We start from the raw sequence: 57,671 nt of genomic DNA, 5'->3' as shown, positions 1-57,671 counted from the left end.
CCGACGGTCGGCCGGTCCGCCGTGGACCGGGCGCACCAAGTCCCGCTGCCTCCGGTGCAGTTGGTGGACGGCAGCTGCCGGGTGGTCGGACTCCGGTCCGGTGTTCCCCTGGCTGGACGGCACAGTCAGCCCGGACGACGTGGACGAAACGTCCATGCCTGGCCGCACGCCCCTCCCGTCCCTCGCGACATGCACCGCGGCGAGTGACAATCGCGGGGAGGGATCGACGCCCAGGAGTTCCGGCGACGCCGGTCCGTGGTCCGCTCCTCACCGGGTGGAGCGGCGCGCCCGACGTTCCGCGGCGTGATCCATCGGCATCACTCGGGAGAGGTGATGAGGAATGTCTCCATGGCGGGTCCGTGCGCTGGAGGAGAGTGATCTGGACCAGGTGGTGCGCATCTGGGAGGAGGCGCCGGACACCACCGTGGACCTGGCGGCGAGCCTGGCGGAGGCGGTGAGCGCACTGCACGCCGAGGCGCCTGCCGTGGTCGCCGTCGTGGGGGACCAGATCATCGGCGCCGCGGTGTCCCTGATGGCACAGGAGCGTGCCTGGGTGCTGCGGATGGCAGTCGGCCGGCCGTGGCGGGGGCACGGCGTCGGGCAGGCGCTGCTGACGGCCCTGGAAGAGCGGCTGGGGCGGGCCGGCGTGCGTCGCATCGGTGCGCTGCTGCCGGACGGGGAGGCTGGGCAGCAGGCGTTCACCCGCGCCGGATACGTGAGCCGGCCGGACCTGTGCTACGTCGAGAAGCAGCTGACTGCGGACTCCGCCGAGGCCACCTTGCTCGACCAGCTCGGTGGGGCCGTCCCGGACGCCGGACTGTGGGACAGCATCGCGGGCATGAGCGCCGAGAAGACGCTGATCGAGCGCCGCCTGGTGCTCCCGCTGGAGCACCCCGAGGTCGCCGGGCAGTACCAGCTGGTGCCGCCCCGCGCCGTGGTGCTCTTCGGCCCGCCCGGCACCGGCAAGACCACCTTCGCGCGAGCCGTCGCCTCCCGTCTGCGCTGGCCGTTCATTGAAGTGTTCCCCTACCAGCTCGCCGATGACGCACACGGTGTCGCGGCCGGGCTCCGCCGACTGTTCGCCCGCGTGGAGCACCTGGAGCAGGCGGTGTTGTTCTTCGACGAGGCGGAGGAGATCGCCTCCGAACGGCACGACCCGACGACACTGGCACACCGGGTCACCAACGAACTCCTCAAGCTCATCCCGCAGTTCCGGCGGGGCGAGCGCCGGCTCCTGATCTGCGCCACCAACGTCGTACGGTCCCTCGATCCGGCGTTCCTGCGCCCCGGCCGCTTCGACTACCTCATCCCCGTCGGCCCGCCCGACCCTCAGGCCAGACGCGCCATCTGGATCCGCTACATCGGCCCCGACCGCGCGGCCGGCATCGAACTCGACGCGCTGGTCGAGGCCAGCGACCGCTTCACCCCGGCGGACATCGAGTACGCGGCGCGTACCGCAGCCCAGAGCGCCTTCGAACGCCACCTGGCCTCGGGCGAGAAGGAGGCCGCCGACCCGGCCCGGCTCACCGGCGACTACCTCCAGGCCATCGCCCACACCCGGACGTCCCTGACGGAGGAGGACATCCGGGCCTTCGACCGCGACCTCAGGACCGCCGCCCGAGTGTGAGGTAGGCCCCGACGGTGGTGGTTTCACGGTCGGCGGCGAGGGCCAGACAGACGCGGTCGCGGGACAACGGGAGGGTGCCGAAACGCATCCCGGTGGCGTCCCGGACCGCATTGGCCAGGGCCGGGGCGACCGGGGTGAACGGGCTCTCGCTCATCGATTTGGCGCCCAGCGGTCCGAGCGCGTCCGCGGTGTCGGCGAAGTACACCTCGGTCCGCGGCACGTCGCCGAAGGCCGGGACGTGGTAGTCGCGGAAGGTGGTCGCGACCAGGTGCCCGCCCTCGTCCAGCGGCAGCGACTCGTACAGGGCCGCGCCGACAGCCTGGGCGACGCCGCCCTCGATCTGTCCGCGGCACTGCATCGGATTGAGGACCCGGCCGGCGTCGGCCGCATGGACGCTGTGCAGGATCCTGACCTCGCCGGTTCCGGTGTGCACCGCGACCCGGAAGCCCTGGACGTTGAACGCGACCGAACGGGGGGTGCCCTCGCTCGTCCCGGTCGCGGACAACGCCTCGCCGGCGGCCCGGGACTGCGTCGCGAGGTCGGCGAGCGGGAGACGGGCCTCGCCACAGCGCACGTGGTCGCCGGCGAGCGCACAGGCTGACGGATCGATACCGGCGTAGCGCGCCCCGGCGGCGATGATGCGGGCGCGCAGCGCCTCCGCGGCACGGGTCACCGCCAGTCCCGCGACCACGATCCCGGTGGAGCCGAACGCCCCGGTGTCGTGGCCGACGCGGTCGGTGTCCGCGTGCACGATGCGGATCCGCTCGGGGCGCGTGGCCAGCACGCTCGCGGCGAGTTGCCGATGCACGGTCGTCGTACCGTTGCCGAACTCGACGGTGCCGACGGCCAGTTCATAGTACCCGTCGGCGTGTAGCGAGATCCGGGCCTCGGCGTGGTGCCCGCGGGGCGGGATCGTGTCGATCATCCCCAGCGCCATGCCCTGTCCGACGCGCCACTCCGCTCCCGTCGGCGGGCGTACGCCGTTGCCGCGGTCCAGTGCCGCGCCGACCAGCGCCAGGCACTGGTCCAGGCCGTAGCTGCCGATCTCCACGTCGTCCGGGTCGGTGCTGAAGCTCAGCATCGGATCGCCCGGCCGGATCACGTTGCGTTCCCGGAAGGCGATCGGGTCCATGGCGAGCGCACGGGCGAGTTCGTCCAGCGCCGACTCGACGGCGAAGATCGTCTGGCTGAGCCCGTATCCGCGGTAGGCCCCGGAGGGCACGGTGTTGGTGTAGACGGCATAGCCGTCGACCTTCTTGTTCGGGCAGCGGTAGACGGCGATCGACTCGTTGCAGCCGTGGAACACGGTGCTGGCGTGGTTGCCGTATGCGCCGGTGTTGGAAATGACCCGCAGTTGCAGTGCGGTGAGGGTGCCGTCGCGCCGGGCCGCGGCCTTGACCCGCACGCTGACCGGATGGCGGACGACGGTGGAGGTGAACTGCTCGGCACGCGTGAACTCCAACTGCACCGGCCGTCCGGTGCGCAGCGCCGCCAGGGCGACCACGTCCTCGGTGAACATCTCCTGTTTGGCCCCGAAGCCGCCGCCGACGCGGCCGCACAGTACCCGTACCTTCTCCGCGGGCAGGTCGAAGAGGGTGCACAGGGCGTTCCTGGTGAGGAACGGCACCTGGCTGCTGGTCCGCACGGTGAGACGGCCGGCGGCGTCCAGCCAGGCGATCGAGGCATGGGTCTCCAGGTGCGCGTGCTGGAGGCGGTGGCTGACGTAGGTGTCCTCGTGGATGACGTCGGCCGTCGCGAAGGCCGCCTCGACGTCGCCGATGTCCCCGTGCACCTCGGCGGCGATGTTGCGGTCGGCGTCCGCGAGGTGCTGCGCGGGTCCCTTGTCGCCGTGCAGCACGGGCGACCCGGGCGTCATCGCCACCTCGGGGTCGAACACGTCCGGCAGCACGTCGTAGGTGACGGCCAGCGCGCGGCAGCCCTCCTCCGCGGCGGCCACACTGTCGGCCACCACGGCCGCGACCCGCTGCCCGGCGAAGCGGACGACGTCGTCGAAGAGCAACGTGTCGGCGGGGTCGAGGGTGGGGTCCTCGTGCCGTCCCGTCGAGTACGGACGGGGCGGTGCATCCTCGTGGGTGAACACGGCCCGCACCCCGGGGACGGCACGGGCGGCGCGGGTGTCGATCGCGGTGATCCGGGCGTGGGCGTGCGGCGAGCGCAACAGCTTCATGTGCAGCAGGCCCTCGACCTCGACGTCGAGGGTGTAGCGGGCCGTGCCGGTCACCACCTGCGCGCCGGCGGGCGCCGGCAGGTTCCGCCCGAGCGGCTGCCCCTCCGGAGCCTCCTCGACCCGTACGACGCCTTGGACGGCGTCCTCGATCGCACGGTAACCGGTGCACCGACACAGGTTCCCCTTCAACGACTCGGGGAGGTCCTGCCGTTGCTCGGCGTCGAGCGCGGCCACCGTCATGATCAACCCCGCCGTGCAGAAGCCGCACTGGAAACCCTGCGCCGCCAGGAAGTCCCGCTGCACCGGATGCAACCCGGCGTCGCCGACGAGCCCTTCGACCGTGGTCACCCTGCGGTCGGCCGCGCGGAACGCCGGAAACAGGCAACTGTGCACCGGCTGCCCGTCGACGTGCACGGTGCACGCACCGCAGTCCCCGGCATCGCAGCCCTTCTTCACACCGAACCAGCCGAGCTCCCGCAAATAGGTGCGCAGGCACTGCCCGGGGCGCGGCTCCCCGGTGAAGATCCGGCCGTTGACCTCGGTCCTCATCGCCGTCCCTCCTCTTGTGGTGACGACGCCAACGCGGACCGGATCTCCTCGGCGAACCGGACGGTCATGAGCCGCCGCCAGGCGGGGGCGCCGTGCACGTCGTCGTGGTAGAGCCTCGGCGGGACGGCCCGTTCCAGCGTGGCGAGGAGTTCCGCCGCCCCGGGCAGTCCGTGGAACGCCAGGCGGACCGGGCGGACGGTGGAGGCGGTCACAGTCAGCACGAACGAACCGTCCTGGGGGTTCCGCCTGCCGATGAGCAGCGCCGCGGAACGGCCGTGCGGGGTCAGCGAGATCCAACGCAAGGCGGTACGGCAACGCAGTGCGGAGGCCGGCAGCGTGACCGAGCGCAGCAGTTCGCCGGGTGCCAGCACGTTGCGCTGCGGACCGGTGACGAAGTCCACCGCGGCGACCTGCCGCGCTCCGCCGTCGGGCCGCCAGATGGTGCAGCTACCGTCGAGGGACGCGGCGAGCGCGACCATCGGGCCCGCGGGCAGAGACAGGCACAGGTTGCCGCCGACGGTGGCCTCGTTCCAGACCTTGAACGACCCCAGCAGCGCCTGCCGGCACTGGCCGATCAGCGGGGCGGCGGTCCACTCCACCGGCGTGGGGATGTCGGAGAGTTGGGACAGCGTGCAGGTGGCCGCGATCTCCAAACCGTGTGCGTCGACCCGGAACGGCTGCCAGCCGAAACCCCGCAGGTCGATGAGGCGACGGAGCCGCGGCTGAGGCTCGGAGAGCAGCCAGGTGCCGCCGGCGAGCCAGGCATCGCCCGGCTTCCAGGTCGCCTGGGCCGCGCGGGTGGGTGACGTCACGACCGCGGTGATGGTGTTGAGGTCCATCCGGTGCTCCCGGGCGTACGGAGGGAAGGCCGTCAGTACGGGTGGCGGTTCGGCTTGTCCGCCCACGCCTGGTAGGCATGGGCGCCCAACTCGGGATACATCTGCGCGATGGTGATGCTCCGCTCGCTCGGGGGCTTTCGGAAGTCCTCGTATTGGAAGGCGTCGCTGAACCCGATGCTCTCGGTGGCCTTCCAGTCGCAGCTGTAGTAAACGGCGTCGATCCGCGACCAGTAGATGGCGCTCATACACATCGGGCAGGGGGCGCCGCTGGTGTAGATCGAGCAGCCTTGGAGCATCCGCGCACGCTCCGGTAGGCCGTCCGGGGATCCCTGCGGGCGGGGCACCAACTCCAGCGTGTACGCGTTCTGGTGTTCCTCGGAGACCGCGGGCGCCTCGGGATTGAGGAATTGCGCCGCTTTCCGGATGGCTTCCACCTCGCCGTGCGCCGTCGGGTCCGCCGTCAGCAGTACGCGGTTCTGGCCCCGCGCGATGATCTGGTCGTCGCGGGTGATCACCGCGCCGAACGGGCCGCCCCAGCCCTTCTCGACGGACTCGACGGCCAACGCGACCGCCTCGGCCATGAATTCTCTGTGCCCCATGATCGGTGCCTCCGAGCAGAGCGTCGCGCGTGGTCCTTGATGGCCGGATGACCCTTGTCGGACAGGGGCCGCATTCGCGTCCCCTGCTTCATGTCAAAAGAACCCTCACGTCACAAGAATCGTCTACATCGAGCGAAACCTCGACAATTCAACAATTCGAAGGTGGAAGTTTGTACCATATGTTCTTTGTGGTTTAGTCTAGTAAGGGTGAGTTCCCGTGCAAGCCGTGGCTCCCACAACGACGTCGCGACCGTCGTGATCTCGCAGAAGGTCCGGGTGGGCCGCGAAGACGACTACCGGCGCTGGCAGGACCGGACGAGCGAGACCGTGCGGGGGTTCGCCGGATTCGAGGGTACGGAGCTGTATCCGCCGGAGTCAGTCGGAGACGATTCCGCCGGAGAAAACGAGTGGGTCGTCGTCTTCCGTTTCTCGCACCTCGACCAGTTGTCGTCCTGGCTCGATTCCGATGCCCGCCGCGAACTGATCGAGCAGGGCAGTGACCTGTTCGAGGAGCCCCCCACCCAGGAAGTCCTCGTCGGCGGCACCCCGGTACACGACTCCGTGACGGCGGTGATCTCCCACGAAGTACGGCCCGACCAAGAGCAGGATTTCGTGCGCTGGCAGGAGAAGGTGCTGGCGGCCCAGTGGGCCTTTCCCGGATTCATGGGATCGGAGTTGTTCCGCCCGGTGAAGGACGTCCAGGGCAAATGGGTAGCGGTCTTCCGATTCGACAACCGTCAACACCTCGATGCCTGGCTCGAATCTCCGGCACGCGAAAAACTCCTGGACGAGGGCCGCGCCTTCTTCGTCTCCTACGACGTGCGCAAGGTCGGGTCCGCGTTCGGCAGTTGGTTCCGCTTCGACGCAACTTCGGAAGAGGGCGCGCCACCCAACTGGAAACAGGCCATGTCCGTGCTGCTGGCCCTCTATCCCACCGTCAAGGTCCTGGACCTCGCCGTGGGTCCCCAGTTCGCCGCTCTCGGGATACCCGGATATCTCAGCCTGTTCCTCTCGAACGTGATGAGCGTCGCCATCCTGACGTGGCTGCTGTTGCCGTTGCTGAACAGGCTCCTCGCCTTCTGGCTGATGCCCGGCCGGGCACAGTCACTCCGCACCGATGTGACGGGCGCCGTGCTGGTGGTGCTGTGTTGGGTGATGTTCCTGGTGATCTTCGGTGTGACCACCGGTTGAGCCGTGCGCCGTGTGCAGTGCCGTCGCGCCAGGCAGCGGTGGATCTGGCACCTGCACGGGCTCGGCCTGCCCTGCCTGGCCCGGGGCGGGACGTGGGGAAGCCATCTGTTCCCGTCCCCACAAACGGCGTGGCCCGCCCGCGGGATTCCTCCCACGGGCGGGCCACTGTGCTTGCCTGCCGCGACGGTGCCTACGGCTGGGCTGCGCCGCCGGTCCGCAGGTCGCGCCGCTGCTTGAAGCGGTCCGCGGCGATCAGCGCCGCCACTACGACGGCGGTGCCGGCGAGTTGGTGACGGCCGTCCGAGGAGGTGGCCATCACGGCGAAGACACCGAGGATGGCCGCCAACGCCAGCCACGTCAGATACGGGAAGCCCCACATCCGCACCAACAGCAGCTCGGGCGTCTCGCGCTCCAGGCGGCGGCGCATCCGCAGCTGGGTCAGGCAGACGATGGTCCAGACGACCAGCACCGAGCAGCCGGCGATGTTCAGCAGCCAGGCGAACACCGTGGTCGGCCAGACGATGCCGGCGATCACGGCGACGAAGCCGAACATGCAGGACGCCACCACTGCCGCTGCCGGCACACCGTTGGTGACCTTGCTCAGGAAGCGCGGGCCCTGGCCCCGGGTGACGAGGGAGTACGCCATGCGGGACGAGCCGTAGATGTTGGCGTTCATCGCGGAGAGCAGCGCCACCAACACCACGATCTGCATGATCGTGCCGGCCGCCGGGATGCCCAGCCTGTCGAGCACGGTGACGTAGGGGCCTTCCGTGGCGACCTTCGGGTCGTTCCACGGCACCAGGGTGACCACCACGGCCATGGAGCCGATGTAGAAGACGGCGATGCGCCACACGGCGGTACGGACCGCGCGGACCACGTTGCGGCTCGGCTGGTCGGACTCCGCCGCCGCGATGGTGACCGTCTCCAGACCGGCGAAACCGGAGATGGTGGTCAGCAGTCCGGCGGCGAGTCCGGCGGCGCCGGTCGGGAAGAAGCCGCCGTGGCCGGTGAGGTGGCTCGTACCGGGTGCGTTGCCGAACACCCCGAGGATGCCGAGCACGCCCAGCACCAGGAAGGCGACGATCACGGTGACCTTGATGGTGGCGAACCAGAACTCGAACTCGCCGAAGTTCTTGACCGCGGTCAGGTTGCTGGCGCAGAAGAACACCATGAAGACCGCCACCCAGCCGTAGGCGGGGAGGAACGGTACCCAGGAGTGCATGATGGCGCCGGCCGCGGTCGCCTCGGCGGCCACACCGGCGCAGAGCATCAGCCAGTACATCCAGCCCGAGGTGGTGCCCGCCCAGGAGCCGAGTTCCTCCTCGGAGTGCACCGAGAACGAGCCGGTGGAGGGGCGGGCCGCGGACATCTCACCGAGCATCCGCATGATCAACATGACCAATGCGCCGGTGGCCGCGAAGAGGAGGACGATGGCCGGCCCGGCCGCGGCGATGCCGACCCCGGAGCCCACGAAGAGTCCCGCGCCGATGACCCCACCGAGCGCGATCATCGACAGGTGGCGCTGTTTGAGGCCGTGGGACAACGGGGGTGCAGCATCCTGCACGGCCCGCGGGGAGTCCTGGGGTGACCGGGTGATACTCCGAGTCATGGGCGTGCCTGTTCATTGCTTGAGACGATCATTGAGTCCACGAGTCTGCGGCGACACGCTGCGTCAACGGTGTGAACGCCCGCTATTCGGACGCCGCGCTCACGCATGGTGAATATGCGGACACGGTGTCGGCCGGCCGGTGCGCGCTCCGCGGCTACGTGAGGGGAGCCAAGCGGCGGGCGCGGGACGTCAAGAGGCCGGCGCGGAACGGCCGTTCACGGCGGGAGGGATCTCGATGTGCGGCCGGGGGTGGACTTACTAGGACGTCCAGCTATATATGTGCCGGCGAAGGCCCGCGGTGCAGGGAAGCCGGTGTGAACACGTCGGTACCGCACGGCGCGCCTGCCCCGGTCGCCACGACCGGGGCGGGCGCGGTGCCCACGGGCCGCGACTACAGCTCCGTGCGTACCGTCCGGGCCGCGGTGACCAGACTCTCCAGGGAGGCTCGGACCTCCGGCCAGTCGCGGGTCTTGAGTCCGCAGTCGGGGTTGACCCACAGGCGCTCGGCGGGGATGGCCCGCAGACCGGCGCGCAGTAGGTCCGCCGCCTCCGCCGGGCTCGGCACGCGCGGGGAGTGGATGTCGTACACACCGGGGCCGGCCTCGCGCGGGTAGCCGTGGGCGGCGAGCTCCCGGGCGACCTGCATGTGGGAGCGGGTGGCCTCCAGACTGATCACGTCGGCATCGAGGTCGTCGATGGCCTGCACGATGTCACCGAACTCGGCGTAGCACATGTGGGTGTGGATCTGGGTGCCCGGGCGCACCCCGCCGGTGGTCAGCCGGAAGGCTTCGGTGGCCCACGCCAGATAGCCGGGGCGGTCGGCGGCCCGCAGCGGCAGTGTCTCCCGGAGCGCGGGCTCGTCCACCTGGATGACCGATGTCCCGGCCGCCTCAAGGTCGGCGACCTCGTCGCGCAGTGCGAGGGCGACCTGGCGCGCGGTGTCCGTGAGTGGCTGGTCGTCGCGGACGAAGGACCAGGCGAGCATCGTGACGGGACCGGTGAGCATGCCCTTGACCGGGCGCTCGGTGAGCGCCTGGGCGTACGCCGTCCAACGGACCGTCATCGGCCCGGGGCGGGAGATGTCACCGGCGAGGATCGGCGGGCGGACGTAGCGGGTGCCGTAGGACTGCACCCAGCCGTGCCGGGTGGCGAGATAGCCGGTGAGCTGCTCGGCGAAGTACTGGACCATGTCGTTGCGTTCGGCCTCGCCGTGCACCAGGACGTCCAGCCCGGCCTTCTCCTGGAAGGAGATGACCTCCTGGATCTCGGCCTCGATGCGCGCCTCGTAGCCGGCGGTGTCGATCCGTCCGGCCCGCAGGTCGGCGCGTGCGGTGCGCACTTCGCCGGTCTGCGGGAACGAGCCGATGGTGGTGGTCGGCAGCAGCGGCAGGCCGAGGTGACTGCGCTGGGCGGCGGTCCGCTCGGCGTACGGCTGGGAGCGCCGGGCATCGGCCTCGGTGACGGCCGCGGCGCGGGCCCGTACGGTCCGGTCGTGGGTGATCGGGGAACCGGCCCGGGACGCCAGATCGGCGCGGTTGGCGGAGAGTTCACTGGTGATGGCGCCGGTGCCGCGCGCCAGGCCCTTGGCGAGGGTGACGACCTCGGCGGTCTTCTGCCGGGCGAAGGCGAGCCAGCGCCGGATCTGCGGTGCGATGTCCCGCTCGACCGCCGCGTCGAGGGGGACGTGCAGCAGGCTGCACGAGGCGGCCACGTCGACCCGATGCGCCAGGCCCAGCAGCGTGGCCAGCACGGACAGGGACTTCTCCAGGTCGTTGACCCAGATGTTGCGGCCGTTGACGATGCCGGCAATCAGGCGCTTGCCGGACAGACCGCCGACGGCGGCGAGCGCGTCCAGATTGGCCGCGGCCGCCTCGGTGAAGTCCAGCGCCAGCCCCTCGATCGGGGCCTTGGCCAGCACCGGCAGGGCGTCGCCCAGCCGGTCGAAGTAGGAGGCGACCAGCAACTTGGGCCGGTCGGTGTGGGCGCCGAGGTCGCGGTAGGCCCGCGCGGCGGCGTTCAGTCCGGCCGGGGTGCGGTCCTGGACGAGGGCGGGCTCGTCGAGCTGTACCCACTCCGCGCCCGCCGCCCGCAGATCCGCGAGGACCTCCGCGTACACCGGCAGCAGCCGGTCGAGGAGGGTGAGCGGGTCGAAGCCGTCGGCCACGCCGGGGGCGGGCTTGGCGAGGAGGAGGTAGGTGACCGGGCCGACCAGGACCGGCCGCGCGGTCAGCCCCAGGGCGAGGGCCTCCGTGAACTCCGCGACCTGCCGGGCGGAGTCGGCCGTGAACACGGTGTCCGGGCTCAACTCGGGGACGAGGTAGTGGTAGTTGGTGTCGAACCACTTGGTCATCTCCAGCGGTGCGACGTCCTGGGTGCCGCGGGCCATCGCGAAGTACCCGTCGAGCGGGTTGGCGGCGACCGCCGCGCGGTGACGCTCGGGAACCGCGCCGACCATGACGCTGGCGTCCAGGACGTGGTCGTAGTAGGAGAAGTCGCCGGTCGGGACCTCGTTGATGCCGGCGTCGGCGAGCTCCTGCCAATGGGTCCGGCGCAGTTCCGCGGCGGTGGCGCGCAGGGCGTCGGCGGTGACGCGGCCCTTCCAGTAGCCCTCGATGGCCTGCTTCAACTCCCGGTGCTGTCCCTGCCGGGGGTAGCCGTACACGGTGGCCCGTGCGGTCACGGCTTCGGGCTTGACGGTCACGGAGATCTCCTTCGCGAGATGAATCCCTGAGATCCCGGCAACGGGACGAGAGCGCGAAGGGGTGACGGAACCGGTGGAGCGCAGTCGCCCGACAGGGCGTGCTGGTCCGCCTGGTAGGTACTCCCCCAGACTTCGTCCGGGGGCACCCCCAGCCCGCCCTCGGGGTCACCGGGATGTCCGCGCACGAGTGCTTCGCGCACGGGCAGTTGGCAGGTCTTCGGACTCGCGGGCGCGTCTCGTGTCGTACGAGATTCCTAGTGGCCGTCGCTTCCCAGGCCCGGCCGGGCCCAGTGCGTATGACGGCGGTCGTTCCCACTCACCGCTGCGGGGCAGTCCCGGATTCCCACCGGGTTCCCTCTTGCGACGCCTCCCGCCTGGCGGGCGGGGCGAACCAGCTGCACGGGTCAGCCTACGGTGCGCGCCCGCGGCGCGTCGGGTCCCGTCCACCACGCGGAAGGTGAGATGCGACAACCGGCTGAGGCGTTTGCTCCGGGGCGAGGGTGGGCAAGGCCGACCGCGTGCTTCTGCCCGGCCCCGGACGACGGTGGTCGCAGTTGTCTCAGTGGTCCCGGTGCCCGTGATGGTCGCGGCAGTCGTCGAAATCCTGCGGGGGGCGGGCGACTCCCGGGGCGTCCATGGCCATGACGTGCGCCAGGCACCGTGCCCGCTGCGCGCGCTCGACCATCTGGTCGCTGTCCGATGCGGCGTTGGCCAGGCTGGCGCAGCACACGGTGAGCAGGAGGGCGCCCGCCGCGAAGGGCAGGGCGCGGAGCGGGGGTGGGGGCGCCAGTAGGGCCCGCACCCGCTGGGGCACCGGCCCGCCAGTCGCGGCCAGCACACCGGGCCGGGCGGCGGCGGAGGTGGCCAGGGCGGCCCGTCCGACGGCGCGGGCGACCACCGTGCGGCTGCCGACGCGGGCCGCCGCCGCTTCGTCGGCCCAGCGCTCCAGTACGAAGGCGCCGGCGTCGGCCATCGGGCGGAGCAGGGGATTGACGGCGGTGGTGAGGTGCCACACGACCTGGAAGAGGTAGTGCCGACCGCGGAGGTGGGCCCGTTCGTGCGCCAGCAGGGCCGCGCGCTCCTCGTCGCTGAGGCTGCGCAGCATGCCGCGGGACACCACGATCCGGCCGGGTGCGCCGGGCAGGGCGAAGGCCCGCGGGACCTCGTCGTCGAGCACGGTCAGTTCCGTGTCGCCGAGCATCCGGGCGCACTCCTGCCGGGCCTGAAGGACCTGCCGGACCTGCCGGACGGTGGCCACCCCCAGTGATACGGCGCTCCAGGTGAGCGCCGCGGCGCTGAGGGCCGCAACGGCGAGGGAGACCGGGTCCTCGGCCCGCAGTGCGGACACCGACCAGTGGCCCTCCCGGGCGACCTCGGGGATCTGCGCGAGGCCGGTGAACGCCAACAGGGCCAGCGAGCCGAGCCAGCCGATGGCCGTCACCAGCGCGGCGCAGGCCAGGGACCAGGCCGACGGTCGCGGCGGCAGGCGCCGGGCCGCACGGGGGGCGAGCACGGCGAGGACGAAGGTGATCAGGAGCGGGACGTACACACTGATCGTCACCGGCTCATCGCCCTTCGTCGGTGCGGTCGGCGTCGGGGCCGGCCAGCAGCCGGTGCAGCAACTGCTCGTCCTCTTGGGACAGTTCCGAGACGAAGCGGGTGAGCACCGCTTCCCGGTCCGAGCCGCGCTCCAGCAGGGTGCGCATCCGCTCGGCGGTGTGGGACGCCTCGTCCCTGGCGGGCGCATAGGCGTAGCCGCGGCCCGCGCGGCGCCGGACCAGCATGCCCTTGTCGTACAGGCGGGTCAGGATCGTCAGCACGGTGGTGTAGGCCAGGTCGTCGGGTAGTCGCTCCATGGCCTGGCGGGCGGTTAGTGGTTGCTCGGCGCCCCAGAGGGCGGCCAGTACGCCGCTCTCCAGCTCACCGCGGGCCCGCCTGCCGGATGCCTCGCCGCTGTCGTCGTGCTTCCGCTCGTGCACCGTTCATCGCCCTTCCCGTTCGGCGCCCCAGCCTACTCCGGAGCTACTACGGCTTGTAGAACGCGGGGATCCGGTTCGCGTGCGAAGCGTTCTCTGAGCGTTCTCCTACATGTTGTACGAGTTGATCTACTACATGTTGTAGAGTTTCGCCGCCCCCGCTCCGCTCCGGCTGCACCGCGGAGCGCTCGGTCCCCTGCTCCTGCTGCGGAAGAACACACCATGCTCTACCTCGGAAGCACGGCACACCTGCGCGCGCTCGCGGCCGCCACCCTGCGCCCCCGACCAGCGACGACGGCCACGACGACGCAGCGCGTCACGATCGTCTCCGCGAGCATCGGCGCAGGCCACGACGGCGCCGCCGCCGAACTTGCCCGCCGGCTCACCGCGGACGGCCTCACCGTGGACCGGTTCGATCTGCTCGACCTGCTGCCCGCCCGGATCGGCCGGCTGGTACGGGACGGCTACCACCGGATGCTCGTCCAGGCCCCCTGGGCCTACCAGCGCGTCTACCACAGCACCCAGCGCGCCGGAGGCGGCGGCCCACTGGCCCGGGCCCTGCTCCGCACCGCCGAGGACCGCATGCTGCGGGCCCTGCCGCCAGACACCCGCGCGGTCGTCGCCACCTACCCGGGCGCCAGCCGCGTGCTGGGCAACCTCCGACTCGCCGGCCGGTTGACCGTCCCCGTCCTCACCTACCTCACCGACTTCTCGGTGCACCCGCTGTGGGTGGCCGACGGCGTCGACGTCCACCTCGCGGCGCATCCGGTCCCCGCGGCCCAGGCGCGGCAGGCCGGGGCGCCGGACGTCCGGGTGCGCGGCCCGGTGGCCGACCCCCGCTTCCGCCCCGCCGACGCACGGGCCCGCGCCGCGGCCCGGGCCCGCTTCGGACTGCCGGCGAACGCCCCGCTGGCACTGCTGGTCGCCGGTTCCTGGGGCGTCGGACCGGTGCGGCGGGTGGCCCGGGAACTGCGCGACTGCGGTGCCGCCGTGCCGGTCGTGATCTGCGGCCGCAACGAGTCGCTGGCCGCGCAGCTGCGCGCCGACGGCATCGACCACGCCTTCGGCTGGGTGGACGACATGCCCGGACTGATGCACGCCGCCGACGTGCTCGTGCAGAACGCGGGCGGCCTGACCTCCCTGGAAGCGTTCGCCGCCGGCCTGCCGGTCGCGAGCTACCGCTGCATTCCCGGCCACGGCCTGACCAACGCCGCCGCGCTGGAGGAAGCCGGCGTCGCCGCCTGGATCCGCGACCCCGCCGACCTCGCGGAGGTCCTCGGCGACCTGATCGACGGACCGCGCGGGCTCCTCCAGCGCGAGGCGGGCCTCGCCCTGTTCGCCGGGGCGCCGGACGGCCCCGCCGCCGAGATCGTCCGGGTCAGCCGAACGGGCGCCCGCCCCGCCGCCGTATCGGCCCCCAAGCGGCGTGCCCGGCAGGCCCTCCGACGACTCGTCACCACCGCCGTCGTGGCCTGCACCGTCTGGGCGGGCGCGATCGGCACCGCGGTCGCCACCACCCACGACGGCCCCCGCCTGATCCACGCCCTCGGCCACGAACTCGACTTCGACGACGTGGCCCACTTCCACACACCGGCAGGCCACCACCCGGAGGGTCACCACTCATGACCCGCACCCGTCTGCTCCGCACCGCCGCCTACGCCGTACTGCCCGCACTCGCCGCCGCCCACGCCGCGCCCGTCGCCGCCACCTTCGGGCCGCTGCGCAACCGCGCCATGCCCCGCCTGGCCGGCCGGGGCAGCGCCGGCCACGTCGCCCTCACCTTCGACGACGGCCCCGACCCACGGTCCACCCCCTTCTTCCTGGAGACGTTGGCCGAACGCCGGGTGACCGCCACCTTCTTCCTCCTCGGCAGCCAAGCCCACCGGAGCCCCGGCCTGGTGCGCGACATCGCCGCCGCCGGGCACGAGATCGCGGTCCACGGCTGGCTCCACCGCCCGCTGCTCCTGCGCGGTCCCCGGGCCACCTACGACGACCTCGCCCGCGCCCGGGACCTGGTCGGCGACCTCACCGGCCGGGCCCCCGCACTCTTCCGGCCCCCGTACGGGGTGATGTCGACCGCCGCCCATCTGGCCGCCCGCCGCCTGCGCCTCACCCCGGTCCTGTGGACCTGCTGGGGCAAGGACTGGACCCCCTCGGCCACCCCGCAGTCGGTCCACCGGACGGTCACCCGCGACCTGCACGGCGGCGGCACGATCCTCCTGCACGACTCCGACTGCACCTCGGCCCCCGGTGCCTGGCACTCCGCCCTCGGGGCCTTGCCCCGCATCCTCGACACCTGCGCACAACGGGGCTACGAGGTGGGCCGACTCCGCGACCACGGCTGGCCCTGACCGGACCGGCCGCCCGCTGACCTCGGCGTTCCCCCTGCCCGTCGTACCCCAACTGCCTGGAATTCCGCCCCGGCCTGGCGGCTACCCTTGCGCCATGACGCTGCGCAAGTCCACCCCCGTGCGTGTTGACGCGATGCTTGAGGACCTCAGGACACTCGTCGAAACCGAGTCCCCCTCGCGCGATGTCGACGCCTTGAAGGCATCGGCCGAAGCCGTCGCCGCCGTCATCGAGCGCCGCCTCGGCGGGCGCGCCAACCTCGTCGAGAGCCCAGCCGGACCGCACGTCCACTGGTCGGCCGGCGGGGAGCCCACCGTGCTGATCCTCGGTCACCACGACACGGTGTTCCCGCTCGGCACCCTGGAACGCCGCCCGTTCACGGTCCGGGACGGACAGGCGACCGGCCCCGGGGTCTTCGACATGCTCGGCGGACTGGTGCAGGCCATCCACGGCCTGGCGACGCTCGACGACCGGTCGGGCGTCGAGATCCTGGTGACCGCCGACGAAGAGGTCGGCTCCCACTCCTCGCGCGCACTCATCGAAGAACGCGCCCTGGCCTGCGGTGCGGTGCTCGTGTTCGAGGGCGCCGCGGACGGTGGAGCCCTGAAGACCGGCCGCAAGGGCTGCGGCACGTTCCAGGTCTCCATTGCGGGCCGGGCGTCGCACGCCGGCCTGGAGCCCGCCGCCGGCATCAACGCCCTGGTCGAAGCGGCACATCAGGTACTGGCCATCGCCGCGCTCGACCGCCCCGACATCGGCACGACCGTGACCCCGACCCTCGCGTCCGCGGGCACCCTGGACAACGTCGTTCCCGCGAAGGCGACCGTCATCGTCGACGTCCGGGTCGAGTCGGCCGGCGAGAAGGACCGCATCGAGTCCGCGTTCGCGGCACTGGTTCCACACCTCGACGGGGCGGAGATCACCGTCCAAGGGGGCATCGGCCGCCCCCCGATGCCCGAATCGGCATCGACCGAACTCTTCGCGGTGGCACGGACGTTGCTGCCCGGCCTCGAAGGCACGGCGGTCGGCGGCGGAAGCGACGGCAACTTCACGGCCGCCCTGGGGATTCCCACGCTTGACGGCCTCGGCGCAGTCGGGGGCGGCGCGCACGCCGACCACGAGTACCTGGTGGTCGACGCCATGACCGAGCGGGCGAACCTCGTCGCCGGACTGGTGCACGCGAGGCAACACCCGGCCGGGGCCCGCCCCTGACATCAGCCGACCAGGCCAAGCAGACGCACCGTGCGGGTGGGAGGGAACGAAGACGGTCAGGCGGCGGACGGCCGGAGCGGTGGTGCCGTCGTCGACGGCCACGCCAACCGCAACAAGGGCCCCACGCCGCTGACGTTGGCGGACATTGGCACCGACGCCCCGCTGGACGTCACTGCCTGGGGCGCGGCGCACCGGCCCCGTTGACGTCCAGCGGTGCGCTCGCCCTCGGCGGCATGGCCGCCAGCGCGGCCTTCGCGATGTCCCGGGCCTCCGCCTCACAGGCAGGGTGCTTGGCGCGGTCCAGGTAGACCCGTAGCACGAGGTTGCCGTCGCGGACGTTGAGCTGGCAGCTCTTCGGGGCGTTGCCGGCGTCGGTGGTCGTCCAGTACGCCCCCTCGCCGAAGCCGAGCCCCGTCTGCTCGAACTCGCCCTTCAGGCTGTCGGCGAAGTCCTGCTGCTGGCGTTCGGTGCCGTTCTCGTCGGGGCGCGAACGGCGCAGTTCCCACGAAACGTCCGCACTGGGGGAGTAGTTCCAGCCGTCCGACTGCGGCTGGTCCCGGTCGAACCAGGAGCACTCGGTCTTCGCGCTGTCCGCCTGCTCCTGATAGACGTCCTTGTCCTTCCGCCGCTCCGCCCGCAGCGGAAGCTTGGACACCGCCTCCGAACACACCGGCATCGTCACGTACTTGTCCGGTGGCCCGCTGCCACCGTCGCGCAGCAGCAGGTACGCGCCCGCGCCGAGTCCCGCCGCGAGCACTGCCCCCGCCACCACCCACGTCACGGGGCGTCGGTGGCGGGGCGGCGCTGCGGGACTGTCGTACGTGGTGAGCATGGCCGTCCGCGGGGCGGGGGAGCCGGTGTCCCGCAGGAGTGCCGTGCGCTCGGGGTCGCCGTCGAGCAGGCCCGCGACCCGGGCCTGCTGCTCGTCGACCATCCGGTGCACGGCGGGCGGCCACGGCCGCGCCGCCGGGGCCACCGGGCCCAGGAGTGCGAGCAGTTCGCCCGGCGTGGGGCGCTCGGTCGGCTTCTTGGCCAGGCAGCGGGCGACGATCCCGTACAGGGACTGGGGAACACCGCTCAGGTCGGGTTCGGTGTGGACGACGTTGTAGAGCGTCTGGAGGGTGGACGGACCGGCGAACGGGCTGCGGCCGGTCGCCGCCAGGACGAGCACCGAACCGAGCGAGAACACATCGCTAGCCCCGGTCAGTTCCTGACTCTGCGCCTGCTCGGGCGACATGAAGGGCGGCGAGCCGACCACCCAGCCGGTGCCGGTGAGTTCGGTGGCGTCCCCGGACTCCGCCGCCCGCGCGATACCGAAGTCGATGACCCGGGCGCCGTCCTCGGCCAGCAGGACGTTCTCCGGCTTGAGATCGCGGTGGACGAGTCCGGCCCGGTGGATCTCGTCCAGTGCCGTAGCCAGGCCCACCGCCAGGCGGTGCAGGGCGCCCTCCGGCAGGGCGCCCGCGCGCTCCACGGCCGCTCCCAGCGACGGACCGGCCACGAACACCGAGGCCAGCCAAGGCAGTTCGGCGTCCGCGTCGGCGTCGAGGACGGCCGCGGTGTACGCGCCGGACACCTTCCGTGAGGCTGCCACCTCACGCCGGAAGCGGGACCGGAAGCCGTCGTCGGCGGCGTGCCGGGCGTGCACCAGTTTCACCGCCGCCGGTCGGCCGTCAGGTGCGACCCCGAGCAGGACGCGGCCCATGCCGCCCCGGCCGAGTTCGGTGAGCAGGGCGTAGGGGCCGGCCTTTTCCGGCAGCGGGTGCGCGGTGCTCACAGGGACTTCACCGCCGCGACACTCTGCCGGGCCAGGTCCTTGGTGAGGCCCTCACACACGCCCTTCGGGTAGTGGACGCCCTTGACCGCGATGAACAGTTCCAGATTGACGTCCCGGGCGTAGAGCACGCAGCTGCTCTCGGTGGAGTCCTTCAGCCACATGCCCTCCTCCACGAAGCCGAGCCCGGAGTCGCGCGGGGTGTGGGTGCCCATGAACATGCCCTCGTAATGCTCCTTCGCCTGTTCGGCGCCGGTGGGCCCGCCCGGACGGGAGGGGTAGAGGTCCCATTTGACGTCGATCTGGTCGCCGGAGCGGGTGGTCCAGACGCAGGTGGTCGACGGGTGCGTGTGTCCGTTGCCGTCGGACTGCTGCCACACGCCGGGGACGTTGCCCGACGGTGCGCCGAAACCGGCCGGGGCCTTGATGCTGCGGCCGGCCTGCGCACAGGTCGGGACCGTTTTGGTGTACCTGTCCGGCACCTTGGCGAGCGGCGTCGAGCCGGGCGTCGGCACGGGCTCGGGGAAGACCGAGTAGTACACGTCGGTCGGGCCGAGAACCAGGACGGTGACCGCAGCCGTCGCCAGCGCCACCCCTGCCACGATCGTGGCGAGCAGGCACCCGGGCCGGCGACGCAGCGCGGAGACCCGTGTCGTGGCGGCCGGAGTGGGCACGGCCGGAGTGGGCACGGTCGCCGCCGGGACGGGCGGGGACACGGGGGCGGCCGCCACGAGCCGGGTCGCCCAGGCCCGGCGCTCCGCGATCCGCTCGTACACCGTCTCCGGCCAGGGGCGCGCGGCGGGGGCGAGCGGGCCGATCAGATCGAGGAGTTGCCCGGGCGTCGGCCGCGCGGCCGGGTCCTTGGCCAGGCACGGGTCCACGATCCGGCGCAGCCGCGGCGGTACGGAGTCCAGGTCGGGGAGGTCGTGGGCGACGGCGTGCATCAGCGCCAGCGGCGAGTCCCCGGCGAACGGGCTGCGGCCCGTGCTGGCCGTGACGAGCGTGACGCCGAGCGAGAACACATCGCTCGCCGGGCCCGGTTGCTCGCCCCGGACCTGCTCGGGCGACATGAACGCCGGCGAACCGATCAGCGCGCCGGTGTGGGTCAGCTTCGTCTCGTGGTCGGCGGCCCGGGCGATCCCGAAGTCGACGACCCGTACGCCGTCCTCCGTCAGGAGCACGTTGGACGGCTTCAGGTCCCGGTGGACGAGCCCGGCCCGGTGGATGTCGTCCAGTGCCTGGGCGAGCCCGGCGGCGAGCAGCCGCACCGACTCCTCCGGCAGCGCCCCGCCCGTGTCCAACGCCTCGTGCAACGCCGGCCCCGGCAGGAAGAGCGAGGCGAGCCACGGCGTCCGCGCGTCCGGGTCGGCGTCGACGACCGGCGCGGTGTAGGCCCCGGACACCCGCCGCGACGCGTCCACCTCCCGCCGGAACCGCGACCGGAACCCGGGGTCCTCCGCCAGATCGGCATGCACCCGTTTGACGGCCACCAGCCGTCCGTCGGGCGCCACCCCGAGCAACACCTGCCCCATGCCGCCCTGTCCGAGCACCCCGACCGTCCGGAACGGCCCCACGTGCGTCGGGCCGTCCATTCCGAGCATCCGCATGCTGAATCCGCCCTCCCCCCAGAACAGAGGGGATCTTACTCAGACGGATCGACACGCGGACGCCCAGATGCTCGTCCAGTGCCTGAACGACGCATCCGGACGGCCCCGGAGCCCCGGCTCACGGCTGTCCGTGCGGCAAGTCGCGCTCCTCCGGGCGGTCACTACGCTGGTGAGTGGGCGGGCGACGAGGAGGTCATGATGCTCTTTCCCAACCGTTTTCCGGATCTGCTGACGCCCGATCCCCGGATGACCGCGGCGTTGACCACCGCCCAGGCGATGACGGGGACGATGTTTCCGACATTGGGGGTGCATCTGAACTGCCCCATCTCGGTGGCGGCAGTGCAGAATCCGACCAGCACCTCGCCGTCCTTCGCCTACGCCGGCTTCCGTGACACGGAGATGCACTTCTCTGGCAGCTTGCTGAAGGTGGCGGCCCTGATCGCGGCCTTCGAACTGCGGCAGAGCGCCTCCGATTTCGCGGTCACCGAAGGCGACTGCAGCGACAGCGCAGTGTTCGGCAATCTCAAGACCGCCTTCAACAGCGATATCCAGGCTGCCGCGCCACGGTTCCAGAGCGAGCCGGGAATCACCGAGCCCATGCGGGTGCCCAAATACCCTACGGTCTTCGGGTCACCGCAGGGTCTCGCCAGTGGCGGATGCCTGATGTCGTTCAACGCCACCTTCGAGTCGAACGTGCGCGGCATGATCGTGCCCAGCAACAACGAACAGAGCTCCGCCACGGTCCAAGCACTCGGCTACAGCTGGATCAACGGGCTCCTGGCCAATGCCGGCCTCTTCGATCCGAGTGCCAATCGGGGCATCTGGCTGGCCGGAACGTTCACCGGCGCCTTTCCCGCGGTGCGGGTGCCCTCCGTCAACGACGGCCCCTCGGCGCAGGCGACCACGACGATCGACATGACGCGATTCCTCGCGCTGCTCATCGAAGGTACGACGCTCGACGCGCGCAGCACCGACGGCATCGTCGCGGACATGCAGGGCCTGCTGTCGGATGCCCAGACCGTTGGCGACTCGTCGTTCATGACGACCGGAGCACGCCCCGGCATCGACGGCCTCGGCGCCGGCTTCACGATCACCCATTCCAAGATCGGGCTGGGCGATCTCAAGGCGGGGGGCGACGTGGCCTCCGAGGCGACCGTCCTCACCCATGACGCCAGCGGCCAGCAGTTCCTCGTCGTCTGGCAGAACCTGAAGAACCTCAACGACCGGCACAACGCGATGTCGTTCATGGTGCGCCAGACACTGCTGACGTTCCTCAACATTCCCTGACCGCCGTCGTGCCGCCGCACAGTGGCGGGGACCCGTGGTCGGAGTGAGCATGGAAGGGACGTGAGCGAAGTCGTCGCACTTCGCCATCACTCCCATGACCTCGCGATGAGGCGTTCCCCATGTCATTCCACCCCGCCCGTACGCTCGCCCTGAGGCTCTGGGAAGAGTCGCGCGGCGCTCCCGCCGAGGCTCAACACGACCACGGGGACCACCACGGCGGGGGCTTCGGCGGCGGGTTCGGCGGGGGCTTCGGCGGGGGGCACCCCGGCGGCCCGCCGCACGGTCCGCACCCGGGTCCGCACCCCGGCCCCGACCAGCCCCCGGACAACGGGCCGCACGAGCCGCACGAGGACGACAGCGCGGAAGGACCGTTCCGAGTGGTGCGGCCGGCGGACATGCTCGTCGTCGACCTCGGCCTGGTCAACCTGCGCTTCGACGGCCACCGCCTGGTGCGGCGCGACCCCGCCGCCCCCGCGCTCGTCCTCGTCGGGCTACCACCGCAGCACGTGCGGGAGGAGGTTCCCCCGACGATCGGCACCACGACCCCCGCACTCGGCCCCATGCGGGCCTTCACCGCCGACCCGACCCGGCTGGCCTTCTCGATACCGGCCGACCTGGACGGTCTGGACCTGTCGTTGGAATCGCTGCTCGACTGGGCGCGCCTGGTGCCGATGACGGTGCCGGCGGGCCTGCAGAGCCCGGACACCGCGGGAACGACGGTCTTCCAGGGCATCCCCAGAAGCGTCATCGAGTTCCCCGCCCGGCTGCTGATCACCTACGACGAGCCGGTGGACTGGGTGACCCCGCCACCGCCCCAACAGGGCGACGGCCGCACGGCGTTGTGGCACGCCCGGCTGCACGGCGCACGGGACGACGACGTCCTGCTGCGGGCCTTCGCCACGGTCGCGGGCCGGGGCCCGCTGTTCGAACTCAGCCCGCTCAGGGACGAGAACCTCGCGGACCTCGTCACCCTCACCAGCAGGGCCGAACTGCCCGTCCCGCCCGGCGACGTGCCCCTCACGGTCCCCAGCGCGCCCCTGCACGCCGAGCAGTTCGTCGTCACTCCGCAGGGCGCCTCGGCCCACCTGCACGGAGCCTGGGAGGCGCCCCCGCCAACCGACAAGCCACGGTACGAGCAGATCGGGCGGCACTTTCCGGACCTGGCGGCGTACGACCACATCACGGGCCTGGGGCGGGATCAGTTCCTCCGCGTCGTGATCCGCGGCCGGCTGTCCACCGGTCACGAGGCCCTCGATGTGCGAGAGGCCCGGCGGGTGTTCGTGGCGCGCCCGGACGACGGCATCGTCGCCTACCTCCAACTGGAGGAGTACATCGTCATCAAGCAGCCGGAGGTCCCGTACGGGGCGAGCTCCGGCTACACGCACGCGGGACGCGAAATGCCGTTCCGCTCGCTGCGCATCACCGACCGCGTCACCCCGCTGATCGAGCCGCACCTTCCGCCGATCCACCAGCACGGCCCGCAGCCCCAGCCGAACGCCCAGCCGTCCGATCCCTTCTGGGTGCAGCTCCGCGGTTCCGGTGAGGACTTCGACTTCACCATGATCGGCACGGATACGGAGGGGCGGAAGATCAGCTTCACCATGCCGCTGGTGTTCGTGCCCGACGGACTGAGGAATGCGCAGCAGCGGTTGGCGCCCCTGTTCGCCCCCGACCCCGATCCGCTCAAGGACAAGCTGCGGATACGCCGCACGACCCGGTCGATGGGCGGCCAGGTGATGGCCATGGCGCAGCCGCCGGACGACGCTCCCGGCAGCACCAGTCACGCGGTCGGCACCCTGACCTTCGGGCTCGGCACCCTCGGCCCCGGCGGCGGCCCCGTGGTGGGTCTGCCGCACGTGGCCGCCGCGACCGTGCGGGTCCCCGCCGTCGAGCAGTTCACCCCCCACGGCGGCGACCTCGCGGTCCAGTTCAACGCCACCTATCTCCGGCAGACGATGGCGAAGCATCCGGCCGGCGGGTACCTGGACCTGATGAACGCCGTCGCGCTCACCTTCGGGGCGGAACAGGCCGGGGGGCTCGCCAGTCCCAACGCCGCGGTCAAGACGATCACCAGCCGGGCAGGCGTCGTACCGGACGTCTTCAAGACCGACCCCACCACCGGCGAGGTCGTCGACGCGGCTCGCCTCACCGACATCCAAGCGGCCTTCGCGGGCGCCAAGCTGCTCGGCTTCATCGACCTCGGCAAGTTCCTGAAATCCCTCACCAAGGGCAACCTCGACACCCTGCGGCAGCTCGGTGACGACCAGATCGAGGCCATCCTGCGCGACCCGCAGGGCCTGCTGCCGGCGCCCGTGCTGCGCATCCGGGACCTGGCGGACGGACAGGGCAAGGAACTGCGGTACGTGTGGAAGCCCTCGTTGGCGCAGCCGATGAAGGACGGGAAGAAGGACCCGGACGACTTCCTCGACGTGAACGGCGCCTCGTTGGTCCTGGACGCCCGCACCGTCCGCTCGAAGGACGCCGTCGCCCAGGCCACCGTCGAGGGCAACCTGAGCAACTTCGCGCTGGACTTCGCCGGGATCGCCCAGGTGGTGTTCGCGGAACTGCACTTCAAGACCGGAGCGGGCCGGAAGCCCGAGGTGACGGCCAGCGGCGTGGAACTGAAGTTCAGCAACGAGTTGGAGTTCGTCAACACCCTCCGCAGCGCCCTGCCCGCCGACGTCTTCGGACCCGGCGCGTTCGTGGACGTCCAGCCCAGCGGCATCCACGCGGGCTACCAACTCGCGCTCCCCGCCATCGGCCTGGGCGTCTTCACCCTGTCCAACCTGGCACTGTCGGCCGAGCTGGCGGTGCCCTTCGACAACCAGCCGGTCTCCTTCCGCTTCTCGGTCTCCGAGCGGGAGCACCCCTTCAACGTCAGCGTCTCCCTGTTCGGGGGCGGCGGCTACTTCTCCCTCCTCGTCGGCGCCGACGGCGTGGAGCAGGTCGACGGCGCCCTGGAGTTCGGCGGCAACGCGGCACTGGACCTCGGCGTCGCCAGCGGCGGGGTGTCGGTCATGGCGGGCATCCACTTCACCTTCGCCAAGGGGGAAGTCTCCTTGGGCGGATACCTCCGGTGCAACGGCTTCCTGTCCGTGCTGGGCATCATCACGGTGTCGGTGGAGTTCTACCTGGAGCTCACCTACGAGAAGCACGGCCACGAGTCGGTGGTCCGCGGCCGGGGCACCCTCACGGTCAGCGTGCGGATCGCCTTCTTCAGCAAGTCCGTCGAACTCACCCTGGAGCGGAGCTTCTCCGGCGCGCCCGGCGACCCGACCTTCGCCGCCTGCGTCGCGAGGGACGACTGGCACCAGTACTGCGAGACGTTCGCCCCGATCCCCGCGGGAGCCGACCATGGCCGCTGAACAGCACCTCACCTGGACCGTTCTGCCCGCCGGCCTCTCGGACGACGGTACCCAGGCCCGGGTGTCGGTCTTCGTCGCGCCCCGCCTCGACACCCCCGGCCAGGCGGCCGAGACCACCCTGGGGCACTTCCCCGACTTCCTCACCTGGCCGGACAAGGTCAAGGCGGCCACGTTCGACTTCGCCACCGGGGACGGCACGCCCGCGGCGACCACGTCCGTCGCCGGCCCGCTGACGCCGCAGGGCTCGGGCCCCGACACGCACGTGTGGACGAGCCTCTTCCACTCGGACACGCCACTGCAGCCCTACGTCTTCGACGACCCCGCCCATCGGCAGTACCGCACCTACTCGGCCAAGGGAGTCAGGACGGTCACCCGGAACACCTACGTCGACACGGCCACGTCGTCGCCCGAGACACCGCCTCCGACCGGCGGCCTGCTCGGCTCGCTGGGCGCCGCACCCGCGGACGCCGACGACGTGGCCGCGGCGACCGGCGGCACCACCGGATCCGACGCCGAGCTGCGCCAGGCACTCACCGACCTGGGCACGTTCCACACGACCAGGGCGCCCAAGATCCATGGTGAAAAGCCCCCACAGCCACCGCGACCGAGCCTGCCGCCGGTGGACTTCCACCAGATGCTCACCTCGCTCGGGGACCACCCTGCGCTGCTCCGGCGCCTCGGCCTGGTCCTGGACTTCCTCCTGCCGGCCGACCGGCTGCCCGTCTCCTCGGGCGAACGGTTCCTGACCGTCACCCCCCACTGGACGTCCGCACTGGGGTCGGACTCGCACGACGTGCCCCTGCGCACCCGGTACGTCTTCCTCCTGGACTTCCTCCCGGGCCGTCATGTCTTCGCCCCCGGGTCCCGGTCCCGGACGGCCGCCGATCCGCTCGCGCCGCCGTCCCGCGGTGTGGAGGCGCTGCCCGAGGCGACGTTCTCCGTCGAACAGGCCGACATCGACGGTGCCGCCCTCAAGTTGCTGTCCCTCCCGTCGGACGCCAGGGGACTGTCCACGGTCCGCACCCATGGGATCTCGCTCGTCCGGGACAAGCGCCTGGACAGCCTCATGGCGGAGTTCGGACGGGCCGCGGAACACCACACGGCCCTGACCCGGGTGCTGGCACTGGACGGCGCGACCGTCCCGGCGCCGGATCCGGACTCCGCACCTCCGGGAGCCGCCCCGACCGACGCACAACCCCCCGACGCCCCCGAGCTGTTCGCCGAGGACCTGATCCGCGGTCACCGGATGGACATCTGGGACGAACAACAGCGCCACTGGTTCTCCCTGCACGAGCGCGAGGTGGAGTACCGGCAACCGCACGGCGGACCGCTCCTGCTCACCGCCTCCGACGAGGGCTTCTTCCAGGTCAACCTGGTCTCACCACCGCCCGAGAACCACGACCGCCACCTCGCCGTACCCGAGCAACTGGTCACCTGGGACGGATGGTCGCTGTCCACGCACCGCCCGGGCCGGGCGCTGGACATCGACGAGGGATCCGTCGAGAACGACAGACCCCCCAACCCTCCGGTGTCGATCAGCAACGAGGCGAAGACGCAACTGCCCCTGGAGATCACGGCCACGGCGCGGCCCGGCTCGCTGCCCAGGCTGCGGTTCGGCCACGAGTACCGGGTGCGGCTGCGCACCGTCGACCTGGCGGGCAACGGCCCCGACGTCCCGGCGGCCGACGAGCTGATGACCGGGGAGGGCCTGGCGCTGCCCGGTGCCGGGTTGCTGATCTTCCGGAGGTTCGAGGCCGTCCCGGCGCCCGCCGTGGCCCCCAGACTGCCCTTCGGGGAAGGCGCCTCGGCCTTCCGGATGGTGATCCGCAGCAGCCCGGGGGCCGGGCCGCCGCCGGTCGCTCCGCCCGGCCCCGGGGGAAGTCCGGTGCGAGTCGCCCTCGCCCGTGTCCAGTTCGGCCAGACCAACGAGGACGTCCGCATCGTGCAGCAGGCCCTCATCGACCGCGGCCACTCCCTCCCCGGAGGCGCGGACGGCGTCTTCGGCAACCAGACCAGGGCCGCCTACGCGCAGGAGCAACGCGACCAGGGCTTCACCGGGAGCGACGCCGACGGCATCCCCGGCTGCACCTCCCTCACCGAACTCGGCCGCAAGAGCGGCTTCACGGTCGACTGCGGCGCCGTTACCACGGCCGCCAGCCCCGGCCCCGGGACGGGCCGCACGGCGGAGCAGTACGCCGCCGACTTCAACCGCTCGTCGCTGGTCACAGTGGACGGACACGCCCCGTACCAGGGCGTCGACGAACGCCATATGGTCGCCCCCAAGGCGTCGTTGCGCTGCGTCGAGTGGCACGGACGGCTGGACGCGGCCATCGGCTCCACCGACCGCAACGTCCAGAACACCATCTACGACCTGGCCGTACGCGAGAGCCGTTCGCTGGACGACCCGTCGCAGCCGAACGTCCATCTGGAGCCGATCAAGTCACCGGCGGCGGACCCCAAGAACCCGGCGGTCAACGCCCTGCACACCGGCGAGCAGATCGAACTGCCCTATCTTCCCGATCCGTTGGCCACGGGGGCGGTCTTCCTCGACCTGCCGGGCATGCCCCCCGGCGAGCCGTTCCCGGTCCCCTGGGGCGGCGAGGTCTGGCACCGTCCCCGGTCCTTCCGGCTGCGGCTGGCCGAAGGCACCGGACCGCCCCGCTTCGACGAGGCGTCCCGAGTCCTGACCGTGTTGCTGCCGAAGGGCGCCGTGGCGACCGTCCGGGTGTCCTCCCGGATCGACTTCGACGAGCGGATCATGGGGGTGGCCGCGTGGTGCCGGGAGCCGCCCGACCAGGCAGCCCTGCTCACGGCCGGGACGGAAGCGGACGCGTCGGCGGGGCGGACGGCCGACCGGCAACTGGCCGACGAGACACTGGCACTGGCGGCGGCCAGCCGGCACTGGATGTTCACGCCCTGGCACGAACTGACGCTCGTGCACGCGGTGCAAGAGCCCCTCCGGACACCGGTGTTGGAGCTGTCCACCGCCGCCTCACCACGCGCCGCCGGCGCGACCGCCGAACACCTCGCCGGTACCGTCGCCCTCGACGAGGGGACCACCGGCCGCATCGACCTGGTCGCCGAGTGGACCGAGGTGACGGACGGCGGACCCACCGGCCGTGCCACCCGGCCGATGACCGTCCCGGTGTTCGGCCTGCTGACGGCGCGGGCGTCCAAGGACGGCGTCCCCGGCGCCGAACCCGCCGTCCTGCACGACGGCGTCCTGACCTTCAGCACCCAGGCGGCCGAGGACAAGGCGAAGGCGATCCAAGCCGACCCCCACAGCCTGGACAAGTCCCCGCCCGCACCCCAGAAGCACGAGTTCGGCGACACCAAACACCGAACGGTGCGCTACCGCCCCATCGCCGGCAGCACGTTCGGGGACTGCTTCCCTCCGCAGTTCGCCGGTCCCGGCCAGCACGTGCTGACCGTCGAGGGGGACGCGAAGGAACACTCGGTGCTGAGCAGCGCACCCCCCACCGCGCCACGGCTGCTGTACTGCATGCCCACCCTCGCCTTCGAGCCCGTCGACGGACCACCCGGCACCCTCGTCCACCGCCGACGCGGCGGCGGAATCCGGGTGTACCTCGACCGACCCTGGTTCTCCTCCGGCGACGGCGAACTGCTCGGCGTGGTCCTCGGCGAGCCACCGGGCGGCGACCCGACTTCCGTACGCGACGCCTGGGTCACCCTGATGGGCCGCGACCCGATCCACCGTTCCGCGCCCGTCGTCGCCCCGACCGCGGCCACGTTCCCCCACGCGGAGCGGCAGTCCGGGAGCCTCTCCGTCCCCACGCCCTCCGGCCCGCTCCCGGTCACGGTCGTGGGCTTCACCCCGCAGTTCGAGGCGGACGCGAAGGGCGGCCGCTGGTTCTGCGACCTGGACCTGGACATCGGGGACGCCTGCCTGCCCTTCGTCCGGCTCGCCCTGGTCCGCTTCCAGCCGGAGGCGATCCCCGGAGCCGAGATCTCCCGGGTCGTCCTCGCCGACCTGGTGCGCACCCTGCCCGACCGGGAACTGCGGGTCACACTCGGCGAGACGCTTACGATCAGCGTCACCGGCCCCTCCTGGGACCCCACCGGCTCGCAGCCACCGCGGATCACCGCCACGCTCCAGCGCCGGAACCGCGTCGTCGACGACGAGGACCTCGGCTGGGTGCCGCTCGACGACACCGCCACCACACTCACCTCGATCGACGCGGAGTCCTCCCGGACGCCCTTCTACACGGGCCAGGTCCCGATACCCCCCGAACACCGCGGCGCCCCGCTGCGCCTGCTGGTCATGGAAACCGAGGGCATCCCGGCCGACGGATCCACCACCCCATCCACCACTCCATCCGCCACCCCGGGCCCGGTCATCTACTGCGACACCGTCAACCTCCCACCGGGGCACGGCGGCCCGGACGGCGGCCACGACGGGCATGACGGCCACCACGGCGATGGCGGGGACGACGGGCCGGGCGATCACGGTGGGCCGGGCGACCATGGTGGGCCGGGTGACCATGGTGGGCACGGCGGGCCGGGCGACCACGGGGATCACGGCGACCACGGCGGTCCTGGCTTCCACGGGGGTCCCGGCTTCCACGGGGGTCCGGGTTTCCACGGTGGGGGCCCCTGAGTGACTCCTGAGCGCCTCCGGCCGCCGCGACCGCCGCGGCCGCCGAGTCCAGGGAACGCGAAGACACCGCCTCGCGCCGAGGCTGTCAGCGGCGCAGCGCCTCGAAGGCGCGCCGCGCGGCCATCCCGATGGCGAGGTCGATGTCCGGTGCGAGGTTGGCCCGGCGGTCGGAGCGGGTGAGCGCGGCCATCGCCACCCGGTCGCCGACCTCGGATTCCACCACGCCGATCTCGTGCCGCAGGTGCAGGAACGTGCCCGTCTTGCCACTCACCCGGAGCGTGTCCGCGCGCAGTTCGCTCGCCAGCCGGTGGGTGAAGACCTGCCGTCCCATCAACCGACGCAGTTCCGCGCAGGCATCGGGATGCGCGATCTCGTCCCGCCACGCCCGTTGCAGCAGGTCGACCAGAGCGGTGGCGGTGCCGGCGTTGGCATGCGCCGGATCCAGCGTCTCAATGGTGTGCCGCCCCGAGTGGTCGTCGCGGATGGCCAGCTCCAGGGCGAGGGAGAAGTCGTTGCCCGCGGCCCCGGCGGCGCACTCGTACATGCGGTTCAGCCGATGCCGAACACGCAGGTCAACGCACCCCCAGGCGCGCAACCGAGCATCGACCTCGTCCGCCGGAACCAGGTCGAACAACGCGTCGGCGGCGGCATTGTCGCTCACCGAGAGCATCATCAGCAGCAGGTCGCCGACGGCCACCGTGGCCGGGTGTCGGAACGCCGCCAGGCCGGTGGGCCCGACACTGCTCGTGGCGGGGTCGACGACCACGGGCCTCGCCGCGTCGAGCTCCCCGGTCGCGATCCGGTCCAGCGCGACGAGGGCGAGCGGGACCTTGACCACCGAGGCGAGCGGTACCGATGTGCCGACGTCGAAGCCGAGTTGCTCACCGGTGTCGATGTGCCGGGCCAGGAACGAGCCGCGGACACCAACGGCCGCCCACTCCGCGGCGATCGTCTCGGCGATGTCGAAGAGGTCCGCGTCATCGGCGACGCAGACCGGCCGGGGTGCCTGTCGGGCGCTCATCCGTGCGCCGCCAATCGGGACGCGCCGTCCTCGCCCGCGACCCCGGCCGCCGCCGTGGTCGGCTCGGCCGCGCCGGCACCGACCGCGGCGGCCAACAGCGTGACCAACCAGTGCGGTACCTGCGCCGGGCCCCGGTCGCGGTCCGCCGCGCGCAGGTCGTATCCGCGGTGCAGCGCGGCATCGCCCAGCGGCGCCCAACTCGCCCCGTGCCGCTGGGCGAACGGCTCGGCACACAGCAGCGTCACCTGCCCGGCCAGGGTCTCGACCAGTGCGGCCGCCACCGGCCCGGCCGGTCGGACCGTGGCCTCCGGCAGCCCGGCCCGCGCGACGGCGCGGCGCAGCCGGTCCTGCGCGTAGGGGACGTGGTCCTCCACCATCGTGAGGATCGGCACCGCAGCCGGTCGCTCGTGCCGGGCCCCCTTCCCGCGCCGCGGTCGCAGATCCTCCAGGTGGACCGCGCGCCGACGCGTCCGCAGCCGGCCCTCGGACGGCACGGGACGCGCACCGCCCGGTGCGTCCGACGGCGCGGACGCCAGGCCGAGCGGTACCCGCAGCGCGGCGTTCTCCGGGGGAACCCGAACCAACGCGTACGCCAGCGAGGCATCGGCCAGGCCCGCCGCGCGCTCCGCCGGCGGCAGCTCCCGCACTCCGAACGTGGTGCCGCGCTCGGCACCGGCGCGGAGGACGCGCGCCAGCGCCGCCGCGCCGCAATCCGCCGGTACGCCGACGGCACGCACCGCCGACTGCCGGGCCGACCGGGCGACGTGCCGCAGCCGTTGGGCCCGGTCCAGCACGTCCCGGGCGTACGGCAGCAGGAGGACACCCAACTCGGTGGTGGAGACCTGCCGCCGGGAACGGTCGAACAGCTGGCCGTCGACGTGCGCCTCCAGCGTCTTGATGCGTCGGCTGAGGAGCGGTTGGGCGATCCCGAGCCGCTCGGCAGCGCGCGAGAAGCTCGCCTCGTCGACGGCCGCGACGTACGCCTCAAGGTGCGCGAGCAGGTCCATACTGCACTCATATCAATAAGTTATGGCGAATTCAATGTTCACTCTTGGACATGGGTGGAGCTCTGCTGCTTCGCTGTCCCCGTCGAAGCCTCGCGCGGTCGAGGCTTCGAGGACCTCACCACGGACGAACCGGGAGATCCCTGCGCATGACCAGCGCCACCCCTCTGCCCCGACGCGGCCTGCTCAAGGCCGGCCTCGCCGCCTCCACCGCCGTACTCGCCGCCGCGTCGTCGTCGCCCGCATCGGCGACTGCCACTGGCCAACTACGCGGCATGACAGGTGAGTTGCGTGACCTTGAGCGACGGTATGCGGCACGCCTGGGCATCTACGCCCGCAACGTCCGCACCGGGCAGGTCGTCGCCTACCGAGCCCAGGAGCGGTTCGCGATGTGCTCGACCTTCAAGACGGTCGCGGCCGCCGCGGTCCTGCGCGACCACGCACGCTGCGCGCCGCTGGACAAGGTGATCCACTATCCGCCGGCGGACATCCTCCCGAACTCCCCGAAGACCAAGGAGCACATGGACACCGGCATGGCGGTGTGGGACCTCTGCGCGGCCGCGATCCAGTACAGCGACAACGCGGCCGGCAACCTCCTGCTGCGCCAGATCGGCGGCCCCGACGGCCTCACGCGGTTCTTCCGGTCGATGGGCGACCCGGTCAGCCGACTCGACCGCTGGGAGACCGACCTCAACTCCGCCGTCCCCGGCGACCTGCGCGACACCACCACACCGGAGGCGATCGGCACCAGCTACGGGCGGTTGACGGTGGGCCGGGCGCTGGCCGATGCCGATCGCGAGCAGCTCGTCACCTGGCTCAAGGGCAACACCACCAGCGGAGAACGATTCCGCACCGGACTGCCGCACAACTGGGTCGTCGGCGACAAGACCGGCACCGGTGACTACGCCGCCGCCAACGACATCGGCGTCGCCTGGACCACCAGGCAGACACCGATCGTGCTGGCCGTGCTGTCGTCGAAGACCACCAAGGACGCCCCGGTGGACAACGCACTGATTGCGGACGCGGCACGCATCGTCGCGCGCACCCTCGCCCCCGGCGAATGATCTCTCACCCGCAGCCGGACGGTGCACCACTGACTGCTGCGCGACCTCGCTGGCCAGGCAACCAGCACCGCCCGCCCGTACCAGGCACCCGGGAACCCGCACCGTGAGAGAGTGACGCGCATGCCCAACTCCCCAGTCCCTCCCGCGCGAAGGCACAGACACGTGGTCGCCGGGGCCCTCCTCGTCAGTGCTGCCCTGGCCCTGACCGCCTGCGGCCAGCAGCGCGTTGCCGCCGGCGCCCCGACCCCGCCGGCCGGCCCCAGTGCCAGCCCCAGTCACCCTTCCACCGCCAGCCCCACCGCCACTCCCACACCGTCCGGCGCCAGCCCGTACGTGGAACCGTGATCCCACGACGGCGCCCCGCACTACGGCGACAACAACGCCTTCCGTCGCCCCGGAGAGATGTCCCCCACCAGCGAGAAGGACGCCCAGCACGAGGCCGCCCGCATCGAACCGGTCCTCAAGCGGCTCTGGCAACAGAAGAAGTGGGACCCCAAGAGCGTGCGTGCCGCGCTCATCGGACTCGGCTACGAGGAAGAGCGGGCCGGGCCGAAGGGCGAGCGGAGCGGCGGGCAGCTCGCCGTACGGGGCATGGAACCCCGCTTCGAGGGCGATCACTACGTGACGCCGGAAGGCACGCGGATCGGCGTCCGGGTCCACCCGGACGCCTGCGTCACCGCATTCGTGCAGCAGACCAACTACCAAGTGCAGACCAATGGGCCCTACCTGGAAAGCGGTTGCTTCGAACCGCCCTTCGGGCACTGAGGCCGTCGGCTGGACGTTCCTCAGACCTGCGGAGGGGAGGAGGGCTCCTCCCGCGGCGTGGACGTGACCGGAAGCAGCTGGGCCCGGGCGTGCGCGACGGCCTCGGCGGCGGTGGTGAAGAGGGCGCCCGAACGCGACCGGTCCACCGGTGCTTTTCGGCCTCTGCTTCTTCGAAGCTCCACCGCGGTTCCCACCCTTTCCCGAAAGCTGCCGCTGGTCGTTCATGTCGGGAAAGGGAATCCCCGATATGGCTGGCCGAAACGCAAAACACCCGAAGCGGAAGTGGCGTGAAAACGCTCAACCGGTGGGGTCAACTGTCCAGGCCAGTCGGCATGGTTGCCTTTCATCATGCGGTGCCTGGTTCTCGCGCGGGCAGGCCGCGGAGGAGAACGTCGAGGAAGAGCTCGAAGCGAGGCGCGCCGTGGCCGAGGTCGAGTGGATTCTCCTGGGCGGCGAGCCAGCTGACGACCGAGGTGACGAAGATGTACCAGCTCTGTTCGGCCAGGTCGGGGTGGACCCCGGCCTGGGTGAAGGCGGCGATGACCTCGTTCCGTAGCCGTCCGAAGGAGTGGGAGTTGTGGCGGTGCGGTCGCGAGGTGCGGGTGGCGTAGCCGGGCACGGCGAGGAACTGGTCGTGCATGGCCCGGGCGACGTCCGCGAGCCAGGGCCGCCAGTGATCCCCGGGTGGGCCGTCGGCGGGGAGGATGCGCTCGATCATGACTTCGCTGATGAGGTCGAAGAGTTGCTCGCGGTTCTTCACCCAGCGGTAGAGGGCGGAGTGGGACACCGCCAGGCGGGCGGCCAACTCCCGCATCGTCAGGGTGTCGAGGTTCCCGGTCGAGAGTGCGGCGTCGACGATCCGGTCGCGGTTGAGCTGTGCGGGGCGTCCCGGGCGGTTTCGGTCTGTCGCGGCATCATCCATGGTCAGGACTGTACGAGACCATCGAAATGAGGGCCGGCGGCGAGGGCTTCCCGGAGGGGAGGAGCGGTTGCGCCCACGTTTGTGACCACTGGTCACAAACTCTGTTACGCTCGCGACGTGCCCAGAGCCAGACCCGTATTCTTACCGGGGCCATCCGCCGACGAAGGGCGAGCCGGCATGCAAGTCGCCTTCTCCGCACCGGTCTTGGGGCCCCTTGAGGAGAAGCGTGGAACTGCATCAAGTCCCCTCCGTCGGTGGCGGCGCGGCGCCGGCAGGCACGACCTTGCTGCTGAGCGATGACGAGGTGCGCCGGTCCTGCGACATGGCAGCGATCGTCGACGCCATCGAGGCCGCGCTCGGCGACGCTCCCGGGCCGCAGTTGGCGCTACCACCGCGGTCCAACTTGGCGGTCGAGGGCACGTTCTTCCGGGTGATGCCGGCCATCATGACTCGGGCCGGAGTGCTCGGCCTCAAGATGTTCCACGGCTCGTTCGAACGGGGCGTCCGCTACCTCGTGGTCCTCTGCGACATCGAGACCGGCGCGGTCACGAGCATGCTCGACGCCGCCTACTTGACGGCCGCGCGTACCGGGGCCACCTCCGGGGTGGCGACCAGGCACCTGGCCCGGGAGGACGCCACCACCGTCGGCGTCATCGGGGCCGGCGTCGAGGCCGAAACCAACCTGGCGGCCGTGGCCGCCGTACGCAGGATCGAAAGGGCGAAGGTGTTCAGTCCCCGGCCGTTCCGACGGACAGCGTTCGCCGAGCGGATGGGGGCCGCGCTCGACATCGAGGTGGTGCCGGTCGACACCGCCCAGGCAGCGGTCGCCGCGACGGACGTGGTGGTCGCGGCGACCAACACGGGTGCCGGTGGCCCGGTCGCCCTGCGCGGTGAGTGGATCGAACCCGGGCAACACATCGTGTCGATCGGTTCGACGATGCCGTCCCGCCGGGAGATCGACGTCCCCACCTTCACCCGGGCCGACGCCGTTGTCTTCGACGTCCAGGCCGACACCGTCGCCGCGGAATCGGGTGACGTCCTCGCCTGGCGCGAACTCGACGGGCAGGCGGTCGCGGCCGTCCCCACCCTGACCGAACTGTTGCGGGCGGAGGTTCCGGGCCGCCGGCGGGCCGACGACGTCACCGTGTTCAAGTCGATCGGGGCCGCCACCCAGGACCTCGCGGCCGCCGTCGCCGTATGCGAGCGGGCCCGGACCCTCAAGATCGGGACGCCGGTCCGCAGCATCGCGGACCTCAAGACGTTCTGAGGGCCGCGGGGTTGTTCACCGTCCTGGGTGGAAGTGGTGTCTTGGCGCGGGTGCCGTCGTCCGATGCACCGAACCTCCCGATGACCGCGCGACAAACGCCACATGCCTGCGAACGCCACATGCCTGCGAACGCCACAAGCCTGCCAACTCCTCACGCCTGTAGGGGGGGGTGTTGGTCGTGGTCGGTGAGCGGTAGCCCCCCGCCTTCCCCAAGCGCCTGTATCACGCGAGTGGGTTTCATGGGGTACGGCGCGATGCGATGCCGGTGGGGAATCTCTGTTCCAGGTGGGTGGCGGGCCGCCCAGGCACCGTGAAGGGGCACGGGCGGCAGAGCGGGTCGCCCGGCCGTGCCGCCGTTAATGTGCGCCAACTCACCTCCCGAATAAGGGACATGAGAGATTGCGTCATAGCAGCTTGACCGGCTTCACTCATATGCGCGTTAGCCCATTGGAGTGCCTGATCCACCGTATGGAGTGGTCGAAGAGCCGGGTGCGCATAGTTGGAGTCGTCTGATCGCAAGATCCGTTCGTGCCCGGCGGCGTGGATCAACGGCCTGCCGTGGCGTTCAACTCTCTTGAGAGGAACGGGTATTGCGCAGGACGACGAGCGTGGCGAGCAAGGCGAGCAAGGCGCGCAAGTGGTGCGGTGGCAGGCGGGCGGCGCCGGTGGTGGCCGCGGTGCTGGCGGCGCTGGCCGGGCCGGTGGCCGCCGGTGTGGCGCAGGCTGCCCCCGGGCCGGAGGTGTTCAGTTGGGGCGCAGGAGATGCGGGCCAGTTGGGCAGTGGGGGGACCGGCGACCGTTGGTCGCCGGGCCCGGTGGCGGGACTGCACCGCGGAGAGCTGCGCAAGATCTCCGCGGGGGGAACGGGGAGCGGCGAATCGTTCGCCGTGGCGCAGTTGGAGAACGGAACCGTACGTGCCTGGGGCCACGGTACGGAAGGCCAGTTGGGCACCGGAAGCCGTAGTGACCGGGCCACCCCGGACGTGGTGACCGGGCTGCGGGACGTGAACGACGTCGCGGCGGGCGGTGCGCACGCGCTGGCGATCAGCAAGGGTCGGGTGTGGGCCTGGGGTGACAACGGCGTCGGCCAGTTGGGCAACAACCGTGCCGGTGACGACAGTACGGTCCCGGTGCGGGTGCCGAGCATCTCGATGGCGCGGCAGGTGGCCGCCGGGTGCGACTTCAGTCTGGCGCTGATGGAGGACGGCACGGTGTGGTCGTGGGGCAACGGCGCCCGCGGCCAACTCGGGACCGGTGAACGGAAGTCCGAGTCCGTTCCGCAGGAGGTCAAGGGTCTGGAGCACATCGCCGAGATCGCTGCGGGCTGCCATCACGGTGTCGCCCGTACCGAGGACGGCGCCGTCTGGACCTGGGGCGACAACCTCAAGGGACAGCTGGGCGACGGGACCGGCAAGGCCGGCAGTGACGCACCGGTCAAGGCGCGGTGGCTGCGGGACATTCGCAAGATCACCGCGGGTGCGGACCACACCTTCGCGATCCGCAACGACGACACGGTCTACGGGTGGGGGGAGAACCGGGACGGGCAGCTGTTGGAGTCGGACCCGTCCGACAGCACCGGTGTGAGCCACACCAACCGCAACACCCCCGTCGTGATCGACGCGCTCGAAGGAGCCCGTGACCTGGCCGCGGGGCGCGGCCACGACCTGGCCGTCCTCGACGACAAAGTGGTCGCCTGGGGAGCCAACGGCGAAGGCCAACTCGGCGACGGCACCGCCCAGGCCCGCTACGCGCCGGTGACCGCCACCCATGGGGACTTCCACCATGTCGCCGCGTCCCTGGCCGGCAATTCGAGCTACGCGTACTGACTTCTCCTCCTGCCATGTGCGCAGGACCTCACCCCCTCTCGTACGGCGTTGGAGCCTGGCTCTGCGCCACCACCTGTGAAAGGCGTGCCTGAATGCAGGTAATGCAGAAAGCCCGACGTACCCGGCGGCGGCTGCGCGGTGTGTGCGGTGTGGTCACCGCCGCCGCGGCGCTCGCCGCGATCGCCGGGTCGGCCGCACCGGCCGCGGCCGGTACCGCGTCGCCCGACCCCTGGGTCTACAGCTGGGGCCAGAACGCCTCGGGTGAACTCGGCAACGGTTCCGTCGTGGCCCAACAGACACCCGGACCCGTTCAGGGACTGGCGCGCGAGGACGTGAAGTCGCTGGAGGCCGGTGGGGCCACGACCACCGGCCCGTTCGCCGTGGCGTTGCTGAAGAACGGGACGGTCAAGTCCTGGGGCAACAACACCTACGGCCAACTCGGCAATGGAACTACCACGGCCCGCTCCTTCCCCGCCGCCGTCGCGGGACTGGACGGCATTCGGTCGATCGCCGTGGGTTGCTACCACGCCCTGGCCTTGAAGAACGGGCGGGTGATGGCCTGGGGTTACAACGAGTTCGGCCAGTTGGGCGATGGTACGAACAGCGCGAAGAACACCGGGGTTGCGAGGCCGGTCCCGGTGCAGGGCCTGGACAAGGTCAAGGCCATCGCAGCCGGCTGCCACTATAGTCTGGCGCTCCGTCAGGACGGCACTGTCTGGACATGGGGCAACAACAGTTACGGTCAGCTGGGCAACGGCACCACCACCGACCGCAACACCCCACAGCAGGTACCCGGACTGCAGGGAGTGACGGCACTCGCCGCGGGAGGGTTCCACGCGAGCGCTATCACCGGCGACCACAAGGTCAAGAGCTGGGGCTACAACGCCCACGGTGAACTGGGCAACGACAGTACTACCAATGCCAGTTCACCGGTCGACGTGCAGCACCTCGAAGACGTGGCGAAGATCTACGGCGGCCCCCACGGCAACTTCGCGGTCCTTGAGGACGGCAGCGTCAAAGCATGGGGCCGCAACAACCTCGGGCAGCTCGGTGACGGCAGCAAGACCAACCGGACCACCCCCGTCTCCATCGACGGGCTGACCGGCGTTCGAGAACTGGCCCCCGGACGCGACCACACCCTCGCCCTCCGCGACGATCAATCCGTAATCGGCTGGGGCTCGAACGCCAGCGGCGAATTGGGCGACGGCAACGCCGTGACCACGGACCGAGCCCAACAGCCGGTCACCGTCCTGCCCGCGCACAGCGGCGCGAACCACCTGGCCGTGGGCCGCAACGCCTCCTTCAGCTTCGCGTACTGAGCAAACGGGCACGGCGACGCCCAGGGCCACTCCCGCCGCCGCCGTGCCCACCACCGCTCCATCGATCCCCCTTCGAAAGGAACAACCAATGAACCTCCGTACCACCCGCACCCGCACCGCGCTCGCCCTCACCGCCGCCGTCTGCGCAGCCATCCTCTACGGTGCGACGAGCGCCACCGCGGCCACCCTCCCGGCGCCGCGTACCGTCTCCGCGCCGGCGGTGGTGGCCGACCCCCAGCCGCAGTGCGAGGAGGGCGACAAGAAGTGCGAGGAGGAGAACAAGCGGGAGCAGGAGGAGCAGCAGGTCGACTCCGGGCGGGACCAGGTGGGCAAGGACTCCGCGGCGGCCAAGGAGGACATCTCCAAGGCCAAGGACCAGGTGGCGGAGTGCAAGCCGGATTCCAAGGAGTGCATGGGCAAGCTCGTCGGTGACGGAGCGGAGCAGAAGCAGGGGATGACGGACACCCAGCAGAAGTTGAACGACTTCCACCCCGAGGTGCAGAACGACGCGGGCGCCGCGGTGGGCAGCACCTGCGACAACTTCGCGAGCATGTTGCCGGGGGCGACGCTGGAGCACCACGAGGGCGAGGAGTCCCTCACCGACATGTGCGAGGCGATGGCCAAGTGAGCGCCCGCACCGTGTCCCGTTCCCCTTTTTCTTCTCGTGGCCGTCGGGCCCGCGTCCTGCCGGTGACCGCTTTGGCACTGGCCGTGCTCCTGCCGGCCGCCGGTTCGGTGGCCGCTCAGCCGCTGCCCCAGCCCCAGGCCGGCCAGTCGGCCGCCGGCGCCGCCGAGCACGATCAGGACTCCTCCGGCACGGCCCTTGGGGACCGTCCCGCCATTCCCCAGGCACGGGCCTACGACAAGAACAACAAGCCCATGGCGTCGGTGGCCCCGGTGCTGCGCTACTGCAACAAGAACCCCAAGGGCTGCAACTTCAAGATGACCCGGGCCCTGCCCCTGCAGTTCACCAGCGTGGTGAAGTCCCTGGGCAACGCGGTCATCAACTGCACCAACAAGGACATCAAGGTCGACCGCACCGTCCAGCTACAGACCGGTAGCCAGGACAACCTCGGCGGCGAGATCACCGGTTCCATCGCCTTGGAAGGCACCATCAACGCCAACGGGGAAGTATCGGCCGGTGTCAACGGCGAAGGCAGCGTGAACGCCAAAACGCCCAACATGAAGGAAGGACCGATGTCCGAGGCTGGTGCCAAGGTGGGCGCCAACGCCAGCGGCAAGGTCGGTGCCTCCGTGGGCCTCAAGGCCACCTTCTCCGGTGCGTTCAAGGCCCACTACCAGCGCAGCTGGACCACCACGCACACCGAGTCCACCGTCTACCACATGGAAGTCAAAAACGGAGACACCCTGATCTTCGCCGCCGAGGCGGCCATGGAGCGCATCTCCGGCGTCCTGACCACCAACAACGGCCAGCGGATCAGCAACGTGGTGGTGGACGCCCCGTCCTCGGTCAACTCCAGCTCCTTCATCGCCCGGACCGACACCACACCCGCCGGCGTCTGCAACCGGCTCCGCCCGTGACCCGCGCCGTCGCCCCAGGCACCGGCCGCGCCACCCAGGCCCCCCGAACCGTCGACGGCCTGACCCCGCTCCCCGCCGACCTCGTACGAAAGGCCCGCAAGAGCCCGTGATCCGAACCGGTCGAACCCACCACCGGCCCAGTCCGGCACGCACCGCCACCGCCCTCGTTACCCTCGCGGGCACCCTGCTGACCGGCCCGGCCCTCGCACCACCGGCATCGGCCGACCCCGCGTCCCGCCAAGTCCCGGTGATCAACGGCGACTTCGCCGCCCCGAACTTCACCGCCAGTGGCAGCGGCGACAAACTGACCGGCTGGACCGTGCAGTACCCGTTCCGCCTGCTGCCCGCCGACGCCAAGCACCCCGAAGGGCTCCCGGCCCTGCTGCTGCGCAACAAGCGCACCACAGACCAGAGCGTGAGCCAACGCCTGCGCGGCGTGCGGGCCGGTGCGCAGGTGACCGTCACGTTCGACGACAGCACCGGCGGTCTCAGGAGCGCCTGTTCCAAGGACCAGATCGCAGGCGGTCAGCCGTACACCCTACACGGCTCCGGCGGCACCCGGCAGACCTTCACCACCGACCCAGGCAGCACCGACTGGCACCGCGACCGCACCTACACCTTCACCGCCGGCGAGAACGAACCGCTGATCACCTTCGCCTCCGCGCAGACGAAGGGGACTTGGGACTGCGGCCCGCTCCTCGCCAAGGTCCGCGCCACCGACGTACCGCCCCCGGTCGACAAGACCATCGGCAAGACCGCCTTGCCCGCACCGGAAGCCTTCGAGGGCAACGAGCGCATCGACGCCAGAAAAGCCGCCGACCACTGCGCCAACAGCCGCAACACGTGCACCTTCACGGTCGACGAGCCCTACTCCTACACCTACTACGACAAGGCCCGGGTCGTCGGCGAGGCGTACCTGAACTGCAGTCGCAACACCCTCAACCACGACCGCCCGGTCGGCTTCATCGGTCGTGCCTACGACAACTTGAGCGAGAGCGCCGACATCGACCGGCTGCCCAACCCCAAGGACAACCTCCACCAGCAGTTCACCAAGGGCTTCGCCAAGAGCTCACCGGAGCCGTGGCGTTGGGACACCGCCACCGACCGCAAGATCCACGAGACCATCGAGGCCGGTGAGGTGTCCTGGATCGAGAGCCAGGCCGGCCGCCAGCGCGTCGACGGCTGGTTCGTCGACGAAGGCGAAGCCCCGGACAAGCAGATCCGTCTGCATGTCGTCGCCGACGGCCCGTCACCTCTGGTGCCCGACCGCATCTACCAGCGCACCGGCCCCTTCACCGCCGCAGAGAAGAGCCGCTGCCGCTCCGACCGGCCGACCGCTCCCACTCCCGTGGACGCGGGCGCACCGGCAACCGGTACCGACCGGTAGGGCAAGGGGACGAGCGGACGCCCTGACCACAGACGACCACGGGTGAGGGGCCGGGCTGCCGGCCCCTCACCTCTGCATGCGGCGGTCCGATGGATCACTTCACCGTGGCAACGGCCCCTGGGGCCTGCGGCCCGTCGCGATAGGAGAACCAGGGCAGGAAGAGCTGTGTGACCGAGCCGACGGTGAGTGCGTACAGCGCGGTGCCGACGCGCAAGCTCCCGCCGAGTAGCCACCCCACGGTCAGCACGGATATTTCGATCAAGGTACGGATGAGGCGGATGGAGCGCCCGGTGGTGGCTGACGCGCCGGTCATCGGGGTGTGACCGAGATGCGCGTCAAAGGGGTAACGAGATGATCTTGAGCGTTTAGGTCGTCTGCTCGTCGTGCTCGCGCAGCATCCTCATGACGGTGGCGGGCGAGGGGTGCTGCCCCTTCTTCGCGCCGGTGGTGATGACGAGGCGCTTGGCGATGTCGCGCAGGCTCATCTCCTGGTCGCGCAGGTGCAGCGCCATGGACAGCATGTCGTCGTCGGTGACCCCGGCGCCGCCGATGGTCTTGCCACGCTTCCGCGCGGACTCGTGGCCTTCGAGGGTGCGGTCGCGGATGTACTCGCGCTCCATGCCGGACATGGCCGCGAGCACGGTGAACACGATGCCGGACGGGTCGTGTGAGCCCTTCAGTTCTCCGGTGAGGAACGCCAGGCCGACGTCGCTCGCCTTCAGCTCCTCGGCGAGCATGGCGAGTTCGATGCCGCGGCCGAGCCGCTTGTGCTCGTGCACGACGAGGGTGACGGCGACACCGGAGGAGCGGATCTCCCCGGCGAGCTTCACGGCGGCCTCCAGCTCGGGGCGCTTGGTGGCGCGGGTGGAGATCTTCTCCGAGAAGACCCGGGTGACCCCGGCCTCGCCGAGCGAGTCGAGCTGTGCGTCCAGGGACTGCCGGGCGGTCGAGGCGCGGGCGTAGCCGAGGCGGACGTGTCCGACCGGTTCGGCGCCGGCGCTCACCGGTCGGGGCAGCTCGGTCCACGCCGAGCCCGGCTTGCGTACGGCGGGAGTCGGCACGCTCAGGGCCTTGGCGAGTTGGGGCACGAGGCGGAAGCGGGCGGTGTGGTACTGGATTGCCACCCTGCCCTTCCCGGTCCGGCACGGGGAGCCCGCCGGGGCGGCGCAGGTGGACATCGGGCAGTCGTGCGATTCCACACGCTTGAAGTCGTCGCTCACGACCCCGGACTGTTTCATGAGCGACCACCTATGAAACACCGATGTCCGGCCCGTCGGCGGAACCGAGGATGCCTTCCGTCGTTGAACTGATCACGGCGGCGACTCATCTGCGGGCTTGCGACGTTCCCGAGCTCCGCCAAGTGGGTCGGCGCCCCCTCGTCACTCCCGAAGGTTGCGTGGAGGCCCCGATCTTGGGCAGAGAGCGCGTCGTCGGCGTCCTGCGGCGTTGAAGGAAGGCACGGGAACGGAACACGCCAGAAATGTGCCGGAGTGACCGGTAAGTGCTGGTCAGCGGGTGGCCGAGCTTGGACTGACCAGATCCTCCGTCACGGGCAGGCACTCGGCGAGCAGGTCGACGACGTCGCGCCAGGCTCGCTGTGCGTGCTGTGGGTGGTAGCCGACGCCGGGACGCACGGTGTGGTCGACCGTCGGGTGGTGGAAGGCGTGCAAGGCGCCGCCGTAGACCACGAGGCGCCAGTCGACGCCCGCGGCCTGCATCTCTTCGGTGAACGCGACCCGTTGCGCGGGCGGCATGATCGGGTCTTCCGACCCGACCCCGGCCCACACCGGGCAGCGAATGCGCGCGGCCTCGCCCGGTCGGCCCGTGGTCAGCGCGTTGACTGTCCCGATCGCGCGCAGGTTGACGCCGTCGCGCCCGAGTTCCAGCCCGACGGCGCCCCCGGTGCCGTAGCCGACAGCGGCGATCCGGTCGGGGTCGGTCCGCGGTTCGGCGCGCAACACGTCGAGCGCCGCATGACCGATGCCCCGCATCCGGTCGGGGTTGGCGAGCAGCGGCATGCAACGGGCCAGCATCTCCTCGGGGTCACCCAAATAGCGCCCGCCGTGAAGGTCGAAGGCCAGCACTACGTATCCCAGCTCGGCGAGAGCATCGGCCCGGCGGCGCTCGACGTCGCTGAGCCCCGTGCCCTCTGGCCCGAGCAGCACCGCGGGCCGGCGGTCGACACCGGCCGGGAGTGCGAGGTGCCCGATCATCGTCAGACCGTCGGCCGGGTACTCGACCGTGCGCGTTGTAATCGTCGTCATGAGACTGGACTGTAGTGATCGTCGAGCCCGGTCCAGCCGGTGTTCTGCCGCTGGCAGAACAGCCCGGGTATCCCAAATACGGCGAGGGCTCAGAAGAATCGTCACAAACCCCGTCCCCACGGCAGCGCTATCGGATCACCTGCCCAGGCCACGGTGTTGGAGGCTGACCCTCGCAGCAGGATTCTGGGGTATACCGGCCCGCTCCCGTGAAGGGCGTCACCAGCTAGTTCACCTCACGGTTCAGGCGGCTTGGCCGAGACCGGCGGCAGTCAGGTCCTGCTCGCGCAGCGGGGTGAAGTCGACGCCGAGCTTCGGGTCGTACGCTTCGGGCTGGATGCCGAGTTCATAGGTGCTGTACTCGCCGAAGCGGTTGATGTGTTCGGTCAGGTACGGCGAGATGTGCGCCAGATCCTCCGGGGCGATCTCCCATCCCTCCTCCAGCAACTGCCGCACGATCTCCGCGATGTCCAGGCGTTGTGGAAGATCACCGCGTTCGTGAGCAGCGCGTTGAACTTCATCGCCTTCTCCTGCTCGATCGGGTCGTTGTCCGCGATGACGCCGCGATTGCCGAAGCCGATCCACTGGGAGAACCGGTTGAACGACTCCACCTTGTTCGTCGCCGCGGTCACCCACCGGCGAAGCGGCGCATCCGACAGATACCGAAGGAGCTGCACGGTGCGGATCACGCGGCCGACCTCGCGAAAGGCGGCGTAGGTGGCGTTCTTCCGGGACCCGGAGCGCAGGCGCTTGAGCAGTGTGGAGGAGGAGATGGTGCCCTCGCGTACGGAGACGGCCACGCGCATCAGGTGGCGGAACTGGGTCTCGATCAGGCCGAAGTCGATGACGTTCTTGCCAGGCTCGCCAAACAGGGCGTCGATGTGGACGTACTCGGTCTGCTTGGAGGGCCGGTAGAAGGTCAGCTCCTTCCAGTTCCTGATCCTGGGCATCAGGTCGAAGCCCAGCAGGTGGGCGAGCGCGAAGACAGGGAAGCTCTGGCCCTGCGTATCGGCGTGCACCGTGGTCGGCTGCACCTCGCTCGTGTTCTTGAGCAGGCCCTCGATGATGTAGACGGCCTCCCACACGCCGCACGGGATGAAGTGCGTGAACAGCGCGATCAGGACCCGTTGACGCAGGTCTACTCGTACGAGCAGCTGTCCGAGGTGGTGGCGGCGGCCCGGCGCGGCGGGACCGGGGTGCTGTGCCACAGCTACAGCGAGCGCGGCTGTGACGACGCGGTGCGGGCGGGGATCCGGTCCCTGGAGCACGGCGTGTTCGTCGGTGAGCGCACCCTGCACGACATGCGACGCAGGGGGACGTACTTCACCCCGACGCTGACGGCCATCGCCGGTCTCGTCGACGAGACCGACCCGGTGCTCGCCGAACGCGGACGCGCGTACCTGCCGGTCCTCAAGGAAGCGGTGCGTACCGCGCACGAGCTGGGCGTTCCGCTGGCGGCCGGCACGGATTCCTCCGGTGGCGCGGTCGAACCGATCGGTCGGGAAGTGGAGTTGATGCACGCGGCGGGCCTGTCGGCGCTCGACGCGATCCGCACCGCTACCACACAGGCGGCCCGGCTCCTCGGTCTGGAACGGACGGCGGGGCGTCTCGCACGCGGCTTCGCGGGAGACGTGCTCGTCGTGGACGGCGATCCGCTCGCCGATGTGTCCGTGCTCAAGAAGCCGTACCGCGTGGTGCGTGCCGGGCTGCCGCTCTAGGAACGGATGGCCATGGCCAAGAGTGCCCGCCCGACATCACCACCCCGTATCCCCACGCAGCAGCCCGCGCCGCTCCCGCACCCGCGGCGGTGGTGGGCGCTGTGCGTGCTTGGCCTGGCCCAGTTGATGATCCTGCTGGACAGCACCATCGTGAGCGTGGCGATGCCGTCGCTCCAGGCCGAACTGCGGATGGCCGACGGCGACCGCCCGTGGGTGGTCACCGCCTACACCGTCGCCTTCGGCGGACTGCTGCTGCTCGCCGGGCGCATCGCCGACCACGCCGGCCGCACCCGGGTGTTCGTGTCCGGGCTGGTCGGCTTCGCCGTGGCCTCCGCGGCCGCGGGCGCGGCCCCCACGGCCCAGGCACTGTTCGCCGCGCGTGCCGTGCAGGGTGCGTTCGCCGCGCTGCTGGCCGCTTCGGCGCTCGCGCTGGTCGCCACGAGCTTCCCCGACCCGGGCGAACGCCGCCGGGCCATAGCCGTCTTCGGGGCGCTGGGCGGCGCCGGAGCGTCGTTGGGTGTCGTCCTCGGCGGGCTGCTCACCCAAGGGTTCGGATGGCGCTGGTGCCTGCTGGTCAACGTGCCCATCGCATGCGTCGCACTGCTCGGTGCGGCCTGGATGCCGCGCGACCGCTCGCCGCGCGTCGACGGCCGGATCGACGTCAGCGGGGCCGTCCTGGGCTGCGGCGGGTTGACGGTGCTGGTCTATGGCTGCAGTCGGGCCGAGGCGGACGGCTGGGCGGCTCGGTCCGTGCTGGGGGCGTTGCTCGGCGGCGCCGCACTGCTCGTGGCGTTCGGCGTGCGGCAGACCCGCGCCGCGGTGCCCCTGCTGCCACCGACGCTGGTACGGGACCGCGGCCGGGTCGCGGCGCTGCTGGCCGGGGGCGCCCTGATGATGTCGCAGCTGTCCGTCTCGCTGTTCCTCACGTACTACCTGCAGACGGTGCTGGGCTGGTCCGCCCTGGCCGCCGGCCTCGGCTTCCTGCCGATCAGCGTCGTGACGACGGCAACGGCCACCCAACTCGGCACCCGTCTGCTGCCCCGCTTCGGGCCGCGCGTGATGATGACGGCGGGCCTGTGCGTCTCGGCCTGCGGACTGTTCCAGCTCACCCTCCTGGGGCCGGAATCCGCGTACCCGACGAGCGTCCTCCCCGCGCTGGCCACCTTCTCCGTCGGGCTGGGCGGAAGCTTCCTGGCCATCATGAACGCCGCCACCTCCGGCGTGCCCGCACAGGACGCCGGGATCGCCTCCGCGGTCGTCAACTCGGTTCAGCAGGTGGGTGGTTCCATCGGTTCGGCGGTCTTCAACACCGTCGCCGCCAGCGTGGCCGCAGCCTTTCACGGCAGCACGCGGGCGGCCACGCTGCACGGGTTCACCGTCGCCGTTCGCTACCCCTTGGGCGTCCTGCTGCTCGCGGCGGTCGCCACGGCCGCGCTCGCCCGCCCGCAACGGCGTGCGCCGGACGCGGTACGGGCCGGTGAGAGAATGGGGCCATGACAGCGTCTGGAGGGTTCGAGCCCGAGTCGGAGCGGGTCACCCGACAGTTGCGCGACGAGATCATCGACGGTGCCCGCCCGCCGGGCAGCAGGCTGGTCGAACGCGAACTCGCCGCGGAGCTCGGGGTGAGCCGGCTGCCGATCCGGGACGCCCTGAAGGCGCTGGTGACCGAGGGTCTGGTGACGCCGCGCCCGCGGACGTGGGCCGTGGTGCGGGAATTCACGCCGACCGACCTCGCCGACCTCGACGAGGTGCGGTCGGCCCTGGAGACGTTGGCGTTCCGGCTCGCCGCCCAACGGCGCACCCGTGCCGGGTTGGCGAGGCTCCGCGCCGACCTCGACGCCGAGCTCACGGCAGCACACCAGGGAGACGCCGTAAGGGCCCGGCGGGCGGCGGCCGACTTCCACGAGACGGTGATCTCGCTGGCCGACAACGAGCTGCTGAACGAGCTCGGACGCACCCTGCGCAGCCGGATGCGCTGGCTCCTGGCGCAGCACGACGACCTGACGGCCATGGCGAAGGAACACGAAGAGCTCTACCACGCCCTGGCCGATCGGGACGTGGCACGGGTCGAAGAGCTGGTCGTGAAGCACTTGGAGAGTGGTCGCAGCGCGGCCGCCGCCCGCCGCGAACAGCGCCAGGACTGACCGGGGCAGACCCCCGCCCGGACGCCCACCGAGCCGTACGGACACGGCGAATTCCGCATCTTCCCCAGGGGCGCCGAGCCCGACCCGGCAGATGACGATCGGGTCGCGCGCTCCCGCCACTGTTGGAAGGCGGCCAAGAGCCACCCGCGGCCGGGGCCGTGGTGGTGCGCTCCGGCGGTGAGTTGCCCGAGAGCCACCCGCGGCCGGGCCGGGGTGGAGGGGGTGCCGGTCGAGGCCAGATCATGAGAGGTTAGGCTTACCTAAGCCGTAATGGGGGTGGGGTTACTTCTCTCTCCGTCCGGACGGATTGTCGACCACAGGCATGCGGGCTCTACGTCGTGCTGCCTCGAAGAAAAAAGGACTTGGCATGGCCATCGCTTCGCGCCGCATATCGCGCCGTCTCTTTGCCGCTTCGGCAGGGACCTCGTTGCTGTTGCTCGTCAGCGCCTGTGGCAGCGGAGAGAAGGGCGACGCCGCCGCATCGAGCGGTTCCCACGGTGCCTTCCCGGTGTCCATCAAGAGTGCGCTGGGCACGGCAAAGATCGACAAGGAGCCCAAGCGGATCGTCACCCTCGGCCAGGGATCGGCCGAGACGGCCATCGCGCTGGGCCACACGCCGGTCGGCGTGGAGGAGTACCCCTGGGGCAGTGACAAGTCCGGCTACCTTCCCTGGATCAAGGACGCGGTGAAGAAGTCCGGCGACCCGCTGCCCAAGCAGTTCAAGGGCGGCGACCAGCTCGACATCGAAGCGATCACCGAACTCGCCCCCGACGTGATCCTCGCGCCGTGGTCGGGCATCACGGCCAAGCAGTACGACATCCTCAAGGACATCGCTCCGACGGTGGCGTACCCGGACAAGGCGTGGAGCACCGACTGGGACCAGCAGATCAACATCATCGCCAAGGCCCTCGGGCAGCCGGCGAAGGGTACCGATCTGATCAAGGGCATCAAGAAGCAGCTCGCCGAGGCCGCCGCCACCCGGCCGAACTACAAGAACGTGACCTTCTCCTACATCTACACCTCCGGACCGGGCACGTTGGGCGTGTTCAGGCCCACCGAGCAGCGGGTGGAAATGGTCAAGTCGCTGGGACTCCGGGTCGACCCGGTGGTCAACACCTTCAAGGAGACCGAGGGCACCGACTCGTCGCTCATCGGCCTGGAGAACGCCGACAAGCTCAACAAGAGCGACCTGCTGTTCACCTTCTACTCCGACGCCAAGACCCGGAGCGACATCGAGAAGCAGTCGCTGTACGCCGCCATGCCCGCCATCAAGAAGGGCGCTGTCGTGGCGAGTTCGGACAACTCCTTCGTCACCGCCTCCTCCATGCTCAACCCGCTGACCGTGCCCTACAGCATCAAGCGCTACCTGCCGCTGATCGACAGTGCGGTCAAGAAGGCCGGTAAGTAACGCCGCTAGACGGGCTGGACTCATGACCTCGACCATCGACACCGAGGAGCAGCGGACGCGCGTGCGCCGGCCTGCCCGGCGCACCGCGGTGGTGTTGCTGCTGGCGCTGGCCGCCCTCGTCCTCGTCTGCCTCGCCAGCATCATGTTCGGCAGCAAGACCCTGGCCCCGGGCCAGGTCTGGGAAGCCGTCACCGGCCACGGTGACGCCTACACCCTCACCGTCGTCGAGAGCCGCTATCCGCGTACCGCACTGGGCATCGTGGTGGGCCTCGGCCTCGCCGTGGCAGGCGTCCTGATGCAGGCGGTGACCCGGAACCCGCTCGCCGAGCCGGGCCTGTTGGGCGTCAACACCGGAGCCGCGGCGAGCGTGGTGGCCGCCACCGCGTTCGTCGGCGCTTCCGGACAGACGCAGACACTGCTGTGGGCACTGCCCGGCGCCCTGCTGACCGGCTTGTTCGTCTACGTCATCGGCGCTCTGGGCAGCGGACTCAGCCCGGTCCGGCTGGTGTTGGGCGGCGCGGTGCTCACCGCCGTGCTGAGCGCCTTCATCCAAGCCGTCACCCTCAGCCGCCCGCAGGTGTTCGACAGCTACCGCTACTGGGTCGTCGGCGCCCTCGGCGGGCATGACTGGGACGCCGTACGGGGCGTGCTGCCGCTGGCCGTCGCCGGATTCGCCGTCGCCCTGTTCCTGGGCCGCGGCCTGAACGCGGTCGCCCTGGGTGAGGATTCCGCGACGGCGCTCGGCGCCCGCCCGGAGCGGGTGAAGGCCATCGCGTTGCTGACGGCCACGGTGCTGAGCGCCGCCGCCACCGCGGCCGCGGGACCGATCGCCTTCGTCGGACTCGCCGTCCCGCACCTGGCCCGCACCTTCCTGGGAGCCGACCTACGGCGACAGATCGTGCTCAGCGCCCTGCTCGGCCCCACGCTGCTGCTGGCCGCCGACGTCATCGGGAGGCTTGTGGTGCGCCCGCAGGAGCTGATGGTAGGAGTCGTCACCGCCTTCGCCGGCGCCCCCGCCCTTCTCATCGCCGTTCGCAGGATGCGAGCCACCTCATGACGCCTTCCTCCACCCTTTCCCCCTCGGCAGTCCGGCGGCCGGGCAGCCGGAAACTCCTCATCAGGTTCGGGTCGGCGGTCGCGCTGCGAGTCCCGGCCCGGATGGTCTGGGTCGGCGCAGTCCTGGTCGTGGCGATCCTGGTGGCCTGCACCGTCACCCTCACCGTGGGCCGCCTGGGCATCGCCCTGCCGGACCTGCCCGCGGCGCTGACCGGTCACGCCGTCGGCGTGGACTCCTTCGTACTGGACCGGTTGCGCGGACCGCGGCTGACGGTGGCGGTTGCCGCGGGCGCCGCCTTCGGGCTGTCCGGTGCCCTCTTCCAGTCGGTGACCCGCAATCCGCTGGGCAGCCCGGACGTCATCGGCCTCGGCCCGGGGGCCGGGGCGGGCGCCGCACTGGTCGCCTTGCTCTTCCCGGGCGTCCCGGTCGCCCTGGGCGCACTCGGTGGAGCGCTGGCGGCCATGGCGCTGGTCTACGTGTCGACCGGGAGCGGCTTCCGCAACCCCAGCCGACTGGTCATCGCGGGGATCGGCGTCTCCGCCATGGCCACCGCCTTCATCCAGTACATCGTCTACGCCATCGCACGCGACCAGGCCACCGTGTTGAGCTCGTACCTCAATGGCAGCCTCACCGCACGATCCTGGGGCGACGCGGCGACCATCGGCGTGGTGCTGCTGCTCTGCGCACCGTGCGCCGCGCTGCTGTCCCGGCCGCTGGGCCTGAGCGAGATGGGCCAGACCACGGCGGCCGCTCTGGGCGCGCGGCCGGAACGTGCCTTCACCGGCGCCGTGCTGCTGACGATCGTGCTGTCCGCCGGGGCCGTCACGTCCGCCGGCCCGATCTCGTTCATCGCGCTGACCGCACCGCAGATCGTCAAGCGGATCACCCGCGGCACCGGCCCGCACTTGGCACTCTCCGCACTCTCGGGCGCCCTGCTGCTGGTCCTCGCCGATCTGGCGGCGCAGAACGCACCGCTCTTCGACAAACTGCCCGTCGGCATCTGGACGATGGCCCTGGGCGGCGCGTACCTGGGATACCTGCTCCTACGGGAGTGGCGCCGCGGCGCCCTGTGACGCGACGTTGGCCGGCGCCTCCCGCCCCGCGACCGACGAATAAACCCCTCCTCACCAGCGCCAACCACGCACTGTTGGCCGACGGCCGCGAGGCCGTCGCGTGCCGAGGGGAGAAATCGGTCGCCGGGCGGGCCGCGCGTTGTTAGCTTGCCGCCGTGGACCTCTTCGCACGCTCATGGACGGCGTTGCGCACGGCCGTCGCCGAACTCCCGGACGAGGACTTCGCACGCCCCTCCGGCTGTACCGGCTGGCTCGTACGGGACCTGGTGAGCCACCTGATCATCGACGCCCAGGACGTCCTGATCACCCTTGTGACGCCCGCCGAAACGGAACCCACGCGCAACGCGGTGACCTACTGGGACGTCGCCGCAACGCCGCCGACCGGCGCCGACCCGCACCTCCGGGTCAGCACCCAGGACGACCGAAGCGGAAAAGGCCGACCTGTCCGACCTGTCTGACCCGTCCGAACCAGGCCGCCTGGCCGCGAAACTCCCGCTCGTCCTCGGCTGATCCGCCACGACGACGCTCCCGGCAATCCCCTGGGCGTGACGTTGCGTCAGGTGGGTACGAGATCAGCATGCCGGGGTGGGCCCGCGGCGGCGGTCAACCTCGCGGCCCGCCCCGGCCCGACAGCTCCGACCGGACCGGGCGCGGTGCCGAGGGGGTGTTCCCTCGGCACCGTCGCGTTCGGTCAGTTCTTGACCGGGTTGACGGACATCAGTCCGCTGAAGAACGTGACGGGCACGGTGTCCGTCTTGTTGGTGGTCGTCCCGGTGCTGGTCGAGGACGTTTCGGACGAGCTGAGCCCCGCGCCGAACGAAATGACCTTGTCGAAGCTGGCATTGATCTGGCCCGACACCACCTTCTCAAGGCCCTGCTGCCGGATCTGCTGCTCGCTCAGCGTCACCGAGGTGAATTTGACGTCCCGTTGGATCGAGAAGACATGACTGCGCTGTTTGGGATCCAGGCCGGGGAGCGTCAGTTTGCCGACCAGATGCGTGGTGATCAGGATCCCGGGAGGCGTCCCGGTGGTGGCCGGGTTGCCCGCCATGGCGGAGGAGTAGATCGAGGGGTAGGCCACCCAGTGGGTGGACGAGCCTTCGACCACGATGTCCAGCGGCTTGTCGGGGGCGACCCGGCCGTTGAGGATGACGCTGGGCGCCGCGGGCACCACGTTGTCCTGGCTGAGCACCGGCTTGTTGTCCTGGAAGATCGCGATGGCGAACGTGCCGCGCTCCCAGTCCGCCTCGCTGGGGCCGAAACTGACCGGGGCGAAGCTGAACACGAACGACCGGTTGTCCGAGCCGATCGGCACGGGTGGCCGGGGAGTGGGGTGGGGCGTCGGCACAGGCGGCTTCGGCGCGCCCGCGCCGCCGTCGCCGGAACCGGTGTGCGTACCGGGCCCGGGGGTACCGGGGGTGCCGCCCGGGTCGGGGGGTGTTCCGCCGGTCGCCGGGGGCGTGGTGCCGCCGGTGCCGGTGCCCCCGCCCGTCGGGCCGCCACCCGGGGTCCCGGTGCCGCCGCCGGACGGAGCGCCGGGGCCGGTTCCCGTGCCGGGAGCGCCCGTTCCCGCGCCGCCGCCCGGTCCGGTGCCCGGCGTCGAGCCGGTGCCGGGCGTGGTGGGCGTGCCGGGGTTCTTGCCCGCGAGCCCGGCCGCGTTGCTCGCGAGCGAGGTCAGTAGTGCGGCGATCTCCTTCTGCATCGACTCGTCGCGGAAGATGTCGCCCTTGCCGAGGAGTTGCAGGGCGGCAGCCATGCCCACGGGGTCGGGAGCCTGCGGCGGCTGGACGATGGTCACCGCCGAGGCGGGCAGCCCCGACGGCGTCGTGGAGACGACCACCTCCCGGCTCGCGGTGGACACCGGAGCGATCTGCGGTGCACTGTCCGGGTCGGGCGACTTCTGCCAGTCCCAGAACCGGGTGTTGTCGATGACCTCCGCGGAGTTGCAGTGGCCGAGTTTGGCCTCGGCGAAGATCCCGCGGGTGGGCAGGCTGATCAACTGCTCGCTGCGGGCGGGGTCCACCTTGGGAAGGCGTACCTGCCCCTCTCCCGCGTTGTCGAACAGGGTGGGGTCGAGCGGGAAGGCGGTGGAGTCCCCGAGCACTTCCAGGGCGCGGTTCTCGATGGCTTGGAACAGCGGGCGGGTGGTGCCGCCGACGGTGAGACTGGCGCCCGCCAGTTCCGTCCACCGGGCGTTGGGGTCCTCGCCGAGCCGGATCAGCCGGTAGTAGTGCTCGCGGTTTTGTACCAGGTGTCTGCGCAGCCGGATCCGCAGCAGGTTCTCCTCATCGCTCAGGCGTTGGAACGGGCTCGGTGCGGGTGCGGGTTCCGGTGCCTGTCGGACCGCCAGTGCCCAGGTCGTGGACGGTTTCTGGAACAGTTTGCCGCTGGGCTCGTCGACCAGGAGGTGGGTGTTGCCGGCGGTGTCCACGGCCGTGACGACCAGGTGTTCCACGGCGACGTCGTCGTTCCTCCCTTCGGTGTGGGGTGGCACGAGGGTCACCGAAATCGTGCGCAGATCCCGCCAGTTGACGCGTTCGTCGGACCGGGGCACACCGGCGAGATCGACCAGGGAGTGGGTGTGCTGGAAGTCCCCGGGATTCTGCAGGTGGATCGGATCGGGGTCCCAGTCACTGTGCTGCGGACGGACCAGATTGGTGACCCGCTGGCCGCCGTCCGGCGCTCGCTGGGTCAGGGTGACCGTGGTGGGCACCCGGTCCTGGAAGCTGGAGAGGTCACCGATGGTGAAGCGGAACTGGAAGAGGATGAACTCGACGCTGCCCGGGTCGGGCGGCACCGGCACCTCGGGCTGGAGTTCCTGCCAGGCGGCGTACTTCTCCACCGCGTCGAATCCGCCGGCCAGTTGCGGGTCGAGCAGCCCGGCCTGCAACAGGCGGCGGTAGCGGACGATGACCAGCTCGTTGTCGAGGTTGGGGGACATGGCGGGCAGCAGGACGGCCGGACGTACCGTGCCGCGCTCCACGAGTACCCGGAAGTGCCGCAGCACCTCGTAGTAGAGCAGGGTCATCGCATGTGCGTGGTTGTGGTTGCGCACGGTCCGGGTCTGCGCGGTGGAGCTCTCCGCCTGGCGGGACTGCACGACCACCGTGCTGCGCATGTCGCGTACGGAGGTGGAGTGCTGGCGGATCTGGTCGTGCAGGTTCTGCACGGTGTCCGCCGAGACACTGCGGTCGCCGGTCGTCGTGGCGTAGCCGCCGCCGATCGCGGCGGAACCGCCGAACATGCCCATCGACGCCGCGCCCGCCACGCCGGCCATCACCGAGCCGCCGCGCTGCCACTCGTTGACGGCGCCCTTGACCACCTCGTCGACCGTCCGGTCGCGGGTGAGGGCGTGTTCCAAGTCATCGGTGAGGGCGATGTCCTCCAGCCGGCTGTCGGTCGACGTGCGCGCCCAGTCGACGACCGCGAGCTGCACCTGCTCGCCCGGTGCCAGCGGGAGGCTGTAGGTGACTTGGCCCAGCCCGTGCCCGACCGGGATCCAGGTGACGTCGTAGCTGATGACCAGGGCGATCGGCACCGGGAAGCCGGCGGGGCCTTCGGAGGTGCCGTCCCCGGTCGGCGCCGCGTACTGAGCGCCGTAGTCCAGTCTCGCCAGGAGATGCGGGACGGTCACGAGCTGGTGCACCTGGTACTGCTGGGTGGCCACATTGGACGGCAGCAGGGTCTCGCAGCCGTCCTGCCCGATGAGTTCGGCCGGTACGTACGCGAAGGACGCCGGCGAGAGGTACCAGTCGAGGAGCGAGGGCGACTGCATCGCGGGGAAGCCGTTGGCGGAGCCGGTGAAGACGCCGCCACGGTCCACGCCGAGCCGCAGGACCAGTGCCTGGGCCCGTTCGTCGGCCTCGGCCAGGACGTCCACCGCGCTCTGGAGCGGACCGCCCAGGTACAGCCACACGTGGGTGAGCCGTACCTCGGCGGTGGAGCCGTCGGGCCGCTCGGCCAGTTGCAGGACCTGCCGCCACAGCGGCGCCAGGTCCCAGGAGAGGTACCCGGCGTGGTCACTGCCGAGCAGCCCCAGCGGGAGGCGGACCGAATTCCCGGTGGGGGCCGCGGCCCCCACCTCACCGCCGGATCCCTTTTCGGAGACGGTCAGTTGGGCTTCGAGGAAGGCCAGCGCCCCGGAGACGGGGCCGCCGGTCGTGTTGTCGGAGAGAAACACACAGCAGCGGGCCGGGCTGCTGGTGTCGTCGGTCGGAAGTGCGATGCCCATGGTTCCCCCCATCGACGTCGCGCCTGAACAAAAGGGGCCGTAACGGCAGAAGGTCAGGCGACGAGAGGAAGGTAACGTAAGGAGGCTCGATCGACTCTCGAACTTCTTGTGGAGCATTTGGAGAGGGCGTGCAGGCCGTGACCGGGCTGCACCTTCCTCCCGCCGTGCGGCCTCGCCGCCCGGTCAGTGGGCGGAGTTCCGGGCGACTGACGCCGGAGCGTTCTTCGCGGTTGCCGGGCGTGTGCCGGTGGTGGGGGACCGTAGCACGGCAGCGGCGAGGACGAGAGCGAGGGCGACGAGGCCCGCGCCCACGCGGAAGGCGAGTTGGTAACCACCCGTGAGCGCCGTGGCGGTGCTCGTCCTGTCGGCCAGCAGCGCACTCGTATGCGAGGTGGCGAGCGTGCTGAGGGCCGCCAGGCCGAAGGCGCTGCCGATCTGCTGCATGGTGTTGAACATGCCGGAGGCGATCCCCGACTCCTGGGGAGTGGCTGCCGACATCGCGAGCGTGGCCAGCGACGGCATCGCCAGGCCGAAGCCGCAGCCGAGCGGCAGCAGCGCGGGGAGGACGTCCGTGAGGTAGCCCCCGCCTGCCGGGACGCGGCCGAGTACGGCGAGCCCCGCCGTGATGAGCGCGAGCCCGGGAAGCAGTACGGCACGCGGGCCGAAGCGTGCGATCAGCGCGGGTGAGACGCCGAGGGACAGCGCGCCGATCGCGACCGAGACCGGAAAGATGCCCAGACCCGTCTGGAACTCGCCGAAGCCGAGCACCTTCTGCAGGTAGAGCACGCACAGGAATTGGAAGCTGAACATTCCGGCCACCATGAGGGCCTGGACACCCATCGCCCCTGAGACATTGCGCGAGCGGAACACGCGGAGCGGCAGGAGCGGGTTGGCCGCCTTCGCCTGGCGGACGACGAAGGCGAGGAACAGGACGAGCGCCCCGGCGCCGAAGCCCAGCGTGTGCGCGGAAGTCCAACCGTGGTGGGCGGTCTCGACGATCGTGTAGACGCCGAGCATCAGCGCCGACGTGACCAGGAGCGCGCCCACGATGTCGGTTCCCCTCCCCAGGCCGATGCCGCGCTCGGAGCCGAGCATGCGCCTGGCCGACAGCACGGCCACGATGCCGATCGGGACGTTCACGAAGAAGATCCAGTGCCAGCTGAGGGTCTGCGTCAGGGCACCGCCCGCGAGGAGGCCGAGAGAGACGCCGGCGGACTGGACGAAGCCGTAGACGCCGATGGCCTTCGCCCGCTCCTTCGGCTCCGGGAACCGGGTCACGACCATGCCGAGCGTGACGGCGGAGGTCACCGCGCCGCCGATGCCTTGGAGGAACCGGGAGGCGAGCAGCATCGCCGGCGTTTGGGACACACCGCACAGCCCGCTCACCGAAGTCCTCGACCACGTCGCGGGGAAGTGGAGCATCGGAATCCTCGTCGCCGCCGCACACGGACCGGTCCGATTCAGCGAGTTGGAACGCACCAGCGCCGGCATCAGCCGACGCATGCTCACCTTGAACCTGCGCAAGTTGGAACGCGACGGTCTCCTCATCCGGACCGTCTACCCCACCGTGCCGCCGAAGGTGGAATACCGCCTCACGCCCATGGCCCGCGAGCTGCACGCGACCCTGTCCGGGCTCGTTGGCTGGGCGGAGCGCCACCGGTCCGACATCGCCACCGCCCGCGCCGAATACGACGCCGCCGCGGCATCGACCACCTGACTCCCGCAGGGCGAAGCTTCCTGGCTTCCTGCTGTTGTTCGGGTCGCCGGGCCCCGGTCGTCCAAAAGTGGGGACCGGCGGGTCCGGGCAGCGGCCTCGCCCACGGGATCGGGGATGGGGACATGCCAGGAGAGACCTCGCGCATTGGCCGGTCCGATGGCCATGGAGCCTCGCCCGCCCTCGCCCTCAGGGCCTCACATGCCGACCGGGACCGTACGGTGGACGTGTTGCGCCTCGCCGGGGGAGACGGCCGACTGGCCGCCGCCGAGCTGGACGAGCGTCTGGAACTCGCCCTGACCGCGCCCACGCTCGGTGAGCTGGCCGAGCTCACGGCCGATCTGCCAGTCGTGGCAGGGGTGTCCCATGGCGTCACGGTGGAGGCCAAGGAGGTGATCCGGGTCGACCAGCAGGGCGGTTCGTTTCGTCGCGACGGCCGTTGGGTGGTTCCACGCCG

42 protein-coding genes, 3 pseudogenes and 1 riboswitch (1 of these 46 running past the window's edge) are annotated in these 57,671 nt (G+C 71.0%); of the genes and pseudogenes, 26 read left to right on the top strand and 19 right to left on the bottom strand.

Annotation, left to right across the window (positions count from 1 at the left end; all coding sequences use genetic code 11):
• Window positions 1-340: 340 nt before the first annotated feature.
• Window positions 341-1,627 (top strand): ATP-binding protein, encoded by a 1,287-nt coding sequence (locus tag ACO0M4_RS31735; RefSeq protein WP_430374522.1) that lies wholly within the window; start codon window positions 341-343, stop codon window positions 1,625-1,627.
• Here the strand turns inward: ACO0M4_RS31735 and ACO0M4_RS31730 are convergent.
• The 3 genes from ACO0M4_RS31730 to ACO0M4_RS31720 are packed head-to-tail and all read right to left on the bottom strand — an operon-like array spanning window position 1,605 to window position 5,802.
• Window positions 1,605-4,364, bottom strand: coding sequence for a molybdopterin-dependent oxidoreductase (locus tag ACO0M4_RS31730; RefSeq protein ID WP_430374521.1), 2,760 nt, complete (start codon window positions 4,362-4,364; stop codon window positions 1,605-1,607). The two genes, ACO0M4_RS31735 and ACO0M4_RS31730, sit on opposite strands and share 23 nt — an antisense overlap.
• Window positions 4,361-5,203: an FAD binding domain-containing protein gene (locus tag ACO0M4_RS31725; RefSeq protein WP_430374520.1), complete on the bottom strand. Its 843-nt coding sequence runs from the start codon at window positions 5,201-5,203 to the stop codon at window positions 4,361-4,363. Before ACO0M4_RS31725 ends, ACO0M4_RS31730 begins: the two co-directional genes overlap by 4 nt.
• 32 nt (window positions 5,204-5,235) lie before the next feature.
• Entirely contained in the window at window positions 5,236-5,802 is a 567-nt protein-coding gene (locus tag ACO0M4_RS31720) for a nucleoside deaminase (protein WP_430374519.1), read from the bottom strand.
• A 207-nt stretch (window positions 5,803-6,009) separates the two neighbouring features.
• Between ACO0M4_RS31720 and ACO0M4_RS31715 the strand changes: the two genes are divergently transcribed.
• Window positions 6,010-6,993, top strand: a complete 984-nt coding sequence (locus tag ACO0M4_RS31715) for an antibiotic biosynthesis monooxygenase (protein WP_430374518.1) — start codon at window positions 6,010-6,012, stop codon at window positions 6,991-6,993.
• A gap of 190 nt (window positions 6,994-7,183) precedes the next feature.
• On the opposite strand, the gene ACO0M4_RS31710 is transcribed toward ACO0M4_RS31715, so the two are convergent.
• From ACO0M4_RS31710 to ACO0M4_RS31695, 4 genes are all read right to left on the bottom strand, one after another.
• Window positions 7,184-8,602 carry an amino acid permease gene (locus ACO0M4_RS31710; RefSeq protein WP_430374517.1) on the bottom strand — a complete coding sequence of 473 codons (1,419 nt, stop codon included), beginning with the start codon at window positions 8,600-8,602 and terminating at the stop codon, window positions 7,184-7,186.
• 391 nt (window positions 8,603-8,993) lie between these two features.
• The gene (gene metE, locus ACO0M4_RS31705) at window positions 8,994-11,303 is read right to left on the bottom strand and encodes a 5-methyltetrahydropteroyltriglutamate--homocysteine S-methyltransferase (protein ID WP_430374516.1); all 2,310 of its coding nucleotides are present in this window, start codon (window positions 11,301-11,303) and stop codon (window positions 8,994-8,996) included.
• Between the two features lie 191 nt (window positions 11,304-11,494).
• Window positions 11,495-11,714: riboswitch (cobalamin riboswitch) on the bottom strand.
• Window positions 11,715-11,862: 148 nt separating this feature from the next.
• Window positions 11,863-12,864, bottom strand: a complete 1,002-nt coding sequence (locus tag ACO0M4_RS31700; protein ID WP_430374515.1) for a M56 family metallopeptidase — start codon at window positions 12,862-12,864, stop codon at window positions 11,863-11,865.
• Window positions 12,865-12,868: 4 nt separating this feature from the next.
• Window positions 12,869-13,282 carry a BlaI/MecI/CopY family transcriptional regulator gene (locus tag ACO0M4_RS31695; protein ID WP_430374514.1) on the bottom strand — a complete coding sequence of 138 codons (414 nt, stop codon included), beginning with the start codon at window positions 13,280-13,282 and terminating at the stop codon, window positions 12,869-12,871.
• A gap of 219 nt (window positions 13,283-13,501) precedes the next feature.
• On the opposite strand from ACO0M4_RS31695, the gene ACO0M4_RS31690 reads away from it, so the two are divergent.
• The 4 genes from ACO0M4_RS31690 (at window position 13,502) to ACO0M4_RS31675 (ending at window position 17,044) form a co-directional block, all read left to right on the top strand.
• Window positions 13,502-14,905, top strand: a complete 1,404-nt coding sequence (locus tag ACO0M4_RS31690) for a glycosyltransferase (protein WP_430374513.1) — start codon at window positions 13,502-13,504, stop codon at window positions 14,903-14,905.
• Complete coding sequence (locus ACO0M4_RS31685; protein ID WP_430374512.1) at window positions 14,902-15,630, top strand: polysaccharide deacetylase family protein; 729 nt, start codon at window positions 14,902-14,904, stop codon at window positions 15,628-15,630. The genes ACO0M4_RS31690 and ACO0M4_RS31685 overlap by 4 nt, the downstream gene beginning before the upstream one ends.
• Before the next feature lie 94 nt (window positions 15,631-15,724).
• Entirely contained in the window at window positions 15,725-16,840 is a 1,116-nt protein-coding gene (locus ACO0M4_RS31680) for a M20 family metallopeptidase (protein ID WP_430374511.1), read from the top strand.
• A gap of 36 nt (window positions 16,841-16,876) precedes the next feature.
• Window positions 16,877-17,044 carry a hypothetical protein gene (locus tag ACO0M4_RS31675; protein WP_430374510.1) on the top strand — a complete coding sequence of 56 codons (168 nt, stop codon included), beginning with the start codon at window positions 16,877-16,879 and terminating at the stop codon, window positions 17,042-17,044.
• On the opposite strand, the gene ACO0M4_RS31670 is transcribed toward ACO0M4_RS31675, so the two are convergent.
• Both ACO0M4_RS31670 and ACO0M4_RS31665 read right to left on the bottom strand, forming a co-directional pair.
• Window positions 17,010-18,617, bottom strand: a complete 1,608-nt coding sequence (locus ACO0M4_RS31670) for a serine/threonine-protein kinase (RefSeq protein ID WP_430374509.1) — start codon at window positions 18,615-18,617, stop codon at window positions 17,010-17,012. The genes ACO0M4_RS31675 and ACO0M4_RS31670 overlap by 35 nt on opposite strands.
• The gene (locus ACO0M4_RS31665) at window positions 18,614-20,221 is read right to left on the bottom strand and encodes a serine/threonine protein kinase (protein ID WP_430374508.1); all 1,608 of its coding nucleotides are present in this window, start codon (window positions 20,219-20,221) and stop codon (window positions 18,614-18,616) included. The genes ACO0M4_RS31670 and ACO0M4_RS31665 overlap by 4 nt, the downstream gene beginning before the upstream one ends.
• Before the next feature lie 198 nt (window positions 20,222-20,419).
• Here ACO0M4_RS31665 and ACO0M4_RS31660 point away from each other — a divergent pair, with 198 nt between their 5' ends.
• From ACO0M4_RS31660 to ACO0M4_RS31650, 3 genes are all read left to right on the top strand, one after another.
• Window positions 20,420-21,508: a hypothetical protein gene (locus ACO0M4_RS31660; RefSeq protein WP_430374507.1), complete on the top strand. Its 1,089-nt coding sequence runs from the start codon at window positions 20,420-20,422 to the stop codon at window positions 21,506-21,508.
• Window positions 21,509-21,627: 119 nt separating this feature from the next.
• Window positions 21,628-24,873 (top strand): hypothetical protein, encoded by a 3,246-nt coding sequence (locus ACO0M4_RS31655; RefSeq protein ID WP_430374506.1) that lies wholly within the window; start codon window positions 21,628-21,630, stop codon window positions 24,871-24,873.
• On the top strand, window positions 24,863-29,491 hold the full coding sequence (locus tag ACO0M4_RS31650) for a peptidoglycan-binding protein (protein ID WP_430374505.1): 4,629 nt from the start codon (window positions 24,863-24,865) through the stop codon (window positions 29,489-29,491). The genes ACO0M4_RS31655 and ACO0M4_RS31650 overlap by 11 nt, the downstream gene beginning before the upstream one ends.
• 85 nt (window positions 29,492-29,576) lie before the next feature.
• Here ACO0M4_RS31650 and ACO0M4_RS31645 read toward each other — a convergent pair whose 3' ends face one another.
• Both ACO0M4_RS31645 and ACO0M4_RS31640 read right to left on the bottom strand, forming a co-directional pair.
• Window positions 29,577-30,512: a serine hydrolase gene (locus ACO0M4_RS31645; protein ID WP_430374504.1), complete on the bottom strand. Its 936-nt coding sequence runs from the start codon at window positions 30,510-30,512 to the stop codon at window positions 29,577-29,579.
• Complete coding sequence (locus ACO0M4_RS31640; RefSeq protein WP_430374503.1) at window positions 30,509-31,519, bottom strand: LysR family transcriptional regulator; 1,011 nt, start codon at window positions 31,517-31,519, stop codon at window positions 30,509-30,511. Before ACO0M4_RS31640 ends, ACO0M4_RS31645 begins: the two co-directional genes overlap by 4 nt.
• A gap of 146 nt (window positions 31,520-31,665) precedes the next feature.
• Here ACO0M4_RS31640 and bla point away from each other — a divergent pair, with 146 nt between their 5' ends.
• Complete coding sequence (gene bla, locus ACO0M4_RS31635) at window positions 31,666-32,580, top strand: class A beta-lactamase (RefSeq protein ID WP_430374502.1); 915 nt, start codon at window positions 31,666-31,668, stop codon at window positions 32,578-32,580.
• A 402-nt stretch (window positions 32,581-32,982) separates the two neighbouring features.
• Window positions 32,983-33,345, top strand: coding sequence for a hypothetical protein (locus ACO0M4_RS31630; protein WP_430374501.1), 363 nt, complete (start codon window positions 32,983-32,985; stop codon window positions 33,343-33,345).
• A 20-nt stretch (window positions 33,346-33,365) separates the two neighbouring features.
• Here ACO0M4_RS31630 and ACO0M4_RS31625 read toward each other — a convergent pair whose 3' ends face one another.
• Both ACO0M4_RS31625 and ACO0M4_RS31620 read right to left on the bottom strand, forming a co-directional pair.
• Window positions 33,366-33,491 (bottom strand): hypothetical protein, encoded by a 126-nt coding sequence (locus tag ACO0M4_RS31625; RefSeq protein ID WP_430374500.1) that lies wholly within the window; start codon window positions 33,489-33,491, stop codon window positions 33,366-33,368.
• A 200-nt stretch (window positions 33,492-33,691) separates the two neighbouring features.
• On the bottom strand, window positions 33,692-34,267 hold the full coding sequence (locus ACO0M4_RS31620) for a TetR/AcrR family transcriptional regulator (protein WP_430374499.1): 576 nt from the start codon (window positions 34,265-34,267) through the stop codon (window positions 33,692-33,694).
• Window positions 34,268-34,493: 226 nt separating this feature from the next.
• On the opposite strand from ACO0M4_RS31620, the gene ACO0M4_RS31615 reads away from it, so the two are divergent.
• The 6 genes from ACO0M4_RS31615 to ACO0M4_RS31590 all read left to right on the top strand — a co-directional run bounded on the left by ACO0M4_RS31615 (window position 34,494) and on the right by ACO0M4_RS31590 (window position 41,608).
• On the top strand, window positions 34,494-35,534 hold the full coding sequence (locus ACO0M4_RS31615; RefSeq protein WP_430374498.1) for an ornithine cyclodeaminase family protein: 1,041 nt from the start codon (window positions 34,494-34,496) through the stop codon (window positions 35,532-35,534).
• 608 nt (window positions 35,535-36,142) lie between these two features.
• Window positions 36,143-37,360, top strand: coding sequence for an RCC1 domain-containing protein (locus ACO0M4_RS31610; RefSeq protein WP_430374497.1), 1,218 nt, complete (start codon window positions 36,143-36,145; stop codon window positions 37,358-37,360).
• 101 nt (window positions 37,361-37,461) lie between these two features.
• On the top strand, window positions 37,462-38,679 hold the full coding sequence (locus tag ACO0M4_RS31605; RefSeq protein WP_430374496.1) for an RCC1 domain-containing protein: 1,218 nt from the start codon (window positions 37,462-37,464) through the stop codon (window positions 38,677-38,679).
• 88 nt (window positions 38,680-38,767) lie between these two features.
• A complete protein-coding gene (locus tag ACO0M4_RS31600) occupies window positions 38,768-39,307 on the top strand; it encodes a hypothetical protein (protein ID WP_430374495.1) in 540 nt (179 codons plus the stop codon).
• Window positions 39,308-39,369: 62 nt separating this feature from the next.
• Window positions 39,370-40,221 (top strand): hypothetical protein, encoded by an 852-nt coding sequence (locus tag ACO0M4_RS31595; RefSeq protein ID WP_430374494.1) that lies wholly within the window; start codon window positions 39,370-39,372, stop codon window positions 40,219-40,221.
• Between the two features lie 106 nt (window positions 40,222-40,327).
• The gene (locus ACO0M4_RS31590; RefSeq protein ID WP_430374493.1) at window positions 40,328-41,608 is read left to right on the top strand and encodes a hypothetical protein; all 1,281 of its coding nucleotides are present in this window, start codon (window positions 40,328-40,330) and stop codon (window positions 41,606-41,608) included.
• Window positions 41,609-41,702: 94 nt separating this feature from the next.
• On the opposite strand, the gene ACO0M4_RS31585 is transcribed toward ACO0M4_RS31590, so the two are convergent.
• From ACO0M4_RS31585 to ACO0M4_RS31570, 4 genes and pseudogenes are all read right to left on the bottom strand, one after another.
• On the bottom strand, window positions 41,703-41,921 hold the full coding sequence (locus ACO0M4_RS31585; protein ID WP_430374492.1) for a hypothetical protein: 219 nt from the start codon (window positions 41,919-41,921) through the stop codon (window positions 41,703-41,705).
• Window positions 41,922-41,973: 52 nt separating this feature from the next.
• Window positions 41,974-42,846: a recombinase family protein gene (locus tag ACO0M4_RS31580; protein WP_430374491.1), complete on the bottom strand. Its 873-nt coding sequence runs from the start codon at window positions 42,844-42,846 to the stop codon at window positions 41,974-41,976.
• Window positions 42,847-43,116: 270 nt separating this feature from the next.
• On the bottom strand, window positions 43,117-43,872 hold the full coding sequence (locus ACO0M4_RS31575; RefSeq protein ID WP_430374490.1) for a dienelactone hydrolase family protein: 756 nt from the start codon (window positions 43,870-43,872) through the stop codon (window positions 43,117-43,119).
• A 240-nt stretch (window positions 43,873-44,112) separates the two neighbouring features.
• A pseudogene (locus ACO0M4_RS31570) lies at window positions 44,113-44,954 on the bottom strand (Tn3 family transposase).
• Here ACO0M4_RS31570 and ACO0M4_RS31565 point away from each other — a divergent pair.
• From ACO0M4_RS31565 to ACO0M4_RS31535, 7 genes and pseudogenes are all read left to right on the top strand, one after another.
• Window positions 44,838-45,587: an amidohydrolase family protein gene (locus ACO0M4_RS31565; protein ID WP_430374489.1), complete on the top strand. Its 750-nt coding sequence runs from the start codon at window positions 44,838-44,840 to the stop codon at window positions 45,585-45,587. The pseudogene ACO0M4_RS31570 and the gene ACO0M4_RS31565 sit on opposite strands and share 117 nt — an antisense overlap.
• 12 nt (window positions 45,588-45,599) lie before the next feature.
• Window positions 45,600-47,084, top strand: coding sequence for an MFS transporter (locus ACO0M4_RS31560; protein WP_430374488.1), 1,485 nt, complete (start codon window positions 45,600-45,602; stop codon window positions 47,082-47,084).
• Complete coding sequence (locus tag ACO0M4_RS31555; protein ID WP_430374487.1) at window positions 47,081-47,731, top strand: GntR family transcriptional regulator; 651 nt, start codon at window positions 47,081-47,083, stop codon at window positions 47,729-47,731. The genes ACO0M4_RS31560 and ACO0M4_RS31555 overlap by 4 nt, the downstream gene beginning before the upstream one ends.
• A gap of 367 nt (window positions 47,732-48,098) precedes the next feature.
• Entirely contained in the window at window positions 48,099-49,139 is a 1,041-nt protein-coding gene (locus ACO0M4_RS31550) for an iron-siderophore ABC transporter substrate-binding protein (protein WP_430374486.1), read from the top strand.
• 22 nt (window positions 49,140-49,161) lie between these two features.
• The gene (locus ACO0M4_RS31545) at window positions 49,162-50,196 is read left to right on the top strand and encodes a FecCD family ABC transporter permease (protein ID WP_430374485.1); all 1,035 of its coding nucleotides are present in this window, start codon (window positions 49,162-49,164) and stop codon (window positions 50,194-50,196) included.
• Complete coding sequence (locus tag ACO0M4_RS31540) at window positions 50,193-51,269, top strand: FecCD family ABC transporter permease (RefSeq protein WP_430374484.1); 1,077 nt, start codon at window positions 50,193-50,195, stop codon at window positions 51,267-51,269. Before ACO0M4_RS31545 ends, ACO0M4_RS31540 begins: the two co-directional genes overlap by 4 nt.
• A gap of 155 nt (window positions 51,270-51,424) precedes the next feature.
• Window positions 51,425-51,664, top strand: a pseudogene (locus ACO0M4_RS31535) (maleylpyruvate isomerase N-terminal domain-containing protein); the annotation flags it as partial.
• A gap of 296 nt (window positions 51,665-51,960) precedes the next feature.
• On the opposite strand, the gene ACO0M4_RS31530 reads toward ACO0M4_RS31535, so the two are convergent.
• Both ACO0M4_RS31530 and ACO0M4_RS31525 read right to left on the bottom strand, forming a co-directional pair.
• Window positions 51,961-55,500, bottom strand: a complete 3,540-nt coding sequence (locus ACO0M4_RS31530) for a hypothetical protein (RefSeq protein WP_430374483.1) — start codon at window positions 55,498-55,500, stop codon at window positions 51,961-51,963.
• 183 nt (window positions 55,501-55,683) lie between these two features.
• Window positions 55,684-56,892 (bottom strand): annotated as a pseudogene (locus ACO0M4_RS31525) (MFS transporter); the annotation flags it as partial.
• Here ACO0M4_RS31525 and ACO0M4_RS31520 point away from each other — a divergent pair.
• A complete protein-coding gene (locus ACO0M4_RS31520) occupies window positions 56,819-57,217 on the top strand; it encodes a winged helix-turn-helix transcriptional regulator (protein ID WP_430374482.1) in 399 nt (132 codons plus the stop codon). The pseudogene ACO0M4_RS31525 and the gene ACO0M4_RS31520 overlap by 74 nt on opposite strands.
• A 122-nt stretch (window positions 57,218-57,339) precedes the next feature.
• Window positions 57,340-57,671, top strand: the 5' portion of a protein-coding gene (locus ACO0M4_RS31515) for a DUF1707 SHOCT-like domain-containing protein (protein ID WP_430374481.1). The gene runs 310 nt beyond the window's last position; 332 of the gene's 642 nt are visible here — the first part of the coding sequence; its start codon is at window positions 57,340-57,342; its stop codon lies beyond the right edge, outside the window.

It is taken from the genome of Streptomyces sp. RGM 3693 (assembly GCF_050471125.1).
Classification (GTDB): Bacteria; Actinomycetota; Actinomycetes; order Streptomycetales; family Streptomycetaceae; genus Streptomyces.
The sequence above is the reverse complement of the archived record's forward strand: the minus strand, read 5'-3'. Positions and strand labels throughout refer to the sequence as shown.

Excerpts from the sequence above, each read along its gene's own strand:
- ACO0M4_RS31735 (WP_430374522.1), top strand. The coding sequence starts at position 341 with ATGTCTCCATGGCGGGTCCGTGCGCTGGAGGAGAGTGATCTGGACCAG.
- ACO0M4_RS31730 (WP_430374521.1), bottom strand. The coding sequence starts at position 4,364 with ATGAGGACCGAGGTCAACGGCCGGATCTTCACCGGGGAGCCGCGCCCC.
- ACO0M4_RS31725 (WP_430374520.1), bottom strand. The coding sequence starts at position 5,203 with ATGGACCTCAACACCATCACCGCGGTCGTGACGTCACCCACCCGCGCG.
- ACO0M4_RS31720 (WP_430374519.1), bottom strand. The coding sequence starts at position 5,802 with ATGGGGCACAGAGAATTCATGGCCGAGGCGGTCGCGTTGGCCGTCGAG.
- ACO0M4_RS31710 (WP_430374517.1), bottom strand. The coding sequence starts at position 8,602 with ATGACTCGGAGTATCACCCGGTCACCCCAGGACTCCCCGCGGGCCGTG.
- ACO0M4_RS31690 (WP_430374513.1), top strand. The coding sequence starts at position 13,502 with ATGCTCTACCTCGGAAGCACGGCACACCTGCGCGCGCTCGCGGCCGCC.
- ACO0M4_RS31685 (WP_430374512.1), top strand. The coding sequence starts at position 14,902 with ATGACCCGCACCCGTCTGCTCCGCACCGCCGCCTACGCCGTACTGCCC.
- ACO0M4_RS31680 (WP_430374511.1), top strand. The coding sequence starts at position 15,725 with ATGACGCTGCGCAAGTCCACCCCCGTGCGTGTTGACGCGATGCTTGAG.
- ACO0M4_RS31665 (WP_430374508.1), bottom strand. The coding sequence starts at position 20,221 with ATGCGGATGCTCGGAATGGACGGCCCGACGCACGTGGGGCCGTTCCGG.
- ACO0M4_RS31660 (WP_430374507.1), top strand. The coding sequence starts at position 20,420 with ATGCTCTTTCCCAACCGTTTTCCGGATCTGCTGACGCCCGATCCCCGG.
- ACO0M4_RS31655 (WP_430374506.1), top strand. The coding sequence starts at position 21,628 with ATGTCATTCCACCCCGCCCGTACGCTCGCCCTGAGGCTCTGGGAAGAG.
- ACO0M4_RS31650 (WP_430374505.1), top strand. The coding sequence starts at position 24,863 with ATGGCCGCTGAACAGCACCTCACCTGGACCGTTCTGCCCGCCGGCCTC.
- ACO0M4_RS31645 (WP_430374504.1), bottom strand. The coding sequence starts at position 30,512 with ATGAGCGCCCGACAGGCACCCCGGCCGGTCTGCGTCGCCGATGACGCG.
- ACO0M4_RS31640 (WP_430374503.1), bottom strand. The coding sequence starts at position 31,519 with ATGGACCTGCTCGCGCACCTTGAGGCGTACGTCGCGGCCGTCGACGAG.
- bla (WP_430374502.1), top strand. The coding sequence starts at position 31,666 with ATGACCAGCGCCACCCCTCTGCCCCGACGCGGCCTGCTCAAGGCCGGC.
- ACO0M4_RS31630 (WP_430374501.1), top strand. The coding sequence starts at position 32,983 with ATGTCCCCCACCAGCGAGAAGGACGCCCAGCACGAGGCCGCCCGCATC.
- ACO0M4_RS31620 (WP_430374499.1), bottom strand. The coding sequence starts at position 34,267 with ATGGATGATGCCGCGACAGACCGAAACCGCCCGGGACGCCCCGCACAG.
- ACO0M4_RS31605 (WP_430374496.1), top strand. The coding sequence starts at position 37,462 with ATGCAGAAAGCCCGACGTACCCGGCGGCGGCTGCGCGGTGTGTGCGGT.
- ACO0M4_RS31600 (WP_430374495.1), top strand. The coding sequence starts at position 38,768 with ATGAACCTCCGTACCACCCGCACCCGCACCGCGCTCGCCCTCACCGCC.
- ACO0M4_RS31585 (WP_430374492.1), bottom strand. The coding sequence starts at position 41,921 with ATGACCGGCGCGTCAGCCACCACCGGGCGCTCCATCCGCCTCATCCGT.
- ACO0M4_RS31580 (WP_430374491.1), bottom strand. The coding sequence starts at position 42,846 with ATGAAACAGTCCGGGGTCGTGAGCGACGACTTCAAGCGTGTGGAATCG.
- ACO0M4_RS31575 (WP_430374490.1), bottom strand. The coding sequence starts at position 43,872 with ATGACGACGATTACAACGCGCACGGTCGAGTACCCGGCCGACGGTCTG.
- ACO0M4_RS31560 (WP_430374488.1), top strand. The coding sequence starts at position 45,600 with ATGGCCAAGAGTGCCCGCCCGACATCACCACCCCGTATCCCCACGCAG.
- ACO0M4_RS31555 (WP_430374487.1), top strand. The coding sequence starts at position 47,081 with ATGACAGCGTCTGGAGGGTTCGAGCCCGAGTCGGAGCGGGTCACCCGA.
- ACO0M4_RS31550 (WP_430374486.1), top strand. The coding sequence starts at position 48,099 with ATGGCCATCGCTTCGCGCCGCATATCGCGCCGTCTCTTTGCCGCTTCG.
- ACO0M4_RS31545 (WP_430374485.1), top strand. The coding sequence starts at position 49,162 with ATGACCTCGACCATCGACACCGAGGAGCAGCGGACGCGCGTGCGCCGG.
- ACO0M4_RS31540 (WP_430374484.1), top strand. The coding sequence starts at position 50,193 with ATGACGCCTTCCTCCACCCTTTCCCCCTCGGCAGTCCGGCGGCCGGGC.
- ACO0M4_RS31530 (WP_430374483.1), bottom strand. The coding sequence starts at position 55,500 with ATGGGCATCGCACTTCCGACCGACGACACCAGCAGCCCGGCCCGCTGC.
- ACO0M4_RS31520 (WP_430374482.1), top strand. The coding sequence starts at position 56,819 with ATGCCTTGGAGGAACCGGGAGGCGAGCAGCATCGCCGGCGTTTGGGAC.